The 55892-nt window shown below is 70.4% G+C and carries 52 protein-coding genes (1 of these 52 running past the window's edge); 18 read left to right on the top strand and 34 right to left on the bottom strand.

The annotated features are described in order from the left end of the window. The 5 genes from CSC64_RS04170 to CSC64_RS04150 all read right to left on the bottom strand — a co-directional run. On the bottom strand, positions 1–318 hold the start of the coding sequence (locus CSC64_RS04170) for an arginine deiminase-related protein (RefSeq protein ID WP_238389752.1). The gene continues 621 nt to the left of window position 1, outside the view; the window shows 318 of its 939 coding nt (coding positions 1–318); it begins with the start codon at positions 316–318; its stop codon lies off the left edge, out of view. Next, entirely contained in the window at positions 315–1358 is a 1044-nt protein-coding gene (dusA, locus tag CSC64_RS04165; protein WP_162434067.1) for a tRNA dihydrouridine(20/20a) synthase DusA, read from the bottom strand. The genes CSC64_RS04170 and dusA overlap by 4 nt, the downstream gene beginning before the upstream one ends. A 160-nt stretch (positions 1359–1518) precedes the next feature. Next, entirely contained in the window at positions 1519–2178 is a 660-nt protein-coding gene (locus tag CSC64_RS04160; protein WP_162434066.1) for a VIT1/CCC1 transporter family protein, read from the bottom strand. Positions 2179–2206: 28 nt separating this feature from the next. After that, complete coding sequence (locus CSC64_RS04155) at positions 2207–2869, bottom strand: response regulator transcription factor (protein ID WP_162434065.1); 663 nt, start codon at positions 2867–2869, stop codon at positions 2207–2209. Between the two features lie 3 nt (positions 2870–2872). Further along, positions 2873–5059: a PAS domain-containing sensor histidine kinase gene (locus CSC64_RS04150; RefSeq protein ID WP_162434064.1), complete on the bottom strand. Its 2187-nt coding sequence runs from the start codon at positions 5057–5059 to the stop codon at positions 2873–2875. A 219-nt stretch (positions 5060–5278) separates the two neighbouring features. Here CSC64_RS04150 and CSC64_RS04145 point away from each other — a divergent pair, with 219 nt between their 5' ends. From CSC64_RS04145 to aspT, 9 genes are all read left to right on the top strand, one after another. Beyond that, positions 5279–5695 (top strand): response regulator transcription factor, encoded by a 417-nt coding sequence (locus CSC64_RS04145; RefSeq protein WP_162434063.1) that lies wholly within the window; start codon positions 5279–5281, stop codon positions 5693–5695. A gap of 9 nt (positions 5696–5704) precedes the next feature. Next, positions 5705–6322 (top strand): DUF3302 domain-containing protein, encoded by a 618-nt coding sequence (locus CSC64_RS04140; RefSeq protein WP_162434062.1) that lies wholly within the window; start codon positions 5705–5707, stop codon positions 6320–6322. Positions 6323–6334: 12 nt separating this feature from the next. Continuing rightward, on the top strand, positions 6335–7519 hold the full coding sequence (locus CSC64_RS04135; RefSeq protein WP_162434061.1) for an HlyD family secretion protein: 1185 nt from the start codon (positions 6335–6337) through the stop codon (positions 7517–7519). A 5-nt stretch (positions 7520–7524) separates the two neighbouring features. Then, positions 7525–8988: an efflux transporter outer membrane subunit gene (locus CSC64_RS04130; protein WP_162434060.1), complete on the top strand. Its 1464-nt coding sequence runs from the start codon at positions 7525–7527 to the stop codon at positions 8986–8988. A gap of 26 nt (positions 8989–9014) precedes the next feature. Further along, on the top strand, positions 9015–9839 hold the full coding sequence (locus tag CSC64_RS04125) for a porin family protein (RefSeq protein ID WP_162434059.1): 825 nt from the start codon (positions 9015–9017) through the stop codon (positions 9837–9839). A 266-nt stretch (positions 9840–10105) separates the two neighbouring features. After that, a complete protein-coding gene (locus tag CSC64_RS04120; RefSeq protein ID WP_162434058.1) occupies positions 10106–12856 on the top strand; it encodes an aminotransferase class I/II-fold pyridoxal phosphate-dependent enzyme in 2751 nt (916 codons plus the stop codon). A 30-nt stretch (positions 12857–12886) separates the two neighbouring features. Continuing rightward, positions 12887–14587 carry an aspartate:alanine exchanger family transporter gene (locus tag CSC64_RS04115; RefSeq protein ID WP_162434057.1) on the top strand — a complete coding sequence of 567 codons (1701 nt, stop codon included), beginning with the start codon at positions 12887–12889 and terminating at the stop codon, positions 14585–14587. Positions 14588–14612: 25 nt separating this feature from the next. Further along, the gene (locus CSC64_RS04110) at positions 14613–16019 is read left to right on the top strand and encodes an OprD family outer membrane porin (protein ID WP_162434056.1); all 1407 of its coding nucleotides are present in this window, start codon (positions 14613–14615) and stop codon (positions 16017–16019) included. A 22-nt stretch (positions 16020–16041) separates the two neighbouring features. After that, on the top strand, positions 16042–17730 hold the full coding sequence (gene aspT / locus CSC64_RS04105; RefSeq protein ID WP_162434055.1) for an aspartate-alanine antiporter: 1689 nt from the start codon (positions 16042–16044) through the stop codon (positions 17728–17730). Between the two features lie 6 nt (positions 17731–17736). Here aspT and CSC64_RS04100 read toward each other — a convergent pair whose 3' ends face one another. The 8 genes from CSC64_RS04100 to CSC64_RS04065 all read right to left on the bottom strand — a co-directional run bounded on the left by CSC64_RS04100 (position 17737) and on the right by CSC64_RS04065 (position 27277). After that, entirely contained in the window at positions 17737–18315 is a 579-nt protein-coding gene (locus tag CSC64_RS04100) for a hypothetical protein (protein ID WP_162434054.1), read from the bottom strand. Positions 18316–18417: 102 nt separating this feature from the next. Further along, positions 18418–18849, bottom strand: coding sequence for a hypothetical protein (locus CSC64_RS04095; protein ID WP_162434053.1), 432 nt, complete (start codon positions 18847–18849; stop codon positions 18418–18420). A gap of 111 nt (positions 18850–18960) precedes the next feature. Further along, the gene (locus tag CSC64_RS04090; protein WP_162434052.1) at positions 18961–19689 is read right to left on the bottom strand and encodes an HAD family hydrolase; all 729 of its coding nucleotides are present in this window, start codon (positions 19687–19689) and stop codon (positions 18961–18963) included. A 214-nt stretch (positions 19690–19903) separates the two neighbouring features. Then, positions 19904–20290, bottom strand: a complete 387-nt coding sequence (locus CSC64_RS04085; protein WP_162434051.1) for a hypothetical protein — start codon at positions 20288–20290, stop codon at positions 19904–19906. Positions 20291–20339: 49 nt separating this feature from the next. Further along, positions 20340–21074, bottom strand: a complete 735-nt coding sequence (locus tag CSC64_RS04080) for a M15 family metallopeptidase (protein WP_238389751.1) — start codon at positions 21072–21074, stop codon at positions 20340–20342. Positions 21075–21084: 10 nt separating this feature from the next. Then, positions 21085–22689 (bottom strand): serine hydrolase domain-containing protein, encoded by a 1605-nt coding sequence (locus tag CSC64_RS04075; protein ID WP_162434049.1) that lies wholly within the window; start codon positions 22687–22689, stop codon positions 21085–21087. Positions 22690–22754: 65 nt separating this feature from the next. After that, positions 22755–25793, bottom strand: coding sequence for a TonB-dependent receptor (locus CSC64_RS04070; protein WP_162434048.1), 3039 nt, complete (start codon positions 25791–25793; stop codon positions 22755–22757). Further along, positions 25790–27277: a transglutaminase-like domain-containing protein gene (locus CSC64_RS04065; protein WP_425501670.1), complete on the bottom strand. Its 1488-nt coding sequence runs from the start codon at positions 27275–27277 to the stop codon at positions 25790–25792. The genes CSC64_RS04070 and CSC64_RS04065 overlap by 4 nt, the downstream gene beginning before the upstream one ends. Before the next feature lie 234 nt (positions 27278–27511). Here CSC64_RS04065 and CSC64_RS04060 point away from each other — a divergent pair, with 234 nt between their 5' ends. From CSC64_RS04060 to CSC64_RS04045, 4 genes are all read left to right on the top strand, one after another. Continuing rightward, on the top strand, positions 27512–29002 hold the full coding sequence (locus CSC64_RS04060) for a C40 family peptidase (protein WP_162434047.1): 1491 nt from the start codon (positions 27512–27514) through the stop codon (positions 29000–29002). Continuing rightward, positions 28999–30096, top strand: a complete 1098-nt coding sequence (locus CSC64_RS04055) for a dipeptide epimerase (RefSeq protein ID WP_162434046.1) — start codon at positions 28999–29001, stop codon at positions 30094–30096. Before CSC64_RS04060 ends, CSC64_RS04055 begins: the two co-directional genes overlap by 4 nt. 46 nt (positions 30097–30142) lie before the next feature. Then, positions 30143–30991 carry a MurR/RpiR family transcriptional regulator gene (locus CSC64_RS04050; protein ID WP_162434095.1) on the top strand — a complete coding sequence of 283 codons (849 nt, stop codon included), beginning with the start codon at positions 30143–30145 and terminating at the stop codon, positions 30989–30991. A gap of 133 nt (positions 30992–31124) precedes the next feature. Beyond that, positions 31125–32384, top strand: a complete 1260-nt coding sequence (locus tag CSC64_RS04045) for a dicarboxylate/amino acid:cation symporter (RefSeq protein WP_162434045.1) — start codon at positions 31125–31127, stop codon at positions 32382–32384. 33 nt (positions 32385–32417) lie between these two features. Here the strand turns inward: CSC64_RS04045 and CSC64_RS04040 are convergent, their stop codons facing one another. Then, positions 32418–34613, bottom strand: coding sequence for a glycoside hydrolase family 3 N-terminal domain-containing protein (locus CSC64_RS04040; protein ID WP_162434044.1), 2196 nt, complete (start codon positions 34611–34613; stop codon positions 32418–32420). A gap of 398 nt (positions 34614–35011) precedes the next feature. Beyond that, positions 35012–35353 carry a BON domain-containing protein gene (locus CSC64_RS04035; protein ID WP_162434043.1) on the bottom strand — a complete coding sequence of 114 codons (342 nt, stop codon included), beginning with the start codon at positions 35351–35353 and terminating at the stop codon, positions 35012–35014. A gap of 187 nt (positions 35354–35540) precedes the next feature. On the opposite strand from CSC64_RS04035, the gene CSC64_RS04030 reads away from it, so the two are divergent. Further along, positions 35541–36608, top strand: a complete 1068-nt coding sequence (locus CSC64_RS04030) for an oxidoreductase (RefSeq protein ID WP_162434042.1) — start codon at positions 35541–35543, stop codon at positions 36606–36608. A 31-nt stretch (positions 36609–36639) separates the two neighbouring features. On the opposite strand, the gene gnd is transcribed toward CSC64_RS04030, so the two are convergent. Further along, complete coding sequence (gene gnd, locus CSC64_RS04025; protein ID WP_162434041.1) at positions 36640–37548, bottom strand: phosphogluconate dehydrogenase (NAD(+)-dependent, decarboxylating); 909 nt, start codon at positions 37546–37548, stop codon at positions 36640–36642. A gap of 108 nt (positions 37549–37656) precedes the next feature. Beyond that, on the bottom strand, positions 37657–38094 hold the full coding sequence (locus CSC64_RS04020; protein ID WP_162434040.1) for a hypothetical protein: 438 nt from the start codon (positions 38092–38094) through the stop codon (positions 37657–37659). A 224-nt stretch (positions 38095–38318) separates the two neighbouring features. Between CSC64_RS04020 and CSC64_RS04015 the strand changes: the two genes are divergently transcribed. From CSC64_RS04015 to CSC64_RS04005, 3 genes are all read left to right on the top strand, one after another. Beyond that, positions 38319–38699 (top strand): SHOCT domain-containing protein, encoded by a 381-nt coding sequence (locus tag CSC64_RS04015; protein ID WP_162434039.1) that lies wholly within the window; start codon positions 38319–38321, stop codon positions 38697–38699. Positions 38700–38948: 249 nt separating this feature from the next. Then, positions 38949–39869: an SMP-30/gluconolactonase/LRE family protein gene (locus tag CSC64_RS04010; RefSeq protein WP_238389750.1), complete on the top strand. Its 921-nt coding sequence runs from the start codon at positions 38949–38951 to the stop codon at positions 39867–39869. Between the two features lie 109 nt (positions 39870–39978). Further along, positions 39979–41256 (top strand): APC family permease, encoded by a 1278-nt coding sequence (locus CSC64_RS04005; protein ID WP_162434094.1) that lies wholly within the window; start codon positions 39979–39981, stop codon positions 41254–41256. A 67-nt stretch (positions 41257–41323) separates the two neighbouring features. Here the strand turns inward: CSC64_RS04005 and CSC64_RS04000 are convergent, their stop codons facing one another. From CSC64_RS04000 to cax, 6 genes are all read right to left on the bottom strand, one after another. After that, positions 41324–41779: a hypothetical protein gene (locus CSC64_RS04000; RefSeq protein ID WP_162434037.1), complete on the bottom strand. Its 456-nt coding sequence runs from the start codon at positions 41777–41779 to the stop codon at positions 41324–41326. Positions 41780–41873: 94 nt separating this feature from the next. Further along, a complete protein-coding gene (locus tag CSC64_RS03995; protein WP_162434036.1) occupies positions 41874–42527 on the bottom strand; it encodes a DUF4136 domain-containing protein in 654 nt (217 codons plus the stop codon). A 176-nt stretch (positions 42528–42703) separates the two neighbouring features. Next, entirely contained in the window at positions 42704–43606 is a 903-nt protein-coding gene (locus CSC64_RS03990; RefSeq protein WP_162434035.1) for a DUF2950 domain-containing protein, read from the bottom strand. A 16-nt stretch (positions 43607–43622) separates the two neighbouring features. Then, positions 43623–45077, bottom strand: a complete 1455-nt coding sequence (locus CSC64_RS03985; RefSeq protein ID WP_162434034.1) for a DUF3300 domain-containing protein — start codon at positions 45075–45077, stop codon at positions 43623–43625. 195 nt (positions 45078–45272) lie between these two features. Continuing rightward, positions 45273–45941: a potassium channel family protein gene (locus CSC64_RS03980; RefSeq protein ID WP_162434033.1), complete on the bottom strand. Its 669-nt coding sequence runs from the start codon at positions 45939–45941 to the stop codon at positions 45273–45275. A gap of 22 nt (positions 45942–45963) precedes the next feature. Further along, positions 45964–47025 (bottom strand): calcium/proton exchanger, encoded by a 1062-nt coding sequence (gene cax, locus CSC64_RS03975; RefSeq protein WP_202922309.1) that lies wholly within the window; start codon positions 47023–47025, stop codon positions 45964–45966. A gap of 178 nt (positions 47026–47203) precedes the next feature. Between cax and CSC64_RS03970 the strand changes: the two genes are divergently transcribed. Continuing rightward, entirely contained in the window at positions 47204–47677 is a 474-nt protein-coding gene (locus CSC64_RS03970) for a YehS family protein (protein ID WP_162434031.1), read from the top strand. Between the two features lie 54 nt (positions 47678–47731). On the opposite strand, the gene CSC64_RS03965 is transcribed toward CSC64_RS03970, so the two are convergent. From CSC64_RS03965 to CSC64_RS03915, 11 genes are all read right to left on the bottom strand, one after another. Beyond that, on the bottom strand, positions 47732–48139 hold the full coding sequence (locus CSC64_RS03965; protein WP_162434030.1) for a VOC family protein: 408 nt from the start codon (positions 48137–48139) through the stop codon (positions 47732–47734). Between the two features lie 87 nt (positions 48140–48226). Then, positions 48227–48436 (bottom strand): hypothetical protein, encoded by a 210-nt coding sequence (locus CSC64_RS03960; protein WP_162434029.1) that lies wholly within the window; start codon positions 48434–48436, stop codon positions 48227–48229. Between the two features lie 21 nt (positions 48437–48457). Next, positions 48458–48796 carry a YkgJ family cysteine cluster protein gene (locus CSC64_RS03955; protein ID WP_238389754.1) on the bottom strand — a complete coding sequence of 113 codons (339 nt, stop codon included), beginning with the start codon at positions 48794–48796 and terminating at the stop codon, positions 48458–48460. Positions 48797–48956: 160 nt separating this feature from the next. After that, positions 48957–50501, bottom strand: a complete 1545-nt coding sequence (locus CSC64_RS03950; RefSeq protein WP_162434027.1) for a beta-N-acetylhexosaminidase — start codon at positions 50499–50501, stop codon at positions 48957–48959. 55 nt (positions 50502–50556) lie between these two features. After that, positions 50557–51888 (bottom strand): peptidase MATCAP family protein, encoded by a 1332-nt coding sequence (locus CSC64_RS03945; protein ID WP_162434026.1) that lies wholly within the window; start codon positions 51886–51888, stop codon positions 50557–50559. 83 nt (positions 51889–51971) lie between these two features. Next, positions 51972–52649 carry a hypothetical protein gene (locus CSC64_RS03940; protein WP_162434025.1) on the bottom strand — a complete coding sequence of 226 codons (678 nt, stop codon included), beginning with the start codon at positions 52647–52649 and terminating at the stop codon, positions 51972–51974. Positions 52650–52780: 131 nt separating this feature from the next. Next, positions 52781–53161, bottom strand: coding sequence for an FKBP-type peptidyl-prolyl cis-trans isomerase (locus tag CSC64_RS03935; protein ID WP_425501668.1), 381 nt, complete (start codon positions 53159–53161; stop codon positions 52781–52783). A gap of 6 nt (positions 53162–53167) precedes the next feature. Continuing rightward, a complete protein-coding gene (locus CSC64_RS03930; RefSeq protein WP_162434023.1) occupies positions 53168–53830 on the bottom strand; it encodes a hypothetical protein in 663 nt (220 codons plus the stop codon). 138 nt (positions 53831–53968) lie between these two features. Then, complete coding sequence (locus CSC64_RS03925) at positions 53969–54439, bottom strand: YbjN domain-containing protein (protein WP_162434022.1); 471 nt, start codon at positions 54437–54439, stop codon at positions 53969–53971. 230 nt (positions 54440–54669) lie between these two features. Next, a complete protein-coding gene (locus CSC64_RS03920) occupies positions 54670–54849 on the bottom strand; it encodes a hypothetical protein (protein ID WP_162434021.1) in 180 nt (59 codons plus the stop codon). An 84-nt stretch (positions 54850–54933) separates the two neighbouring features. Next, positions 54934–55647: an NYN domain-containing protein gene (locus CSC64_RS03915; protein ID WP_162434020.1), complete on the bottom strand. Its 714-nt coding sequence runs from the start codon at positions 55645–55647 to the stop codon at positions 54934–54936. Positions 55648–55892: the final 245 nt, after the last annotated feature.

Here is a 55892-nt window from a genome sequence, read left to right as displayed (position 1 = left end):
CTGCAGCCGCGCGTCGGCGCGCGCGGTGGCGAAGACGTTGTTCGGGTAGACCGCATCGGGCGTGTCCGGATCGCCGGCGAAGGCGAATACCGGCAGGTCGGCCGACAGCGCCCGCTGCAGCGCACGGTGCTCGGCCAGCGCGCCTTCGCAGTGGTAGCAGTCGGCGGCGGCCATGTAGCGGTTGTCCTGCGCCGACTCCTCGGCGCGGGCGAAGCCCTCGGGCACGACCAGGAAGGCGGCGCGTGCGGTCGCCGGGCCGAAATCCGGCGCGCAGGTGCGGGCCATGGCCAGGAAGGCGCTGGCGTCGCGGGTGATCACGCCGCCGCGCGCGATGCTTCGGTGGCCGCCAGCGCCCGTTCCACCAGCTCCCAGCCGGTGCCATCGCGGTGCGCGCCTTCGCTGAGCACCTGCCGGAACGCGCGCCCGCCGGGGCGGCCATGGAACAGGCCGAGCACATGGCGGGTGATGTGCTTGAGCGCGACGCCTTCGGCGAGCCGGCGCTCCACGTACGGTCGCAGCGCGCGCAGCAGCGCGCCGCGTTCGCGCAGCTCGCCGCCGTACAGCGCCACGTCCAGCCGGTGCAGTTCGTAGGGGTCGTGGTAGGCGGCGCGGCCGAGCATCACCCCGTCGGCGTGTTGCAGCTGTGCCTGGGCCTGCTCCAGCGTGGCGATGCCGCCGTTGACCAGCACCAGCAGGTCCGGGCGCTCGCGCTTGAGCCGCCAGGCCCACTCGTAGCGCAGCGGCGGCACCTCGCGGTTCTCCTTCGGCGACAGGCCCTGCAGCCAGGCGTTGCGCGAATGCACGACGAAGGCGCCGCAGCCGGCGGCGGCGACCGCGTCGACGAAGCCGCGGAAGCGGTCGTAGTCGTGCTCGTCGTCCACGCCCAGCCTGCACTTCACCGTCACCGGCACGCGGCGGCCGCCGACCGTGGCCGCGGCGGCCATCGCCGCCACGCAGTCGGCCACCAGCGCCGGCTCGCGCATCAGGCAGGCGCCGAAACGGCCGGCCTGGACCCGGTCGGACGGGCAGCCGCAGTTGAGGTTGATCTCGTCGTAGCCCCACTCGGCGCCGATCCGCGCGGCCTGGGCGAGCACGGCGGGCTCGCTGCCGCCCAGCTGCAGCGCCAGCGGGCGTTCGACCGGATCGAAGCCGAGCAGGCGCGCGCGGTCGCCGAGCACCACCGCGTTGGCGTGGACCATCTCGGTGTACAGCCGCGCGTGCGGCGCCAGCAGCCGGTGGAACACGCGGCACTCGCGGTCGGTCCAGTCCATCATCGGGGCGACGGACAGGCGCAGGGAGGCGGCGTAGCGGCCGGGATCGGGGCGGCCGGGAGCGGAAGTGTCCAATGGATCGGGCATCTGCATGGTTCGGGAAAAGCGGGCCGTGCCGGCGCGCGCGCCGGCGGGGCGCGATCATGCTACAGATTCGCGGCGGCCGCGGGCCATGCGCGCCGCCGGGGCGGGGCTGCCGGCCAGCCGGCATACAGCCAGGACCGGGCCGTGCGCGAACCGGCTGGGCTCAGCCCCCCAGGGCGATGGTCATCACCGCCAGCACCAGCCCCAGCGAGGCCATTCCCAGCCCGACCCGCAGCGGCGGGCCGCCGGGGCTGCGCGCGTACACCATCCCGGCCAGGAACAGCATGGCCAGGGCGATCGCGTTGGAGACCCGCATCGCCGGGCCGACGTGGTCCAGCAGCAGGAACGGCAGCGCCAGCGGGAAGGTGGTGAACACCACCAGCAGGCATACCGCCAGCGCGCCCAGCCAGTCGCGCCGGGTCAAGCGGTCGTGCCGGGCCGGCTCGGGTACCGCCGCCAGGCGCTGCCGCAGCGATTCGAACTCGTCCTCGCGCAGCAGCGAGGCGACCAGCGGCGGCAGCGCTTCGGCCACCGCGGCACGGCCCTGCTCCGGGGCGGGCGCGTCGCGCACCGCGCGGAACATGCGCAGCTCGCCGCTGCGCTCGGCGCGGCAGCCCATCAGGTAGATGATGCCGTCGATGATCCCCCAGGCGATGTTGCAGCCGAGCGCGCCGATGAACATCGCGTGCACGTCGTCGCGCCCGGCATCGGCGACGCTGAGCGTGCCGGTGAAGGTCATGGTCATGATCACGCCGAACAGGATCTCGGCGGCGCGTTCGCCGGGATCGAGGATGCGGCGCGATTCGCTCAGGAGCGCGGGCATCTGTCCTCCGGGCCGGCGTGGGTGGCGCTCAGCAGTCCGCGGACTCGCGGGCCGGCTTCGCCGGCGCCGGCGCCGGCGTCCGCGCCGCGTCGTCCTCCACCCGCTCCATGAAGTGGACCAGGTCCACCAGCGAGCGGATCTGCAGCTTGTGCATGATCCGCGAGCGGTGGACCTTGATGGTCTTCTCGGCGATGCCCAGGTCGCCGGCGATCTGCTTGTTGAGCCGCCCGGTAAGCAGATGCGGCACCAGTTCGCGCTCGCGCGGGGTCAGGGTCGCCAGCAGCGCCTGCGCGTCCTCGCGGTCGTGGCTGCGGTGGCGCCGGTTTCCGTCCATCACCACGCCGCGCTTGACCGCCTCCAGCAGCGCGTCCACGTCGACCGGCTTGGTCAGGAAGTCGATCGCCCCTGCCTTCATCGCGCGCACGCTGCTGGCGATGTCTCCGCAGCCGGTGAGGAAGACCACCGGATGCAAGGCGCCGCGCTCGGCGAGCATGGCCTGCAGCTCCAGCCCGTCCATCCCCGGCATCGACAGGTCCAGGACGATGCAGGCCGTGGTGGCCGGGTCGTAGCGGTCGAGGAATTCCCGGGTGGAGCCGCTCAGCTGCACCTCGAAGCCGTCCAGGGCCAGCAGGCGCCCCAGCGCCTTGCGGACATCCGGGTCATCGTCGACGACATGCACTACCGCGGACATCGTTCACTCCTGTACCGGAAGGTCCATGGATACGCGTGCGCCCCGCGGCTCCAGGTTCTCCGCCCAGATCCGCCCTCCATGCGCACGCACGATTGTACGGCAGACCGCCAGCCCCATGCCCATGCCAGTGGTCTTGGTGGTCTCGAACGGGGTGAAGATCTGCTCGAGCATCTCCTCCGGAATGCCGCTGCCGGTGTCGGCCACCTCCACGCGCACCCCGGTGTCGGAGCGGTACGTGCGCACGCGGACGATGCGGTTGGCCGGGTCCCCGGGCAGCGCGTCGCAGGCGTTGCGCAGCAGGTTCATCAGCACCTGCTGCAGCTGGATCGGGTCGCCGGCGACCAGCGGCAGGCCGGGCATCAGGTTCATCCGGCACGACACGCGGCGGTTGAGCAGGTCGTTGCGCATCAGCCGCACGCAGTCCTGGACCACGTCGTTGATGTCCAGCGGCCTGAACTCGCGGGCTTCGCGCCGCAGCATGCTGCGCAGGCGGCCGATCACCTGGCCGGCGCGGCGGTCGGTCTCGACGATGTCGAACAGGATCTCGTGCACCTGCTCCAGGTCGGAAGGATCGCGGTGGAGGATGCGCTGGGCGGCCTGCGCGTTGCTCAGGATCGCCGCCAGCGGCTGGTTGAGTTCGTGCGCGAGCGAGCCGGCCAGTTCCCCCAGCATGGTGACGCGGGCCAGGTGGGCCACGCTTTCGCGTTCCATCGCCATCTCGTACTCGACCTTCTTGCGCGCGCTAAGGTCGACTACGGCGAGCATGATCCGCGGCCGCTCTTCCAGCACCACCCGGCACAGCCGCACTTCGATCGGGAACGATTCGCCGTCGCTGCGCTGCCCGTGCAGGTCGCGCGCACCGCCCATCTCGTTGGTGCGCGCACCGTCGACGAACTCCCGCCACGTCGCCTGGCCCTGTGGCCCGCCCGCCTCGGTCACGAGCGCGCCGCCCGCCATGCCCGCCAATGCCTCCTGCGTATGGCCGAAGGTGCTGGCGGCGGCGACGTTGGCGTAACGCACGGTGCCCGCTTCGTCGAACACCAGCAGCGCGCTGGGCGCGGCCTCCAGCAGGGTACGCAGCACTTCGGCCTCGTCCTTGCGCCGGGTCACGTCCAGGGTCACGCCGCGCACGACCGCCGGCTCGCCGTGCAGGTCGTGCTCGACGTTGCCGCGCAGCAGGATCCAGCGCCGCGCACCGTCGGCGCGCTGGATGCGGTATTCGAACTCGTATACCGGCCTGCGGATCGCGTCGCGGAAGGCGCGTTCGTCCTCGGCGCCGCGTTCGGCGTTTCCGAACAGGTCGCGGGCCGCCTCGCCGCTGGTGGCGGCATGGCCAAGCAGCACATGGTTGGTTTCGTTCTGGGTGAACCGGCTGTCGGCCACGTCCCAGCGCCACAGGCCCAGGTTGGCCGCGTTGGCCGCCAGCTCGAGGTCGCGCTGGGTCCGCAGGTTGCGCCGCTCGCTCTCCTGCAGCAGCACGTCCATGCGCCGGCCGTGCCGCAGGTCGCGCACCATCAGCGCGCCCAGCAGCAGGATCATGACCACCGAACTGGGCGAGGTCCCCAGCGGCAGGCGCGGCTGCCCGAGGATGATCGACACGGTGGAGGCAAGCATGGTGAGGACCAGCAGCAGCCAGCCGCCGCAGACCACCAGCGCGGCGTTCCGCGCCGGCGCGCTGCGCGGGACCCGGTAAAGGGTCTGCACCAGGTAGGCGACCACCAGCAGGTTGCTGAGCTGGGCCACCGGCGCCCAGGGGTTGAGGACTCCGGTGGGGTACGCCACCTCGACGCCGAACCAGGCCACGTGCCCGATCGCGTCGATCGATTCGAAGTTGAGGTTGACCCCTGTGGCGAAGTTCAGCACCAGCGCCAGCAGGCGCAGCGCCACCGCGGCCAGCGCCAGCGCCGGCGAACCATGGCCGAAGAGCGTGTGCACGCCGTAGACGATGGCGCAGACCAGCAGCGTGATCGGGACGTGCCAGCCACGGATCACCGCGGCCATCGCCCCGGGCGTCTGCGCCTGGAAGCTGGCCAGCTCGAACAGGGCGATGGCGCCGACGGCGAAGGCGGCCACCGCGAACACCATGTGCGCACGGTCGCGCGGCCCGCTCAGCCAGACCACGGCATGGATCAGCCCGAGCACGAAGCTCGCGGCGGCCAGCATCGGCCAGACCAGCTCGACCCAGTTCATCAAGTCCCCTTCCCTGACGACATCACGTTCGCATCCGGCGCCCGGCGGCATCCTGCCGTGGACCCCACGCTCCGGTGCATTCCCTGCCGGACGGTTCCGCCACGGCACCCGATCCGGCACTGCGATCGTCGCACAAAGCCCCGGCCCGGACATAGGCGCCCGGCGCGTAGGGCCAACGGCCAATTGCCGCCCGCCGGGGCACCGGGCGAAGGTGCGGCCATGTCGGGAAAGCCGCCCATCGTTGCCGTGGTCGATGACGAAGATGACGTGCGGCAATCGCTGCAGCGCCTGCTTCGCGCGGCCGGTTTCGAAGTCCTTGCCTATGGCTCGGGCACCGAATTCCTGCGCCACGTGACCGACAGCTCGCCCGACTGCGTGGTGCTGGACATGCACATGCCCAGGCTTACCGGCCTGGACGTGCAGGCGGCGCTGCGCGAACGCGCGCTGGAGGTGCCGGTGGTGATCCTGACCGGCAACGAGACCGCGGAAATGCGCGCCGCCGCCTTCGCCGCCGGGGTCGACGACTACCTGGCCAAGCCGGTGGACGACGACGTGCTCATCGGCGCGATCGTCGCCGCCATGCACCACCACGGCCGACCACGCGATGCCGGCACCGCCGGCCGCGGCCTACCGTAGGGGAACACGATGTCTTTGCCACGCCGCGCCCTGCGCTCCGTCCTTCCCGCCGCCGCCGCGCTGGCCGCCACCACCCCGGGCCTGGCCAGCGCCTCGCTGCTCAGCGGCGAGGCGCTGGACACCGCGGCCGACGTCATCGCCTGGCTGGCGCTGATCGTGGTCCCGGTGGTGCTGATCGCGGTGTTCTGGCTGGTCCACATCCTGCCCGAGAAGATCGCCCACAACCGCCGCCACCCGCAGCTGGGGGCGATCAAGATCCTGTGCCTGCTGTCGCTGGTCTTCGGCGGCCTGCTGTGGCCGCTGGCCTGGCTGTGGGCCTATACCAAGCCGGTCCTGCACAAGCTCGCCTACGGCACCGACCAGGACGACCACCAGGACGACCACGACGCGGCGATGACCCCGCTCAAGGACGCCTCCAGTCACCCGGCGCCGGCCACCGCAAGCCAAGCGCCTGCGGCGTCCGCAGCCGCGGACGCGACTGCACCGGCCGCTGCGGCCGCTGCGGCGGCCAGCGGCGAACTGGAGGAACTGCGCCGGCGCCTGCGCGCGCTGGAGATGGCCATGGCGATGTCGCCCGGCCCCGGCCGGGCGAAGGACCCGGCGCCCCCGGCCGCCGGCCCGACCTGAGGCGAAAGAACCATGGAAATCATCCTGCTGCTGATCTACTCGTTCTTCGTCTGGCTGATCTTCTTCAAGTACAAGTGGCTGCCCTGGAACTTCATTTCCCAGGTCATCGTCATCTCGCTGCCGATCTTCTTCCTGACCGCGCTGATCCTGTTCCTCAACATCGTCGCCCCGTCCAGCGCCGACGTGCGGGTGGTCAACTACGTGGTCCAGGTGGTGCCGCGCGTGGCCGGGCGGGTGATCGAGGTGCCGGTGGAGGCCAACCGCCCGGTGAAGAAGGGCGAGGTGCTGTTCCGGATCGACCCGGTGCCGTTCCAGCAGGAACTCAACGCACTGGAGGCCAAGCTGCCGGAAATGGAGGCCAAGCTCGACTCGGCCCAGGCCTACCAGCGCGAACTGGGCGAGCAGCTCAAGTCGGCGCGTTCCGCCCGCGAGTCGGTCGCCTCGCGGCTGGCGCTGGCCGAGCGCCGCCAGAAGCAGACCGCCGAACTGGCCAGCACCGGCGCCGGCTCGGTGTTCGACCGCGAGCAGGCCGAGACCGAAGCGGCCAGCCTGCGCTCGGAACTGGCCTCGGCCACCGCCACCGTGGCCCAGGTCGAGCAGAAGCTCTCGGCGCAGACCCGCGACGGCCAGCTGTCCGAGGTCGCCCAGGCCAAGGCCGCGATCGAGCAACTGCGTGCGCAGATCGCCGAGGCCAGCTGGCAGCTGGAGCAGACCACCGTGTACGCGCCGGCCGACGGCAGCGTGATCAACCTGCAGCTGCGGGTCGGCTCCTATGCCGCCAACCTGCCGCTGACCCCGGTCATGACCTTCGTCGAGCAGGAGCAGTGGGTGCTGGCGATGTACGCGCAGAACGAGCTGCGCTACATCGAGCCGGGCAACGAGGCCGAGGTCGCGCTGAAGGTGATGCCCAACCGGATCATCAAGTGCGAGGTCGATTCGGTGGTGTGGGCGTCCAGCACCGGCCAGCTGCCGATGGGCGGCACCCTGCCGGGGCAGAACGTGACCCAGCCGGTGCCCCCGGGCAAGATCGCGGTGCGGCTGCGCCCGGTCGGCGCCGACGAGCACACCTTCCTGGCGATGGGCGCGCAGGGCCAGGGCGCCGTCTACACCGAACGCGGCACGATGATCCACATCGTGCGCAAGGTGATCCTGCGGGTCGGCACCAAGCTCGACTGGCTCGTCCTCAAGCTGCACTGACCGCCATGCGCCCCGCCCGCCCCGCCACCTTCCGGACCGTTCCCACTGCGCTGCGCGTGGCGGCCGCGACCTTCCTGCTGAGCCTGGCGACCGGCTGCGCGGTGATGCCCGAGCCCACCGCCTCGGAGGTGCAGGCGCAGGCGCTGGGCAAGGTGGTGGTCCCGCCGAACTGGTCGGCCGAAGCCAGCGCCGCGCAGGTGGACGACGGCTGGCTGGCGAACTTCGACGACGCCGAGCTCACCCGCCTGGTGCACGAGGCGCTGGAGAACAACCCGGACCTGTGGATCGCTTCGGCCCGCCTGGAGCAGGCCAACGCGCAGGTCGACATCGCCGAGGCCCAGCTCAAGCCGGCAATCGGCGTGCTCGGCCGCGCCGGCTCCAAGCCGGTGGCCGACCTGGTCGCGCTGCTCAGCGGCGTGATGCTGCGGCTGTCGTGGGAAATCGACCTGTGGGGCCGCATGCGCTACGCGCGCAACGCCGCCCGCGCCTCGCGCGACGCCACCGGCGCCGACTACCGCTACGCCCAGCAGTCGCTGGCCGCCGCGGTCGCCCGGGCCTGGTTCGTGGCCAGCGAGACCCGCCTGCAGCAGAAGCTGGCGGCCGACATGGTCGGCTCGGCGGAAAACCTACTCGGGATGAGCGAGCAGCGCCGGCGCGTGGGCATCGGCACCGACGCCGACATCATGGCCGCGCGCGCCAGCCTGTCCGGCTATGCCGATGCGCAGCAGCAGGTCGAGCTGGCGCACCGCCAGGCGCTGCGTGCGCTGGAACTGCTGCGGGGCCGCTCCCCCGGCGCGACCCTGGCCACCCGCGACCAGCTCACCCCGTTCCCCGGCCCGGTCCCCGCCGGCATCCCGATGGACGCGCTCAACCGGCGCCCGGACATGGTCGCGGCCGAACGCCGCGTGGCCGCCGCCTTCGACCGCGTCGGCGAAGCCAAGGCCTCGATGCTGCCGGGCCTGTCGCTGTCGGCCGGCTACGGCCGGATCAGCAACGAGGCGCTGGAGGTACGCGACGACCTCGAGCAGACTACCGCCAGCACCGCCGCCACCGCGATCATCCCGCTGTACACCGGCGGCGCGCTGAGCGGGCAGGTCGACGTGCGCACCGCCGAACAGAAGGTGGCCGTGGCCGATTACGCCCGCCGCGCGCTGCTGGCGCTGGCCGAGGTCGAGGACGCGCTCAATGCCGACCGCGTGCTGGCCGAGCGCGAGCGCATCCTCGGCGATGCCGCCGCCGCCAGCCGCGACGCCACCCGCCTGGAGCAGGACGCCTACCGCGTCGGCAAGTCCGACCTGCGCGCGGTGAACCAGCGCCAGCTCGCCCAGTGGAGCGCGGAAGTGGCACTGTTGCACGTGCAGCGCGAACGCCTGGCCCGCCGCGTCGACCTGCACCTCGCCCTGGGCGGCACCTTCGGCGAAGCACCCCCAACCGCCGCCACTCCCGTCGCCACCAGCGACTCACCCTGATCGCCCCCCATACCAAGGGAACCGCCATGAAAGCCCTCCGTCCCGCCCTCCTCGCCACCGCCCTGCTCGCCATCGCCGCGCCCGAGTGCCGTGCGCTGGAGCCGCTGGATACCTTCAGCGCGCGCATCGGCGGCTACGTCACCGATTTCGACACCAAGATGCGCGCCGACGGCGAGACCGACGAAGGCACCCGCATCGACCTGAACCGCGACCTGGGCATCGGCCAGGACAACGTGATCGCCATCGTCGGCGCCAGCTGGCGCCCCTGGGAGAAGCACGAGTTCGGCCTGTCCTATTACCAGGACGACGGCGACGGCACCCGCCGGATCGACCGCGACATCGAGTTCGACGGCGTGGTCTACCCCGTTTCCAGCACGCTGAGCGCAAGCCTGGACCTCGACGCCTACGAGGCCTCCTACACCTACTGGGCCATGGACCGCGACAGCTGGGTGCTCGGCCCGCGCGTGGGCCTGGTCTGGTACCGCGTCGCCCTGGGGCTGGAGCTGGAGCTCGACGCCAACGGCCAGCCGGTCGGCAGCGGCAGCGTCAGCAGCAGCGTCAGCGCCGACCTGCCGGCACCGTCCATCGGCGGCAGCTGGCGCTGGGTGCCGGGCAACAGCGACTGGCGCCTGTCGGCGGACGTGGGCTACTTCACCACCAACATCGACAACATCGACGCCGACATCACCACCGGCCGCTTCGGCGTGGAGTGGTTCCCCTGGGAGAACTGGGGCGCCTCGCTGGACTACACCATGCGCCGGATCGAGGCCGATGCCCAGCGCAACAGTTTCGACGGCAATTTCCGCTTCATCGACAGCGGCCTGCGGCTGGGCGTGGTCTACCGCTTCTAGCCCGGCGCCGGCGGCGTGAGCCATGGCTCCGGTCCCGCGGCGCGGGACCGGAGCCTCCTGTTGCCTGCCGGTACGCGACGACATCGTACTGTCATGGAGCACGACGCCGCCGGCGAGCGGCGCCATTTCCGGCGTGACGGCCGCGTGTAGGGCCAAGGGCCAATTTCGGCACACGCCACGCAGTTCTAGCGTGGCCGCACCCCCCGGCCACTTTCGAGGGGTTTTCCTGTCCCCCCGGCGCACCGCTGCCGCACAGAGAGCCGACCATGAGCACGCACAGCAAGGATCCGTCCCTTTCCAACGTCCTGGTCGCCGCTTCGCTGCGCAGCGACCAGTGGCGCCAGCTCAATGCCGCCGCCCGCGCCTGGGCCAGTGCCGGCGATGCATCCCGCGCCGCCGCGCGCGACGCCTGCGCCAGGCTGTTCGACACGGTCACCCGGCTCGAATATTGCTGGGCCTACCCCGGCGAACGCCTGCTGGCAGCCCTGCGCGATGCGCTGGATGGCGCCGATGCCCCGCTGTTCGCGCGCCTGGTGCAGAAGGTGTCCGGCGCCCTGCTCTCCGGCGACTACCGCCGCGATGATGCCGCCTGGAACACCGCCGACGCCGCCGACCGCGCGGTGCTCGACGCGCTGCCGCCGGACGTCACCGGCACCGCCGAAAAGCCCTACTTCGAAGTGCTGGTGGTGACCCCGAGCGATCCGTCGCAGTGGGCGCGGGCCAAGGAGGAGATGCGGCGCATGCGGCGCGCCGACGACGCCTTCCAGTATTCGGCCGTGCACGTGGGCAGCCTGGAGGACGCGCTGCTGGCGGTGATGGTCAATTTCGACCTGCAGGCGGTGGTGCTGGTCGATGGCTTCGGCTACGCCTCGCACCACGCCATCCCGGACCTGAAGGCGTTCCTCGAACGCCACTTCGACGCCGACCCGGGCAGCATCGATCCGGGCGCGCTGGCCACCGCGCTGGCCGGCAAGATCAAGGACTACCGCCCCGAGCTCGACCTGTACCTGCTCTCCGACCGCGCCCCCGAGCAGCTGGCCGGCAGCGAGGCGGCCGCGCCGATCCGGCGCATGTTCCACCACGTCGAAGAGCCGATGGAGATCCACCTGGCGCTGCTGGACGGGATCAAGGACCGCTACGAGACGCCGTACTTCGACAACCTGAAGAAGTACGCGCTGCGCCCGATCGGCACCTTCCACGCGCTGCCGATCGCGCGCGGCAAGTCGATCTTCGGATCCAACTGGATCCGCGACATGGGCGAGTTCTACGGCACCAACATCCTGTTCGCCGAATCCTCGGCCACCACCGGCGGCCTGGACAGCCTGCTGGAGCCGACCGGCAACATCAAGCGCGCGCAGGAAGCCATCGCCCGCGCGTTCGGCGCCAAGCGCGCCTACCTGGGCACCAACGGCACCTCGACCTCGAACAAGATCGTGGTCCAGGCGGTGTGCAAGCCGGGCGACATCGTCATCGTCGACCGCAACTGCCACAAGTCGCACCACTACGGCTTCGTGCTCAGCGGCGCCCAGCCGTACTACGTCGAAGCCTTCCCGCTGACCGAGTACTCGATGTACGGCGCGGTGCCGCTGCGCACGATCAAGCAGGCGCTGCTGGACTGCGCCGCCGCCGGCACCCTGGACCGGGTCAAGGCGATCGACATGACCAACTGCACCTTCGACGGGCACATGTACAACCCGCGCAAGGTCATGGAGGAGTGCCTGGCGATCAAGCCGGACCTGGTGTTCCTGTGGGACGAGGCCTGGTTCGGCTTCGCCCGCTTCAACCCGCTGCATCGCCGCCGCACCGCGATGGGCGCGGCCGCCGCCCTGACCCGGCGCTTCCGCAGCAAGGCCTACCGCGCCGAGTACGAGGCCTGGGCCAAGGACGCGCCGGCGCTGGACCCGAAGGACCCGGCCGCGGTGGATGCCAGGCGCCTGCCCGACCCGGACAAGGTGCGGATCCGCGTCTACCAGACCAACTCCACCCACAAGTCGATGTCGGCGTTCCGCCAGGGCTCGATGATGCTGATCTGGGACGACGACTTCCACAAGGTGCAGGGCACCTTCCAGGAAGCCTTCCTGGCGCACACCTCGACCTCGCCCAACCTGCAGCTGATCGCCTCGCTGGACCTGGCGCGGCGGCAGATGGAGCTGGAAGGCTACGCGCTGACCCTGAAGATGACCGACCTGGCCCTGCGTATCCGCCAGTCGATCAACAACCATCCGCTGATCTCCAAGTACTTCCGCGTGGCCACGCCGGAGGAGATGATCCCGGCCGAGTTCCGGCCCTCCGGGCTGAAGGACTACGGCCCGCCGAACGCGAGCTGGGCGCAGACTGCCGAGGCCTGGGACGAGGACGAGTTCGCGCTGGATCCGACCCGGCTGACCGTGATCTGCGGCGCCGCCGGCTTTGACGGCACCCAGTTCAAGGGCATGCTCGCCGAGCGCTTCGACATCCAGATCAACAAGACCTCGCGCAACAGCATCCTGGTCCAGACCAACATCAACAACACCCACAGCGACGCGGCGCTGCTGATCAAGGCCCTGGCCGACCTGTCGCGCGAGATCGAGGCGCGGCTGGAGCAGGCCAGCACGGTGGACAGGCAGATCTTCGCCGACCGGGTGAAGTCGCTGATGACCGACGTGCCGGACCTGCCCAACTTCAGCCGTTTCCACGACGCCTTCCGCGACAACCCGGCCGCGCCCAGCAACGAGGGCAACATGCGCCCGGCGTTCTTCATGGCCTACGACGAGGAGAACTGCGAGTACATCAAGCTGGCCAGCAGCGACCTCGACGCGCGCCTGCGCGACGGCCCGGAGATGGTCTCGGCCAACTTCGTGATCCCCTACCCGCCCGGGTTCCCGATCATGGTCCCCGGCCAGATCATCACCAACGACACCATCGCGTTCATGCGCAAGCTCGATGTGAAGGAGATCCACGGCTACAACGCCGCGCAGGGCATCAAGCTGATCAAGCCGTCCGTGCTGGCCGGCCGCCGCCCCAACTCCAACCAGTAATCCCACGGCGCAACCCAGGAGGTCGCTGTCATGCAGGCATTCTTCGAGTTTCTAGGCGCCAACCCGTACATCCTGCTGTTCTTCACGGTAGGCATGGCGGTGGTGGTCGGCAAGTTCTCGGTCAAGGGCTACGGCCTCGGCATGGTTGCCGCGGCCGTGGTGGTCGGTGCGGCGCTGGCGACCTGGGCTTCGACCTACGGGGTCAAGCTGCAGCTCGACAACTTCGCCAAGTCGCTCTTCTACTACCTGTTCATGTACGGCGTCGGCCTGCGCGTGGGGCCGGCATTCTTCAATGCACTGAAGAAGGACGGCATCACCTTCACCATCCTGGCCGTGGTCTGCTCGTTCCTCGGCCTGGGCCTGGTGGTGCTGATGTCCGGCATGCTCGGCCTGCCGGCCGGTGCGGCCGGCGGCGTGCTCGCCGGTTCGCAGACCATGTCCGCGGCGATCGGCACCGCCGAGATGGCGGTCACCCAGGGCGCCTACAAGCTGCCCGAGGGCACCACCGCCGAGCAGGTCTCCGGCATGATCGCGCTGGGCTACGGCGTGACCTACATCTGGGGCACGGTCGGCATCATCCTGATCTGCAAGTACCTGCCGCGCTGGTGGGGCGTCGACGCGCGTGCGGCCGCCAAGCAGTACGAGAAGGAGCATGGCGTCAAGAACGTCGACGACGCCGCGCTGACCGGCTACCGCGGCGGCGGCCTGCGTGCCTACCGGCTGGAGAACGCCTCCACCGCCGGGCAGAGCATCGCCCAGTTCCGCGCCGCGCATCCGCAGTACCGGATCGTCAACATCCGCCGCGGCGAGCAGAACCTCGGCGCCGACACCGGGCTGGTGCTGCAGGTCGGCGACGTGGTCGCCCTGGGCGGACGGCTCGGCGACCTGACCGCCAACCTGGGCCTGATCGGCACCGAGGTCGACGATGCACAGGCGCTGGCGGTGCCGCTGGACCAGGCCGAGATCGTGGTCACCGAGAAGGGCATGGTCGGCAAGCCGCTGAGCACGCTGTCGGGCGAGGATTTCGCCGGCCAGCTGCAGGTCACCCGCATGGAGCGTTCCGGCGAACCGTTCCCGGTCGGCCGCGAAACCGAGATCAAGCGCTTCGACGTGCTCTACGTCACCGGCCTGAAGAGTGCGGTGGACAAGGCCGCCGGCCTGCTCGGCAAGATCGCCCGGCCGAGCACGTCCACCGACCTGCTGACCCTGTCCGGCGGCATGGTCCTGGGCCTGCTGATCGGCATGATCAACGTGCCGGTGGGCGACTTCTCGGTCGGCCTGGGCAACGCCGGCGGCCTGCTGCTCTCGGGCATCTTCGTCTCCTCGCTGGTGTCGCGCCTGCGCTTCTTCGGCAGCACGCCGAACGCGGCCCGCAACATCCTGGAAGACCTGGGCCTGGTGACCTTCATCGCCATCGTCGGCATCAACGCCGGCGCCACCCTGCTCGAGCAGCTGACCGGCTCGATCGCGGTCAAGATCTTCCTCGCCGGCTTCGTCGCAAGCACGGTGCCGCCCTTCATCACCTGGGCCATCGGCTACCACATCTTCAAGATCAACCCGGCGGTGCTGATGGGCGGCGTGGCGGGCTCGCGCTCGCACTCCGGCCCGGCGCGCGAGGCGGCCAAGGAGATCGACAGCAGCGTGCCATGGGTCGGCTTCCCGGTCGGCTACGCGGTGTCCGGCGTGCTGTACACGGTGTTCGGCTACTTCGCGATGGTGCTGTCGCAGTAATCGCTGCAAGACGAGGAGTGATGGAATGGACATCAGGCTGAATCCGGAAAGGCGCCGTGCGCGACCGGCGCTCCTCGCAACCACGGCCAGCTGCCTGCTCGCAGGCAGCCTGGCCATGCCGGACGTCGCGCTGGCGCAGACGGCGGCGGTGGAACCGGTCCGCGAGGAACTGGAAACGCTGGACGACATGGACCTGGAGCCGAGTTCGCTCGAACAGGGCCAGACCGGGATGCAGGACAGCTTCGGCCCTTCCCGCGAGGAATGGATCCGCGAGACCCGGCGCAAGGCGTTCGAGGACACCAAGTTCGACGTGCAGGCACGCACCTTCTACCTGGACCGCGACAAATACGACAACAGCGAGATGGAGGCCTGGGCGCTGGGCGGATCGGCCGGCCTGAAGACCGGCTACTTCCGCGAGTTCTTCGCCTTCGGCGCCACCGGCTACACCTCGCAGAAGCTGTATGGTCCCGACGACAAGGACGGCACCGGCCTGCTCGCCCCCGGGCAGGAGGGCTACACGGTGCTGGGCGAGGTCTACGGCGAGTTCCTGCTCAACCAGGACACCCGCCTGACCCTGGGCCGGCGCGCGTTCGACACCCCGTACATCAACAAGAACGACGCGCGGATGACGCCGAACACCTTCCAGGCCGCGGTGCTGCAGGGCCTGTACGGCGACAGCAAGGACACCGGCGAGTGGCGGGTCGGCGCCGGCTACTTCGACAAGATCAAGGAGCGCACCTCCGAGGACTTCGTGTCGATGGCCAGGGACGCCGGCGCCCCGGCCGGGGTCGAGCGCGGGGTCTACTCGCTCGGCGCCAACTACGCGCTCGGCGACCTGTCGGTCGGTGCGATCGGCTACTACAGCGACGACATCATCGGCATCTTCTACACCGAGGCCAAGTACGCCTTCGCCCTGTCCGACGACTGGAAGCTGCGCACCGCCCTGCAGTACAGCGACCAGTCCAGCAACGGCGACAACCTGCTCAAGGGCACCAGCTTCGACTCCAACCAGTGGGGCGCCAAGGCCGAACTGGTCCGCGGTGGTGCGCTGTTCACCGTGGCCTACACCGACGCCGGCGGCAACGCCAACATGCAGAACCCGTGGAGCGGCTACCCGGGCTACACCAGCGTCCAGGTCGAGGACTTCAACCGCGACGGCGAGTCGGCGTGGCTGGCCCGCGCCGGCTACGACTTCAAGTCGGTGAAGGGGCTTGGCATCTACGCCCTGTACGTGGACGGCAGCGACCCGAGCTCGCCGACCGAATACTCCCGCAAGGAAGCCGACTTCAACGTGCAGTGGAAGGCGTCGGAAGGGCCGCTGAAGGGACTGATGGTGCGTCTGCGCTATGCCCAGGTGTCGCAGGCCGACCCGGCCAGCGACGACCTGAAGGATCTGCGGATCATGGTCTTCTACGACCCGCCGTCGCTCTGACCTCGCACCCCTGGGGACGCCAATGGAATGGTTCACTGCCCTGCTGGCCAAGTACCCCGAACTGGGCGTCTACCTGGCACTGGCGATCGGCTACTGGGTGGGCACGCGCAAGGTGCGCGGGTTCACCCTGGGCGGGGTGACCGGCTCGCTGCTGGCCGGGATGCTGATCGGGATCCTGTTCGAGGTGCCGGTGTCGGCCACGGCCAAGTCGGTGGTGTTCCTGCTGTTCCTGTTCGGGATCGGCTACGAGGTCGGGCCGCGCTTCGTCTCGGCGATGAAGGGCGATGGCTGGCGGTTCGCGGTGCTGGGCGCATTCATGCCGGTGATCGGCCTGCTCGTGGCATGGGCGGTGGCGGTGGCGCTGGACCTCAACCCCGGCCTGGCCGCCGGCATGCTCTCCGGCGCGCTGACCGAATCGCCGGCGATGGGCACCGCGGCCGAGGCGATCCGCGCCCTGCCGCTGGACGAGGCGACCCTGCGCATGTACGAGGCGCACATCGGCGTAGCCGACGCGCTGTGCTACGTCACCGGCGCGCTCGGCGTGATCTTTACGTGCAGCGTGATCGGCCCGGCGCTGCTGCGCGTGGACCTGAAGGCCGAGGCGCTGAAGCTGGAGGCGCAGTACGGGATCGTCCGCGTCCGCACCGGCATCGCCTCTGCCTGGCAGCCGTTCGAGACCCGCGCCTATCGCGTGGAGGCGCAGGCGCCGATCGCCGGGCGCACGGTCGCCGAGGCCGAGCAGCTGCACGACGGCAAGCGCCTGTTCATCCACCGCATCCGCCGCGACGGCGAGCTGATGGACCCGCTGCCCGATTTCCGCATCGCCGCCGGCGACCTGCTCGCCATCGGCGGCCGCCGCGAGCAGCTGGTCGCCTTCATCGGCGAGCGCGCCAGCGAGATCGACGACCGCGAGCTGCTCGACGTGCCCACCGCGGCCTACGAGATCTACGTCAGCCGCGGCGACTGGGTCGGCCGGCCGCTGGAGGAGGTCGCCGAGGACGACGACGCGCGGGCGGTGTTCCTGCGCCGGATCATGCGCCGCGGCCAGGAAATCCCGATCGGCACCCGCACCACCCTGGAACGCGGCGACGTGGTCCAGCTGACCGGGCCCGAACAGGCCGTGGTGCGCGCGATCGCGCGGCTCGGCGAAGTGGTCACGCCCACCGACGTCACCGATTTCGTCGCCGTCGGCGGCGCGGTCTTCATCGGCGCCCTGCTCGGCGCGGTGGTGGCGGTGCCGGTCGGCGACATCACCGTGACCATCGGTACCAGCGTCGGCGCCCTGCTCGCCGGCATCGTCACCGGCCACATCCGCGCCCACCGCCCGCTGTTCGGGCGGGTGCCGGACAGCGCGGTGAAGTTCATGCAGTCCTTCGGCCTGGCCGCGTTCGTGGCGATGGTCGGCCTGGGCGCCGGCCCGCACTTCATCCCTGCCGTGAAGGAATCGGGCATCGGCCTGCTGCTGGGCGGCGCGGTGGTGACCATGGTGCCGCTGATGGCCGGGCTGTGGTTCGGGCACAAGGTGCTGAAGATCAACCCGATCCTGCTGCTGGGCGCGATCTCCGGCGCGCAGACCTTCACCGCCGCGCTGGCCGCGGTGCAGGAGAAGAGCGGCAGCGCGATCGCGGTGATCGGCTATTCCGGCTCGGTGGCGGTCGCACACGTGTTCCTGACCACCTGGGGCACCGTGATCGTGCTGCTGATGGTCTAGCCCGGATCAGCGACTGCCGGGATCCCCGGCGGCGCGTTCGCGCAGCGCGCGCGACAACGCCGCATCCGGCTGCAGCGGCAATGCCCAGCGGCGGAAGCTGTCGGCCAGCGCCAGGCGCACGTTGCGGTACGCCGCCGATCCGGGGGCTGCGTCGAAGCCGGCGGCGACCTCCTCCCATCCCGCGCCCACGCCTGCCTGCGTCCGTGCACGCACCACGCTGCGGCAGGTGGCTTCGGTGGCGCGCGCCAGGAAGCAGGCGAACCACGCATCCCCGCCGCCCCAACCCGGCTGCGCGAGCAGGCCATGGACGTAGGCCTGCGGCACGCCGGCGTAACGCTCCAGTTCGGCGCCGAACGCATCGGGATGGCGGATGGCGTAGGCGTCGATCGCGGCCAGGCGACCATCCAGCCAGGCGTCGCCGGTGGCATGGGCGCGTGGTGCGTCTGCCGCGGTGGCATCGGCCTGGCCCGGTGCGGCCGATGCAGGACCCGCCGGCTGGCCGGCCGCGTTGCCGAGCGTGGCCGCCAGGGCGACGGCCAGGACCAGGCGCAGCGGTGTGCGGGGACGGATGGGCAGGCGGCTCATGCGGCGATTCTGCCGCAGCCTGCGCGGGCTGTCAGGCGCAGGGGTCCATCGTCGCGCCACCGATGGAGCATGGCGTGCCGGCGTTGCCACCATCGCGTGCGGTCAGTCGTCCCAGCCGCGGCCGCGATGCTTGTCGTGGCCACGCCCCTTCTTGCCGTGGTGGTCGTGGTGCTTGCGGTCGTCGTAGCGGTAGTCGTTGTAGCTGACCCGGTACTTCGGCGCGTGGTAATGGCGCGGCGGTGCCGGGCGGTGGTAGACCACGACCGGGCGCGGCGCGTAGCGGTAGTACACCGGGCGATGCCAGTGGTCGTATTCGACCACCACCGGCCGGTAGTAACCGCTTTCGTAGTAGTACGGGCGCCCGCTGCGGAAGATCAGGTCGGCGACGTCGACCAGGACGCGGACCTGCACGTCGGCGGCATGGGCGCGCGGAGCGGGCAGAAGGGTGGCCGCACCGGTGAGCGCGGTGGCGAACAGTGCGCCGCGCATCCAGTTGCGGGGGCGGGAGCGGAGGGTGGAGACAATGGCGTTCATGGCAGCGCTCCTCGTCTGTGCGTTGACGATGAAACTGCCGCCTTCGCGGTGAACGGTGATTTAACCCGTGCCGATGGAAACGTTACCGGTGCGCGCGAACGAACGAAACATTCATGAACCGTTGCGCACGTCCGTCACGATTCCGCGCACCGCCTGCGGCAGTTCCGCCGCCGCAGCGACCTTGCGCACGCGCGGATGTTCCTCGGCCAGGCCGTGTTCGGCCTCGTGCGCCCAGGTGATCGCGTAGGGAATGTGCACGCCCCCCCCGCCCAGCCGCACCACCGGCTCGATGTCCGAACGCAGCGAGTTGCCGACCATCACGAACTGCGAAGCGTCGATGCCGAATTCGGCGAGCACGCGCGCGTAGGTGGGTGGATCCTTCTCCGAGACGATCTCGATCCGCGGGAACAGGTCGGCCAGGCCGGAGCTGGCGATCTTCGCCTCCTGGTGGAACAGGTCGCCCTTGGTGATCAGCACCACCGGCAACTCGCCGGCGATCGCGGCCACCGCCTCGCGGATGCCGTCGATCAGTTCGACCGGGTGCTGCAGGGTGTCGCGGCCGATCTCCACCACCTTCTGCAGGTCGCGCGCGGCGATGCGGCCACCGGTCAGCTCGATCGCCGCCTCGATCATCGACAGGGTCATGCCCTTGACGCCGTAGCCGAACACCTTGAGGTTGCGCCGCTCGACCTCGAGCAGGTGGCGCAGGGTGCCGGCATCGTGCAGGTCGATGTAGCGGCCGATGATCTCCTCGTACTGCTTCTCCGCGGCGCGATAGTAGTCCTCGCTGCGCCAGAGCGTGTCGTCGCCGTCGAAGCCGACCAGGCGGATGTCGTGCATGGGCAAGACCGTGCGGAGTGGGAGCCGCAGGATAGCAGCGGCGGTGCGGCGGAACCGGCCGGCCCTGGTATCGCATGCTTCTCCCTGTAGGAGCCCGCATGAGGGCGACCCGACGAAGGCCGATCGCAGCCGCGTTCGACGCGATCCATCCGGAGACATCGCGTTGAGCACCGCACCTTCCGGTGTTCGTCGGGTCGCCCCCTGAAGTGGGCTCCTACAAGGGCGGGCGATCGCCTTGCTGCGTGCGCGCGGCGCGCGCCCTGAACAGCCACCAGCCCAGCAGCGCGCCCGCCAGTGCGCCCAGCACCTGCAGGACCACGCGCAGGCCGAGGTTGTTCGGGTCGTGGATTCCGGCCAGTGCCAGCCGCGCGTACAGCGGCGACTCCAGCCGCGCCACGCCCAGGTAGAACAGGTGCCAGGTGTCGATGCCGGCGGCCACCAGCACCGCGAGTGCGCAGCCCCAACCCAGTTCGTGGCCTACTTCCAGGCCGCCGCGGCGGCACACCCACGACCACAGCGCGTACACGACCATGCCGACGGCGAAGGCGATCAGGGCGGCCTCGAGCGCGCCGAGCATGCCGGTGTGGAGGGACAGGTTCATGGACGAAGGGCGTGGCGAAGGGAATGCCGGAGTCTACCGGCTGCGGCCCTCAGCGCACCGGGAAATCGTAGGCGGTGCCCGGATCGGGCTCCGGTTGCAGGGTGTAGTGCCACCATTCCTTCGGGTAGTTCGCCAGGCCCTGCGCGGCCATCGCGTCGACCAGGCGCGACCGGTTGTCCCGCTGCACGCCGGTGATCTCCGCCGCATCGGTGTGGGCCAGCGGGTCGAAGAAGTCGTAGGGCGTGCCCATGTCCAGCGGTTCGCAGCCACGCTCGCCAGCGGTTTCGCCACCACAGCGGACGAGGGTCAGGTCGACGGTCGCGCCGCGGCTGTGGCCGGAGACGCGGCCGATATAGCCGGGCATCAACGCAGTCCGCTCCACCCGCGGATACCAGCGTGCCTTCAACGCCGGATCGTCCGGCCACCCGACCCAGTCGACGAAGCTGAGCACCGCATGCGCCGGCCGGTAGCAGTCGTAGACGCGCAGGCCCATGCCTTCGGTGCGCAGTCCGGCCTGCACGCGGGCCAGCGCCTCGGCCGCCGGCCGCAGCAGGTAGCAGCGGTTGGCGGCATAGCCGGGCACCGGCGCACCGGTGAAGTTGTTGCTGCTGGCGTAGCGCATCTCCACTTCGATGTCAGGCGCCAGCGCCTGCACGTCGACCATGCCGGCCGCGGCCGGGTCGGCCGCCGGCGAGACCACCGGGTCCGCGGCAAAGCACGGCACCGCGGCCAGCAGCAGGCAAGCCGATGCGGCGCGTGCGATCGCATGGCCACGTCGCGCCACGCCGCGCAGGTCAGGGGCAGTCGCGCAGGCGGGTGAAGGCAAGGTCCGCATAGTCGTAACTGAAGTCCGCATCCGGATCCACGTGGGACAGGGCCAGCGTAGCGCCATCGTCGCGCCCGCGGGAAGGCGGATGCAGCCAGGCTTCGGCATCGACGCCATCGGCATCCCAGTCCACCAACCAGCGACCGTCGGCCAGGCGCATCACCCGCCCCGCCATCAGCGGCGAACGGGTGGAAACGAAACCGATGCCGTCGGTGCGCGGGCACAGCGCCACCTCGCCGAACCACGGGTCGCGCCAGACCCCGAGCAGCGGCGCCGCTTCGTCACGCCGCGCCGGCCGCCGCGACGAGGTGTCCGGCAGCGGCTGCGCCTCGGCGCGCTGTGCACGCTCGCGCTCGAGCAGGCCCGCATAGTGGGCCACGCCGTGGCCGGAAGCCGGATCGGTATAGCGCTGCAGCAGCGCCTGTCCCAGCGCGGTGCGCGCGGCCTCGCCTTCGCCGTTGATCAGGATCACGAAGCCGCTGCGCCTGTCCGGCAACAGCACCAGCGAGGAATACATCCCGTCCAGCGTGCCGGTGTGCGCGACCTTCCACTCGCCGCCCACGTCCGACAGCCGCCAGCCGTAACCGTAGGCGGAGAAGTGAGTGCCGTCCCATTCGCGCATGCGCGTGCTCACCGGCATCGGCATGTGCGCGGTCCATACCGCGCGCCGCTGCCCCGGCGACAGCCAGGGATCGGGGGGGTCCAGCCACATCCGCATCCACTTGAGCATGTCGTCCACGCCGCAGCGGATGCCGCCGGCGGCCATCGAGGTGATGTCGGGCACCATGCCGCCGTCGCCGCGGCCGCGCTCGTCCATCGGCATGTTGCGCCCGTCCACGCGCCGGTGCGGCAGGGCCACGCTGCCGGCCTGGTCCAGGCGCCAGCTGCCGACCCGGCAGCCCTCCATGCCCAGCGGCACGAAGATCTCGCGCCGCACCAGTTCGTCGTAGGGCACGCCCGCCACCGCCGCAGCCAGCTCGCCCGCGACCACGTAGAGCAGGTTGTCGTAGGCGTAACCGGAGCGGAAGCTGGTGACCGGCTTCAGGTGTTCCAGCCCGGCGATCACGTCGGCGCGGGTGAAGGTGTTGGGCTCCGGCCACAGCATCAGGTCGCCGGCGCCCAGGCCCAGGCCGCTGTTGTGGATCAGCAGGTCGCGCACCTGCATGTTCACGGTGACCCACGGGTCGTGCATGCGGAACTGCGGCAGGTGCTTCACCACCGGGTCGTCCCAGCGCAGCCGGCCCTGGTCGACCAGCCGCGCCAGCACTGCGGCCGTCATCGCCTTGGTGTTGGAGGCGATCTTGAACAGGGTGGCGGAGGTGACCGGCTGGCCGGCGCCGGCGGCCAGCTCGCCGCGTGTTTCCACCGCGACGACGCGGCCGTCCTCGATCACGCCGACGGCGATGCCGGGCAGGCCGTAGCGGGCAACGGTCTCGTCCACCGCGCGGGCGATCGCGGCTCGTGCATCCGCATCCACCGGCGGCGAAGCCGCGGGCGCAGCGGCGATGGCCGCAGCGGCCGGAAAAAGAAAAGCGGCCGCCAGGGCGGCCGCAAACGGGAGGGTCCTTCGCATTTCGGTTCCTGTCCCCGGTCCGGTCGGCGCGGCTCCCGCTGGAGCCGCGCCTTCCGGTTGGCCGATCAGAAGTTCCAGGTCAGCACCAGCTGCGCGTAGCGCGGCGACTGCCAGCGGGTACCGGTGCCGAACAGGCCACGGGTGACGCCCGGGCCCTTCTCGTAGCGTGCGCGCTGGTTGATCACTTCCTGCTCGTTGAGCAGGTTGTAGACCGACAGGCGGATCCGCAGGTCGGTGTCCGGCGACGGCAGGGTCCAGGTGGCGCTGGCGCCCCAGTCGTAGGTCCACGGCATGCGGCCGAAGGCACCGCGGCCGGAGTACTCGAACACGCGCTGGCTCCAGTTGCCCGAGCAGTTCTGCACGCAATGCCAGAACGAGCCGCCGCCGGAACCTTCGGTCACGAAGCTGGCCGCGCCGGTGCTGTCGTTGGGCCAGGCCACGCCCAGCGCGGTGATCGGGCCACCGGACTGCGCGGTGAGGGTCGAGCCGAACGACCACATCTCGTTGAGCTTGTACGAACCACGCAGCTTGATCTGGTGGCGGTGGTCATTGAACAGCGGGCCGTAGTCCTCGTTGTTGGCCGGGTGGTCCCAGTGCTGGACCATGCCGGTGTCGGCGTAGTTGGTGTCCGAGTTCACCGGGCCTTCGTGGTTGCCCTCCGACTTCGACCACAGGTAGGACGCATTGAACGCCCACTTGTCGTCCCAGGCGCGGTCGATCTGGAACTCGACCGAGGTGTAGGTGCGCTTGGGATCGGAATAGCCCACGACCTCGCCGCTGCCGCCCTTGATATAGCCGTCCTTCGAGGTGTCGACGGTGATCCAGCCCTCGGTGGCGCAGCCGATGTCGTCGTTGCCCCAGATGGTCAGCTTCTCGCCCGGGTTGCCGATCGGCCACAGGTTGTAGCCGACGGGCCCGCACGGGGTGTGGTTGATGCGGATGTCGTCCATCGCATTGGGCATGCGCCGGTAGGTGGCGTTGACGCCCCACGACCAGGCCTGGTTGATCATCTGCTGGAAGCCGAGGATCAGCTCGTCCTGGTACACCGCATCGAGGTCCCGGTCCACGCTCTGCCGCAGGTCGTCCACCGGCAGGTTGTACTGGTCGTCGACCGGGCCGATCTGCGTGCCCAGCACCGGCTGCATGTAGCTGGCGCCGGTGATCGGGTTGGTGGACGGGTTCCAGCCGTCGAGCTGGTAGAAGGTGCGCTCGTCGATCAGGCCGCCGGCGAAGTTGTAGTTGATGATGTTGGTGACCGGCAGGTAGTAGCGGCCGAGGTTGCCGAACAGCTTGGTGGTGCCGTCATCCTTCATGTCCCAGGAGAAGCCGACGCGTGGCGACACCAGGTTGTCCATCTTGATGAAGCTGTCGCCCGAGGCGGTCTTGTTGTCGAAGTTGTCCACGCGCAGGCCCAGGTTCAGGACCAGGCTCGGGGTGACGTTCCAGATGTCTTCCAGATAGTACGCGTTGGCGGTGGTCTCGAACACGCCGCCGTCGATGCGCCGGCGGCCCATCACGATGGCGTCGACGCCGGCCGGCACGGTGGCGCCGTTGTCCAGGATGGCACCGGGGGTGGCGCCGTACACCGTGTAGCGCATCAGGGTCTGGCCCGGATAGCGCGTGGTGCGGTCGGTGGTCATCTCCTCGCTGTCGACGCCGAAGCGCAGCAGGTGGTCGCCGAGCGCCCACTCGAAGTCCAGTCGCCCGACCTTGCGCTCGTCGTGGTGGTCCACCACCGAGCTGCTGGTGCTCGGATGGCAGCTGACCGCAGGACGGCCCATCGCCACCCAGCGCGCGTTGTAGGTGGCGTCGATCAGGACCTGCGAGCAGGGGCCGTCGGCCGGGGAGAACGACAGGCCGCGGGTGCGGTTGACGCCGTACATGGCCTTGGCGGTGAAGTTCTCGCCGAAGCGGCCGATATAGGTCGCCGAACCGTTGACGCCACCGGACTGCGAGGTGGTTTCGCCGGTGAGGGCGCCCTTTTCGCGCGTATCGAAATTGTAGGTCTGGACGGCGGTGTTGGTTTCCGCCTCGTCCGAGAACGCGAGCAGCTCCAGGCGATGGTCGTCGTTGATGTTCCAGTCCAGCTTCGCGCCCCAGAAGCCGTTGCTGGAGTCGCCCTCGGACCAGGTGCTGCCTGCGGAGTTGGTGTAGCCCGAACCATTCTCGCGCTGTTCGTACATCGCGAAAAGGAACAGGCGGTCCTTGATCAGCGGACCGGACGCCCAGACGTTGGCCTTCATGAAGCTGTTGCGGTCGTGGCTCGAGCGGTAGGTGGCCGAGACCGGGACGCCATCGCCGTCGACCGCATTGAAATAGTGGTCTTCCGCGGTGGACTGCCAGGCCGAGGGCTCGAACGTGAACTCAAGGCCACCCTGCAGCTCGTTGCTGCCCGAGCGGGTCACGGCGTTGATTACGCCACCGGTGCTGCGGCCGAACTCTACCGAGTAGCCGCCGGTCTTGACCTGGAACTGGTCGAAGAAGGCGAACGGCGCGGTCGAGAACGACTGGCGCCGGTAGAAATCGGTGACGTTCAGGCCGTTGATGAACACCGAGTTCTCGGCCACCGACGAGCCGCCGAACGAAATGCCACCGAACGAGGCGTTTCCGCCCACCACGCCGGGCGCCAGCATCGCCACCGACGACAGGCTCTGTTCGACCGGCAGTCGCGCCAGCTCCTCGCGGTTGATGTTGGTGGAGACCTCCGTGGAGAAAACGTCCACGCGGTTGACCACGCGCGAGCCGACGACCTCGACCACGTCCAGGTTGGTCAGCGCACCGCCCTCGCCCAGGTTGACGGTGGTGGTGCCACCCAGGCCGACCACGACGGTGACCCCTTCGCCGACCGGCTGTCCGTCACGCACCAGCTGCAGCCGGTAGTCACCGACCGGCAGCTGGGTGACGCGATAGCTGCCGTCCCTGCCGACGGTGACCGTGTGGGTCGCGCCGGTGGCGTTGTTGACGATCGTGATCTGGTCGCCCGCGGTCGCACGGCCGGCGACCGCGCCGGTGGCGCTCTGCGCCATCGCCAGCGGCGCCATCGTGCCCAGGCACGCACCCAGCGCCACGCACAGCGCCGCTTTCCTCAGGATCCTGCTGTTCATCCCCGTGTCTCTCCCACAGTGGTGTTGTTGTGATTCGCGCCTGTTTTTGCGGCGTCATTGCCAGTTGGCAGCATCTGCCATTCGAACCGGTAGTCCCATTGGTCGAAGTAGAGATTCCCGCCGCGCCACTCCGCCTCGCCGCGTTGCGAATCCACGGTCTCGGAGCGGAAGTGGTGCTTGGCCGGAACGAATTCCTGCGATATGCCGTCGTTGAAGGCGATCCGGTACGCATCCAGGCCGCCGAGGTAGAACCAGCGCTGCGCCGGGTCGTCGCTGGCCAGCTGCCCGGTGGTCACGTCCATCGGCACCCAGCCGTAGGGCGCCAGGTACAGCCAGCCCCAGTCGTGCATGGTGTCGTGGCCGACGGCATCGTCGGAATAGACCCAGCCGGACTGCCAGCGCGCGGGGATGCCGTTGAGCCGCAGCAGCGCCATCAGCAGCAGGGTCTGCTGGCCGCAGTCGGCGTGGCCGGCGTGCAGGGCGTGATCGCTGATGTTGGAGAGCGTCGAATACTCGCGCGCGCCGGCCCAAGGGATGCGGTCGACCGCCTCGAACAGCCGGCGCGCGATTTCGTAGGGGCGGGTCTCGTCGCCGACCACCTGCGCGGAGAACGCGCGCAACGCCGGGGTGAAGACGATGTGCGGCGGCTGCTCGGCCAGGTACGGCGCCAGCGCCGGATCGTCAGGGGTGGACTGCACGCGCTGCGGGTCGATGTCGAAGCGGCGCGCGTACACGGTCAGTTCGTACTCCACCGAGAATCCGGTGGGCTTGCCCGCCTCGGCGGTGCGCTCCATGTAGGCGGTGCGCTGCAACGCGCCTTCCGGCGCGAGCTGGCCGCCCGCGGGCACCGTCGCAAGCAGGCGTATGTCTTCCTGCTGGCCGTCGATCGCACGCGGATAGGGAATCCAGGCGCGCACGGTCTCGCCGGCCGGCACCGCGTCAGCGTCGACCACCAGCGACTGGGTGACCCGCAGCCGGCGCGGCGCCACGCTGGTGGCGCCATCGGCCGCGGCGGCCAGCACCTCGGCGTGGTGCGGATGCAGCGACTCGAACGGGCCCGCACTGAACGGCTTCACCGGCGGCGCACGGCGCGCGGCGGCCCCGGCGTTGAGCCGGTACAGGTTGGGGATCGCGCGCTTGAAGTAGCGTGGCTCGCCGTCGATGTCCATGCGTTCGACCAGCCCGGCACGGTCCCAGGCGTCGAACTCGGCCTCGTCCAGGTCCGGAATCGACCGGCGCAGCTGCGCCAGTGCCGCGTCGCGGTCCAGGGTGAAGTCCAGGCGGATGCGGCGCATGCGCTCGCGTTCGAACAGCAGCGCCTCGCGCTGGGCCGCCGGCAGCGCCGGCTGCGACAGTGCCGTGGCGATGGTCGCCTCGGCGGCACGGAAGTCGCCGCGGTCCACCGCCGCGACCGTCGCCTCCAGCGCGGAAGCCGGCACGCCCGCCGCCTGCACTCGCGCCGCCTGCACATCCGCCGCGATCACGGCGGCCAGCAGGCACAGCGCCGGCCACGCCGCACGCCAGCCGCGGCGCAGGGCGCGCGATGGCTGTTTCGGTGCGGCAAGTTGGCAACAACGTGCATCCACGACGACACTTCCCCGGCCGGTGGTAGCGCTGGTGTAACACGGGCCCGATACCGGGTCAATAATTTATTCTTGACTGCGCGAATATTCGGAATAACTATTCTTCGGCACCGCGCCCCGGGGAGGACCGGCGAGATGAGCACCCCCAATGTGGTTTCGATCGGACCGCGTCGCGCCCGCCCCGGGCACGCCCGGTCGTGGCTGGCCGCGCCGTGGCCGCGCGCCCTGCTGCTCGCCGCGCTGCTGCCGGCCGCCACCGTTGCCGTCGCCAGGCCCGCGGCCGGCGACGCCCCGACCGCGGTCATCGAAGTCCACCAGGCCGACCTGGCCCCGCAGCACTGGATCGCGCAGCTGCCCGACCCGGACCGGCTGATCCTCGACCGCGCCGCGATCGCCGCGCAGAACGCGCGCATGCGCGCCGAGGACCGCTCGATCCACGACATCGCCGCCCTGCCCGATCCGCTGCCGCGCGCTTTCGTCCGCGAACGGATCGAGGCACTGTCGGCGCCGCCGACCCGCCCCCTGTTCGACGTTCACGGCAAGCCGGTGCCGAAGAAGGAAATTGACGCGCTGCAGCGCGCGCTTGCGCTGGACGCGATCCCGGCGACGCGCCCGCTGCGCTACGGCCTGGTCGTGCACCGTGCCGACCTGCGCGCCTTCCCCACCCGCCTGCGCGCGTTCAGCAGCGCCGGCGAAACCGACATCGACCGCTTCCAGGAATCGGCGCTGTTCCCCGGCGACGCGGTCGCGGTGCTGCACGAGAGCGGCGACCGGCAATGGCTGTTTGTCGCCAGCGAGCGCTATGCGGCCTGGATTGAGGCCCGCCACGTGGCCACCGGCGCGCGCGACACCGTGCTTGGTTACGCCATGCGCGAACCCTACCTGGTCGTCACCGGCGCCACCGTGCATACCAACTACACCCCGGAGGAACCGCGGGTGTCGGTGCTGCAGCTGGACATGGGCGTGCGCCTGCCGCTGCGCGCGGACTGGCCGCCGGCACAGGCAGTCAACGGCCAGCACCCGCATGCCTCGCACGTGGTCGAGCTGCCGGTGCGCAACGCCGACGGCAGCCTGGCGCTGGTGCCGGCGCTGGTCGCGCGCTCGGCCGACGTCGCCGGCGACTACCTGCCGCTGACCCCGGCCAACCTGGTCCGGCAGTCGTTCAAGTTCCTCGGCGAACGCTACGGCTGGGGCCACAGCTACGACGCGCGCGACTGCAGCGGCTTCGTCTCCGAGATCTACCGCAGCTTCGGCGTGCTGGTCCCGCGCAACACCCGCGACCAGGCGGTGAGCCCGGCGCTGGACCGGATCGGCTTCGACGCGGAGGCTACGCGCGAGGCGCGCATGGCCGCGGTGCGCCAGTTGCAGGTCGGCGACCTGGTCTACATCCCCGGGCACGTGATGATGGCCCTGGGCCACCAGCGCGGCCTGGCCTTCATGATCCACGACACCAGCGGCGGCAGCTGGCGCGGCGAAGACGGCACGCGCGTGCGCGCCGGCCTCAACGGCGTCTCGGTCACCCCGCTGGAGCCGATGCTGTTCGGCGACACCGAGACCTACGTGGACCGCATGACCAGCATCCAGCGCATGCGCCCCGCGCCCTCCCCCAACCCGGCCACTCCATGAAGATCACCGACATCGAACTGGGCATGCTGCGCGTGCCGCTGAAGACCCCGTTCAAGACCGCGCTGCGCACCGTCGACACGGTCGAGGACATCGTGGTGCTGGTGCGCACCGACAGCGGCCACACCGGCCATGGCGAGGCGCCGGCCACCGCGGTGATCACCGGCGACACCCACGGCTCGATCATCGAGGCCATCGACCGCCACATCAAGCCGCGCCTGATCGGCCAGGACATCGCCAACCTCAACCGCATCTGCGGGCTGATCCAGGGTGCGATGGAGCGCAACACCAGCGCCAAGGCGGCGGTGGAGATCGCGGTCTACGACCTGTGGGCACAGCTGTACAACGCGCCGCTGTACCGGATGCTCGGCGGCGGCGATCCGGTGATCACCACCGATATCACCATCTCCGTGGACCACATCGACAAGATGGTGGCCGACTCGATCGCCGCGGTCGACCGCGGCTTCGACTCGCTGAAGATCAAGGTCGGCAAGGACATCGGCCTGGACATCGAGCGGGTCAAGGCGATCCACGCCGCGGTCGAGGGCCGCGCCCTGCTGCGGCTGGACGCCAACCAGGGCTGGACCGCCAAGCAGGCGGTGTACGCGATGCACGCGCTGGAGGACGCCGGGGTGCTGCTGGAACTGCTCGAGCAGCCGGTCAAGGCGGCCGACATCGAGGGCATGAAGTACGTCACCGAGCGGGTCCACACCCCGGTGATGGCCGACGAAAGCGTGTTCGGCCCGACCCAGGTGTTCGACCTGATCGAGCGCCGCGCCGCGGACATCATCAACATCAAGCTGATGAAGACCGGCGGCATCTCCAACGCGGTGCGCATCGCCGACATCGCCTCCCTGTACGGGGTGCAGTGCATGATCGGCTGCATGATCGAATCGGCGATCTCGGTGGCCGCCGCGGTGCACCTGGCCGTGGCCAAGTCCGACGTGATCACCAAGGTCGACCTGGACGGCCCGTCGCTGGGCCAGTTCAACCCGGTCGAGGGCGGGGTGATCTTCGACGAATCGGAGATCACCATCACCGACGCGCCCGGCCTGGGGATCCGCGAGATCCGCGGTCTGGAACTGCTGGCGCGCTGAGCAGGACGGTTGCCAGGTGCGCCCGACCCGGATGAAGATCGCACCCATGCCGCCCCTGGTGAAGATCAGCTCCGAACGCGACCAGATGTCGGCGATCGAACGCCGCATCGCCGATTTCATCCTCGACAACGCCCACCTGCTGCGCGACTACTCCTCGCAGCAGCTGGCCAGCGCGCTGGGGATCAGCCAGTCCTCGGTGGTCAAGTTCAGCCAGAAGTTCGGCTTTCGCGGCTACCCGGACCTGAAGTACAGCATCGGCCAGGCGCTGGCGCGCAACGGCGCCGACGCCCCCACCAGCGCCGTTCCCCTCGCCGCCCACGACGACTGGACCGCGCTGGAGCAGGCGCTGCGCCGGAGCAAGGCCGCGGCCGAGGAGGAAACCCGGCTGCTCAACCCGCGCGAGCGGATCGAGGCGATCGTCGACCTGGTCGACGGCGCCGGCAAGGTGTTCGTCTGCGGGCTGGGCGACGACGGCCTGTTCGCGCGCGAGTTCGCCATGCGCCTGTCGCTGCTGGGCGTACTGGTGGCCCACCACGCCGACCCGATCCTGATGATGGCCAACCTGTCGGCGGCGCGGCCGGGCGACGTGCTGCTGATGTTCTCCGAGTTCGGCCAGCTGCCGCAGCTGTCGCAGATCAGCCGCCAGTTCCAGGCCTGCGAGGGCAAGGTGGTGTCGATCACCCGGCACACCGCCAACCCGCTGCGCGCGCACGCCGACGCCGCGCTGGTGGTCTCGGCCCACGACCCGGCGCCGCACGTGGAACTGCTGCTGTACCGTTCCTCGCTGCAGTACCTCCTCGACTTCCTGTTCGTGCTGCTGTGCCAGGCCAACCCGGACCGGCACCGCCAGCTCGGCGTCACCCTCGACCGCATCCGGCCCCTGCTGGACAACTGACCCGCCGCACCGGAACCCGCATGCCCGCGATCCACGACACGCCACCCCGTGCCCTCCGCTTCGCCTGGCCGCTGCGTGGCCGCCGCATCCCCCGCGCGCCCGGGCGCCTGCCGGCACCGGCGGAGGCCGCGCCATGAGGTGGCCCGGCGCGACCGCGCGAGTACTGCTGGCGCTGCTCGCCGGCGCGGTGGCCGGGCTGGCGCTGGCGCACTGGCTGCCCGGGGCGGCCGCCGGCGCCGCCGGCATCGCCGAGCCGGTGGGCAAGCTGTGGCTGAGCGCGCTGCAGATGACCGTGGTGCCGCTGGTGCTGGCGCTGGTGATCCTCGGCGTGGCCACCGCCACGGACGCGGCCGCCTCCGGGCGCGTGGCGCGGCGGGCGATGGTGGTGTTCCTGGCAGTGCTGGCGCTGTTCGCCGCCTATGCCGCGCTGCTGGCGCCGGCGTTGCTGGCGCTGGTGCCGCGCAGCGCACAGCTCACCGCCACCCTGCAGGCTTCGGCCACCGCCACCGAAGCGGCCGCGGCGCCGTCGCTGGCGCAGTGGATCGGCGGGGTGATCCCGTCGAACGCGGTGATGGCCGCCGCGCAGGGCGCGATGCTGCCGCTGGTGGTGTTCGCGCTGTTCTTCGGTTTCGCCCTCACCCGCATCGAGCACGAGCGCCGCGCCCAGGTGGTGGGCCTGTGCCACGGCATCGCCGACACCATGATCGTGATCGTGCGCTGGGTGCTGCTGGCCGCACCGGTGGGCGTGTTCGCGCTGATGCTGGCGGTGTGCGCGCAGGCCGGGATGGGCGTGGTCGGCGCGCTGCTCGGCTACATCGTCCTGCTGTGCGGGATGTACCTCGGCGCGATCGCGATCTGCTACGTGCTGGTGGGCCTGTTCGCCGGACGCTCGCCGCTGGCCTTCGCCAGCGCGATCCTGCCGGTGCAGGTGGTGGCGGCCAGCCCCCAGTCCTCGCTGGCCACGCTGCCGGCGATGCTGGAAAGCGCGCGCGACCACCTCGGCATGCCGCGGGCGGTGGGCGCGCTGGTGCTGCCGATGGCGGTGACCCTGTTCCGGATCACCTCGCCGATCCAGTACCTGGTCGCCGCCGCGTTCGTCGCATGGGCCTACGGCATCGAGCTGACCGCGGCACAGCTGGCCTTCGGCGCGGCGCTGTCGGTGGTGATCAGCCTCGGTTCGGTCGGCCTGCCCGGCCAGGCCATCTTCGCCGCCACGGTGATCCCGGTGACGATGGCGATGGGCCTGCCGGTGGCGCCGCTGGGGCTGCTGCTGGCGGTGGACACCATCCCCGATGTGTTCGCCACCACCGGCAACGTCACCGGCGATCTCACGGCCCCCGCCATCGTCGACCGGCTCAGCCCGGAAGCGGCGGAGCGGCCGGACGCGGCCTGACCGGCGCGCCGGGCGCAGGGCCGGGCAGGCACCCTACGCCGGTGGCAGCAGTTCGAACCGCGCCGGTTTGCCGGTCGCCGACGACGGCGCGATCCACGCGTCGAACGCACCCGGCTCGGCGCCGTGCGTGCCGTCGGCGCGGGTGAAGGCCAGGTCGGCGCGCGACAGCTCGAACGCCACCTCCAGCGACTGGCCCGGCTGCAACAACACCTTGCGGAAGCCCTTCAGCTCGCGCACCGGCCGCACCCGGCTGCCGACGCGATCGTGCAGGTACAGCTGCACCACCTCCTCGGTCGCGCGCACGCCGTCGTTGCGCACCGTGGCGCATACCCGCAGGGTGCCGTCCCAGGCCAGCGCCGGTGCGGCGACCGTGGTCGCGCCATATTCGACGCGGCCATAGGTGAGCCCGTGCCCGAACGGGTACAGCGCGGTGTTCGGATGCTCGCGCCAGCGCGCCTTGAACTCGGACATCTCCGGCGTTTCCGGGCGTCCGGTGCGCGGGTGGTTGTAGAAGAACGGCTGCTGCCCGGAATCGTGCGGGAAGCTCACCGGCAACCGCGCCGACGGACTGAAGTCGCCGAACACCACGTCGGCCACCGCGTGCCCGGTCTGGCTGCCGAGGAACCAGGTGACCAGGATCGCCTGCGCATCGCGCACCGCACCCTGCAGCGCCAGTGCGCGGCCGTTGCGCAGCAGCACCACCACGGGCGTGCCGGTGGCGGCCACCGCCTCGGCCAGCGCCTGTTGCGCCGGCGGCAGCTCGATCCGGGTGCGCGACTGCGCCTCGCCGCTGTAGCGCTGCGGTTCGCCCACCGCCAGCAGGACCACGTCGGCGCCGCGCGCGGCGGCCACCGCGGCCTCGATGCCGCCTTCCAGCTCCGCTTCCATCGCGCAGCCATCGACTACGTCCAGCACGGCGCCGTCCGCCAGCGCCGCGCGCAGGCCTTGTTCCACGTTCACGTAGCGCGAGCGGTCGCCGAACAGGGTCCAGCAGCCCTCGAGGTTGTCGCGGTCGCGGGCGAACGGGCCGACCAGGGCGATGCGCGCGTCGCGGCGCAGCGGCAACAGGTCGCCTTTGTTCTTCAGCAGCACGATCGAGCGCCGCGCCGCGTCGCGGGCCAGCGCCTCGTGCGCCTCGCGCTGCGAAGCGTCGGTCTCGCGCGCCGGGTCCAGCGAACGGTACGGATCGTCGAGCAGGCCGATCGCCGCCTTGACCGACAGGACACGCCGCACCGCCTCGTCCAGCATCGCCATCGGTACCTCGCCGGACTCGACCAGCGCCGGCAGGTGGGCGGCATAGAAGCCGCTCTGCATGCTCATGTCCAGGCCGGCGTCGAACGCGCGCAGGGTGGCGTCGCGCGCATCGGCAGCGTAGCCGTGCGCAACCAGCTCCATGTCCGCGGTGTAGTCGGACACCACCACGCCCGGGAAGCCCCATTCGCCGCGCAGCAGGTCGCCGAGCAGGGCGCGGTTGGCGCTGGCCGGCACGCCGTTGATGTCGTTGAACGCGGTCATCACCGCCAGCGCGCCGGCGTCGAAGGCGGCCTTGAACGGCGGCAGGTGCACGTCGCGCAACGTGCCTTCGGAGATCTCGACGTAGTTGTAGTCCATGCCGGCGGCGACCGCGCCGTAGGCGGCGAAGTGCTTGGGCGTGGCCAGCAGCGAATCGTGCGCGCGCAGGTCCTCGCCCTGGAAGCCGCGCACGCGCGCGGCGGCGAAGGCGCAGCCGAGGAAGGTGTCCTCGCCGGCGCCTTCCGCGCCGCGGCCCCAGCGCTGGTCGCGGGCGATGTCCACCGCCGGGGCGAAGGTCCAGTGCAGGCCGGCGGCGGTGGCCTCGACCGCGGTGGCGCGGGCGGTGCGCTCGGCCAGTTCCGGTTCGAAGCTGGCCGCTTCGCCCAGCGGGATCGGGAACACGGTGCGCATGCCGTGGATCACGTCGGCCGCCAGCAGCACCGGGATGCCGAGCCGGCTTTCCTCCACCGCCACGCGCTGGATCTGGCGACCCTGGGCGGCGCCGACGCCGTTGAACAGCGCGCCCACGCGCCCGGCGCGCACCTGTTCGAGCACTTCGGCGGCGTTGCGGACGTTGGCTTCGGGATTCACGTCCGGCGCGAACGGGCGGACCATGTCGGCGAACACGCCCAGTTGCCCGACCTTCTCTTCCACGGTCATGCGCGCGAGCAGGGACTCGATCCGGGCGTCGTCGGCAGGGTTGGCCTCGTAGGGCATGTGCAGGGGTGGCAGCGGGAACGCCCACGATTCTAGCGGAGCGGCCGGTGAGGGCCAGCGCGGGGGTTCCGGACCGATGCTCGAGGGCGTGGGCTTTCCTGCGTGCGCACTGGTGGGGACGTGTAACGGGTGGTGTAACGGTTTGGACGGCACGGCGGCAAGGTGGCAAGGCGAACAGCCGTCTGCTCCGGTGGGGGCCATGCATTTGAGCGCGTCGACTCCGGTGGGGGGCCGCCGCTTTTGCTTCTCGCGCTTCCAGGGCTCAAGGTTTCCGCTCATCCCGGCTCTTCCAGCAACGAGGAAACGCACAAGAAAGCGGCGCGGAACCAGGAGGTTCCGCGCCGCCGTGGCGTCCCGTCGTCACCCCGGGACGCCAGCCAACGGGGGCGTGACGGCCGTCAGTTGGCAGACACCACCAGCTTGGAGGCGTCGACCTTGCCCACGCCTTCGATGCCGGCCGCGATCTTCTTCGCATGCTCGACCTGGGCCTGATTCTTGGCAGTGCCGGTCAGGAAAACCACGCCATCGACCGTATCGACATCGATCTTCGTGCCCGAAACACTCTCGTCGGCCAGCAGGCTGGACTTCACCTTGGTGGTGATCCAGGTATCGTTGACCGGCTGCGAGGACGCCGCCTCGGCGGCCGGCTTTTTCTCCGGCGTCTTGTTTTCGGCCATCGCCGCAGTGGAGGACAGGACCGCGGCGAGCGTGGCGGCGAGGATGGAAGCGTGCTTGCGCATGGGGGCCTCTTGATTGGTCTGCTGGGTGTGGGCGGCCAGCCTCCCAATCCGCGCGTGCAATGACGGTGAATATCCGTGTGAAGACTGCACGCGGTTGTGTACGGTTCATCGGTGTGCACGGAGTTGCATGACGATGCGAAGGCCGCGTGTAATCCGCGCACCGGAGGACGCGCCGAAGGAATCGCTTATGCCCGCCACGCTCGACGTCGCCCTGCTCGGCTTCGGCCTGTCCGGGCGCGTGTTCCATGCGCCGCTGATCGCCGCCACGCCGGGGTTGCGCCTGCACACCGTGGTCTCCAGCGATCCGGCCAGGGTCGCCGCGGCGCATCCGCTGGCGCGCGTGCTCGCCGATCCCGACGCGGCCTTCGCCGACCCGGACATCGACCTGGTGGTGGTGGCCACGCCCAATGACACCCATGCACCGCTGGCGCTGGCCGCGCTGGCGGCCGGCAAGCACGTGGTGGTGGACAAGCCCTTCGCCCTGGACCTGGCCGAGGCACAGGCGATGATCGAAGCCGCGCACCGCGCCGACCGCCGCCTGAGCGTGTTCCACAACCGGCGCTGGGACGCCGACTTCCTGGCCCTGCGCGGATTGCTCGACCGTGGCACGCTGGGCGCGGTGGCCGAACTGCACTCGCATTTCGACCGTTTCCGCCCGCAGGTGCCGGACCGCTGGCGCGATCGCGCCGGTCCTGGCAGCGGGCTGTGGTACGACCTGGGCCCGCACCTGGTCGACCAGGCGTTGCAGCTGTTCGGCCCGCCGCTGGCGGTGAGCGCCGACCTGGCCCTGCAGCGCGAGGGCGCGCAGGCAGTGGACTATTTCCACGTGCAGTTGCGCTACGCCCGCCTGCGCGTGCTGCTGCACGCCGGCGCGCTGGTGCCCGGGCACGACCTGCGCTTCGCCGTGCACGGCAATGGCGGCAGCTGGATCAAGCATGGACTCGATCCGCAGGAGGACGCGCTGCGCGGCGGCGCCATCCCGGGCGGTGCCGGCTGGGGCCACGACCCGCGACCGGGCACGCTGCTGCGCGTGGGCGTCGACGGCAGCGTGGTCGAAGCCGACTCGCCGGCGCCGCCCGGCGATTACCTGGCCTATTACGCCGGCATCCGCGATGCGATCGCCCTGGATGCACCGTTGCCGGTCAGCGCCGGGGATGCGCTGCTCGTGATGGAAGTGATCGAGGCCGGCCTGCGCAGCAATGCGGAGCGGCGCGAACTGCCGCTGGACGGAACCACGACGGCACGACTGTCGTAGGAGCTCCCTTCAGATCGCGGGCGCGCGGCCACTACCCCGGCTTCACGCCGTGCCCGCCGAAGCGGTCGCGCAGCGTGGCCAGCAGCCTGTCGGCGAACGAATCCTTCTCGCGCGAGCGCAGCCGCTCCAGCAGCGACAGGGTGATCACCGGAGCGGACACGTCCAGCTCGATCGCCTCGGCCACCGTCCAGCGGCCTTCGCCCGAATCGGGCACGTGCGGCGCGATGCCTTCCAGCGAGGGATTGTCGCGCAGTGCATCGGCGGCCAGATCGAGCAGCCAGGAGCGCACGACGCTGCCATGCCGCCAGATCTCCGCCACCTGCGGCAGGTCCAGGGCCAGCGACTCCTTGCGCTGCATGATCGCGAAGCCCTCGGCGTAGGCCTGCATCATTCCGTACTCGATGCCGTTGTGGACCATCTTGGCGAAGTGGCCGGCGCCGCTCGGCCCGACCCATCCCCAGCCGTGCTGCGGCGACGGCGCCAGGGTTTCGAACAGCGGCCGCAGCCGCTCGCAGGCCTGCGCATCGCCGCCGACCATCAGGCTGTAACCCTCGGCCAGGCCCCACACGCCGCCACTGGTGCCGCAATCGAGGAAATGCACGTCCCGTCCGCTGCACGATGCCGCACGGCGCTGGCTGTCGCGGTAGTTGGAATTGCCGCCGTCGACGACGATGTCGCCGGGCTGCAGCAGCGGTCGCAACGCCTCCAGGCTGGCGTCCACCGCCGCACCTGCGGGCACCATCAGCCACAGTGCGCGCGGCGCCGGCAGTGCGGCGACCAGTGCCGGCAGCGAATCGAAGGTCTCCAGGCCATGCGCCTGGCGTGCGACGTCGCGCGCGGCCGCGCCCGGGTCGAATCCGGCCACGCGGTGCCCGCCGCGCTGCAGCCGCGCGGCCATGTTCGCGCCCATCCGGCCGAGGCCGATCATGCCGATGTCCATGCGACCTCCACGTAGTGCGGATGCCCAGCCTCGCATGCACGGCCGGCGCGCGGCTTCACGCCCCGGCCGGCAGTGGCGGCGCGCCGGCCGGCGCGCCGCCCCATGCGTTCAGCGCAGCCAGCCGCGTGCCGTGCAGCGCCGCGAATAGAACAGCAGCGCCAGCGCGATCACCAGCAGCAGCACCGGCATCGCCAGTCCCGCCGCGCCGTAGGCCTGCCAGGCCGGGGTGACCAGGTAGGCGCCCACGAACTGCACCAGCAATCCCAGCAGCGACACCTGGAACATCGGTACCGCCCAGCGCCGGCGCAGCAGCAGACCCAGTGCGCCGAGCACACCGCCGATCACGGCGAAGGCGAACGCCACGTTCACCCAGCCCGGCGTGGCCAGGTACACCTGCTGCTGCGGCGCGGGCAGCGTGGCCAGCCGCGCAGAATCCATCGTCACCTGCATCCAGAACATCGCCAGTCCGATCAGGTTCCAGACCAGCGCCAGGATCGCCACCCACACCAGAGCCCTGGGCCTTGCCGGCCCGCTGTGCGTCGTCATCTTCGACTTCCCTCCTCCGGGCGGCACGCGCCGCGCCGCTGAGCCTACGCCTTCGCCGCGGACCCCGCGACATGCATCGCATCGGCACGCCAGGCGAGCGTCCGTCCGCACCCGCGCCGGGCGCGGGCCCGCCCCGTGCTAGGGTGGAGGCGACACACTGCGGTCCGGCACAGGGGCGCTGCCGGGCACCACCATCGTCGTCATCGCACCGGGGAAACGTCGCAATGAGCAATTTCTGGGATACCGTCCTGCTGATCCTGATGACCTTCGTCCTGGTCGCCTACCTGCTCGTCCTGTTCCAGATCATCGTGGACCTGTTCCGCGACAAAGACCTGGGCGGGCTTTCCAAGGCGATCTGGTTCATCGGCCTGATCTTCCTGCCGTTCCTCACCGCGCTGGCCTACATCCTGTTCCGCGGCCGCGGCATGTCCGAGCGGCAGCTCGCCGCGGTGCACGATGCACGCGCCGAAACCGATGCCTACATCCGCAAGGTCGCCAGCGCCAAATCGCCGACCGAGCAGATCGCCGAAGCCAAGGCGCTGCTGGATGCCGGCGCGATCAATGCCGACGAGTTCGCGCGGCTCAAGGCGAAGGCGCTGGGCTGAGTTCCACACGCGAATGGCACCCGGCTCCACCAAGAAGCCGGGTGCCCGCCACTGCCACGTCAGAAGGCTTTTTCGGCCATCTTCGCGTGCAGCCGGGGATCCCGCGCGCGCCGCATCCACGCCGCACCGTGTTCCAGTCCCGCCCGCCGCACAAGCGCGGGACGGCAGGCAAGGCCGCCACGCACCCCACCACCGGGTGGCCGTCGACGCACTATCCTGTCCGTCCCGCCCTGCCCGACCGGAGGTCCCATGTCCCGGACGATCCCGCGCCATCGTGCTGCGCTCCGTGCAGTGCCCGCCCTGTTTGCATTCGCCCTGGCCAGCGCGCTGCCCGCGGCCGAAGCCGCCACACCGGAACCGCTGTGGGAAACGGCCGGTTTCAGCACGCCCGAGTCGGTGGTGTTCGACCGCCAGCGCGGCGTGTTCTACGTATCCAACATCGGCACCCGGGGCGAGGATGCGGTTCCCGGCGACGGTTTCATCAGCCGCCTGGCCGCGGACGGCACGCTGCTGGACCGCGAGTGGGTCACCGGCCTGGAGAATCCCAAGGGCCTGGCGCTGGCCAACGGCCGCCTGTACGCGGGCGACGACGATGCGCTGGTGGAGATCGACCTGGACGCGGCGAGGATCCTCGCCCGCCACGCGCCTCCCGACGGCGGCCCGGCGCGCTTCAACGACACCCCCGCCGACGCGGACGGCAATGTCTACGCCTTCAGTCCGCGCCTGGACACGGTGTTCCGCCTGCACCAGGGCCGCCTCGAACCGTGGCTGCAGCTCGACGTGGCCACGACCGGACGGCCCAACGGCCTGCGCGTGGACGGCGAGCGCCTGCTGCTGGGCAGCTGGCAGGTACCGCCGGACGGCGCGCAACCCGGCCATCTGTCCACGGTGGCGCTGGCCGACCGCAGCACCGGCCGCATCGGCAGCGAGCCGATCGGCCACATCGACGGGATCGAACCGGATGGCCGCGGCGGCTGGACGGTGACCGACTGGACCCGCGGGCTGCTGCTGCACGTCGATGCCGGTGACACGACCACGCCGCTGCTGACCCTGTCGAAGGGTTCGGCCGACCACCTCTACCTGGCCGACAGGGAACTGCTGGTGGTGCCGATGTTCTTCGACAACGTGGTGCGCGCCTGGCGCTGGGCGCCGGACGCGAAGGCGGAATGATCCTGCGCGCAGCGGTGGTCCCTGCGCGCACCTCCGCGGCGGTCGCGGCCCCGCGCGGAGGGCCGCGCGCGGGACCCCGGCGGCGCCCGGGCCGCATTCGCCGCAGGGGCTGCTGCGTGCGGTCGGGCGCTGGCAGATCCTCGGGCTGTCGATCAACAGCGTGGTCGGCAGCGGCGTGTACCTGCTGCCGGCCACCGCGTTCGCCCTGCTCGGCCCCTTCAGCGTCTGGGGCGTGCTGCTGGCCGGGGCGACCGTGGGCCTGCTGGTGCTGTGCTACGCCAAGGCGGCCACGTACTTCGACGTGCAGGGCGGCAGCGCGCTGTACGCGCGCGAGGCGTTCGGACCGTTCGCCGGCTTCCAGGTGGGCTGGACGATCTGGCTCACGCGCATAGCGACCGCCGCCTCGCTGGCCAACGGCCTGGCCGACGCGCTGGCGCGGTTCTGGCCGGCGGCGTCCTCCGGCGGCGGCCGGATGGCGGTGATCGCCGGCTCGCTGCTGGCGCTGGCGGCGATCAACATCGCCGGCGTGCGCCAGGCCGCGCAGCTGTCGCTGTGGCTGGTGGCGGGCAAGCTGCTGCCGCTGCTGCTGTTCGTGGCCATCGGCGTGTTCCATGTCGACCTGCAGCCGGCCTTCGGCACGCCGGCGCCGCAGGCACTGGATCCGCGGCGCATGGGCGAGGCGGCCTTGCTGCTGCTGTTCGCCTACGCCGGCTTCGAGAACCTGTCGGTGGCCGCGAGCGAATTCCACAGTCCGCGCCGCAACGTGCCGTTCGCGCTGGTGGCGATGATCGTGCTGGTCACCGCGGTCTATGCCGGCGTGCAGCTGGTGGCGCAGGGCACGCTGCCGGGGCTGGCGGACTCGACCACACCGCTGGCCGACGCGGCGGCGGCGTTCTCCGGCGAAGGCCTGGCGCTGCTGGTCACCGCCGGCGCGGCGCTGTCGATCCTGGGCACCGGCAACGCGACCATGCTGCTGGGGCCGCGCTTCCTGCACACGCTGGCCTCCGACGGCTACGGGCCGCGAGTGCTGGCGCATGTGGACCGTCGTTTCCACACCCCGGCGCTGGCGATCGCGGTGCAGTGCGTGCTGGCCCTGACGCGGGCCCGGAGCGGATCGTTCGTGCAGCTGGCGCTGCTGTCGATGGTCACCCGCCTGCTGGCGTATATGACCACGGCCGGCAGCGTGCTGGTGCTGCAGCGGCGCCATGGCGATGCGCCGGGTTCATGGAGGCTGCCGGGCGGTGCGCTGGTACCGTGCGCGGCGCTGGCGTTGTCGCTGGCGATGCTGCTCAGCGCCCGTCCGGAGCACCTGCTGGCGGTGGCGGTGGCGATGGGCGTGGGTTGCGGCTTCTACCTGCTGCGGCGGCGGCCGGCAGGGACGAACTGATGCGGCAAGGATGCAAGCCACGTGCCCCGGCTGCGGCGTGGCCGCCGCGGGCGTCGCGTCGTGGCTGTCAGCGGCGTGGCGGAGCGCCCGAGGGAACGGGATGCGGGCCGGGACGCGGCCCCCAGCCCTGGCCCGGGCCGTCGTACTGGTCCACGTGCAGCTGCATGTTGAACGTGCGCCCGTCGCCATCGTCGTCGGCGTAGGACTTGCAGTAGTTCAGCGACGCGCCCTGCCAGTTGCTGTTGCCGCCCTCGCTGGAGTAGCCGATCCCGGCGCGGACGTTGCCGGTCAGGTCGGTCGGGCTGCCGTCGGGCGCGGTCGGGCAGGCGCGGCGCATGATCACCGGCCTGCTGGCAGCGCTGGCCGGCGTGCCCGAGGGATCGCCATACCAGGTGCCGGGCGGATCGTTGCGGTACAGCGAAGTGGCCTGCGGCAGCGACAGGTCCAGCGAGGCCGCATCCTGGGCGGCCAGCGGCGGCATGGCGGCGAGGCAGAGCACGGCAAGGCAGGTGGCGCGGCGCATGGCGGGAATCGGAAAGCGGACGAGACCCGTTGAATCTACCGCCTGCGCCGATCGATTCCTCCGCACCCCGCCGCTGCCGGACGGGGCCCGTTCATCAGGGCCGGTACGCCGGCAGGTCGGACAGGGTCTGCGCGGCGACCGCATCCAGTCGTGCCTGGGTCCATTCGCCCGGCCGGATCGTGCCGGTATTCAGCGCGCTCCAGACCACGCGGATGCTGCGCGGTTCGATCACCTCGATCATCAGGCCGCCTTCGGTGCGTTCGGTGGTGCGGTAGCGCAGCACCGGCTCGCCGCTGTCGTTGCTCACCACCAGCTGCGAACAGTTGCCGCCGGTGCACTTGATCGCGGACATCGGCGTGGTGCCGGCCGGTTCGGCGCGCACCGGCTGGGTCTCGCGCACGTCGCGCACGCCGACCCGGTTGGCGACCAGGAACGCGGCATCGGCACGGTCCACCGGGCGGTAACCCTTGGCCTGCAGCGCGCGGTCCAGCGCGGCCTGCAGGTCGGCGCGGAACTGCTCGTCGCGCACGCGCGCGTCGCGCTCGGGCGCGGTCGTCGGCTCGGGCAGCGGCACCCAGGCATAGCCCTGGCCGGGCAGCACCGAGGCCTGCGTGGTGACGGTGACATGGCCGGCCGGCGCGTTGCGCGCGGTGCCCGGCGAGAACGAGCAGCCGGCCGTGGCGAGCAGCAGCCCGCACAGCAGCGGGACGACGGAAACGGCGAAGCGGCGCGGGCGATGGGTGTTCAAGGGGAAGGGCTCCTGTACGCGCGGGGGCCTGCCGGTGCAGGCCGATGCGTGCAGCTTAGCAGCCATGCCCGCACGCTCCATCCTGCGCAGGGAAGATCGCGACGCCGTGCGATGCGTGCACCGGTCGCGCGCGTTTCCGACCTGGCCGGGGTCTGGCGGCCCCGTCCCGTCCGGCCTCAGGGCGAGGCGGCGGCGGTGGCCGTGTCGGTCACTTCCTGCCAGCTGCTGTCCGGGTCGAACGTGGCCATCGCCCGCGCGACCGCGTCGCTTCCGGATCCCAGGTCCTTCTCGAACACCTGGCCGTCGTGGCTGACGATGAAGCTCATCACCCCGCTGTCGCCGTAGCGCGCCGGCCAGGCGACCAGGGCGAAGCCGCGGCTCATGTTGTCGCCGAGCCGGTAGTCGTAGGCGCCGCGCGGCGCCGAGGTGCCCTGCGCGGTGAGGATCCGGTAGTGGTAGCCGTGCCACACGCCCTCGGGCGAGTCGTCGCCGAACAGCGGGCCCAGCGGGCTCTGCTCCTCGTCGTCCCCGGCCTCCCAGAACAGGCCGTCGTGCTGGCCGTCGGTGCTGACGAACTTCTGCGCGTACTCGAGCACGCCGTCGCCGTCGCGGTCCTCGCCGGCGTAGTCGTCCTGGGCGTCGACGTAGGCCAGCGAGGCCTGCACCGCGTCGAGCTCGTTGCGGCCGATGCGGCGCGCGCGCAGCTCCGGCTCGCCGGCCTTCAGGTCGAAGGCCCAGCCCGACGCGCCCTTCACCAGCGGCACCGGCAGCACCCAGCCCTCCTTGCCCACGGCAAGCTTCGCGTGGGTGGCATCGGACTTCTCGAACACGTGCTTCTCGCGGTAGCGGGCGAGGAAGGCGTCGGTGTCGTCGCGGTCGACGTTGTCCAGCGGGATGTACTGCTGCCAGTCCGCGCCGAACACGGTGGCCAGGCGCGCGGCGTCGGCCTTTTCCGTGCCCAGTGCGCCGACCAGCGCCTCGGCCGCCGCCTCGGGAGTGGGATAGGCCTGCTGCGCGTGCGCGGGCAACGCCAGCAGGGACAGGCACAGGATCGGAAGCAGGCGCAGGGATGCGGTCATGTCAGGTCTCCTGTGTTCAACGGCGGCGGCCGCCGCCACCGCCGCCACGCGACGGGGCCGAACGCTGCACCGGCCGGCCGGCGCTGCGCGCGCCCGACGAGCGCGATGCCGCCTGGCTGCTGTGCCCGCGGCTGGAAGCGGCACGCGACTGGCCGGGATTGGATGCACCCTGGAAGGCGCTGTTATTGCCCGTGCGGGTGCCGGCCTGGGTGTTGGATGCACGCTGGCGCGCATCCTGCTGGGCACGGGTGTTCGATGCCGCGGTCCGCTGCTGCGTGCTGCCGGTATTGGCGCGCTGGGTGTTGCCGGCGTTGGCACGCGAGGTGTTGCCGGCGCTGGCGCGCTGGCCGCCAGCGCCCGCGGCATTGCGCGAGGCCGGCTGCTGGGCGATGTCGCGCGAAGCCTGCCCGGCGCGCTGCCGCGCCTCCGCATTGCTCTTCGCCGGCGCCTGGATGCCGCGATTCTCCAGCGACTGCGCCGCACGCTGGCGGTCGGCGTTGCGCGCCTGGTCGTGGCCACGGTAGCCGTCGCGCTGGCTGGCACCCTGGCGCTGGTTGCCGTAGCGCTCGCGGCTGGCGTTGTCGCGGTACGGCACGCCGTCGCGGTTGGACGCGTTGTGGTTCCACTTGTTGCTGCTGCGGTCGATCTGGCGGTTGCTGTTGAACTCGTTGTAGCGGTTGACGTCGATGTCGATGTCGCCGCCGCCCCAGTTGCAGTCGCCCCACAGTGCGCCGCCCACGGCCACGCCGATGCCGAAGCTGAGCAGCGCCCCGCCCGGGTAGTAGTACGGCGGCGGCGGGTAGTAGTACGGCGGATACGAGGGATAGGCCCAGCCGCCATACACCACGCTGGGGTTGTAGCTGGGCACGTACACCACTTCCGGGTCGGCCGGCTCGATCACGATGGTCTGCTGCGCGGGCTGCTGGACCACGGTGGTGGTGCTGGCAGGCGCGGCCGGCTGCTTGCTGACCACCTGCTGCTCGTTGGACTTGAGGTTGCCGGCCGCATCGGCCTTGGCCCGCAGGCGCTGCACCGAGGCCATCACGTCCTCGGGCTGGGCCAGGAACGCATCACCCATCTTCTGCACCCAGGCCGGATCCTGGCCAAGCACCGCCAGCAGCTGCGGGAATGCCACCAGCGACTGCACGCTCGGGTCCCAGGGCTGGCTGGCGACCTGCTTGACCGCCGCCTCGCCCTTGGCGTCCTTGTTCTTCTCCGACCACTTCACCGCGTCGGCGACGTCGCCGGGGTAGGTCGAGGCCATCAGCACCTGGGCCAGCAGCGAGTCCGGATACAGCGCGATCGGCGCCATCATCTGGTCGAGCTGTTCGACGCTGAAGGTTGCCGACGTAGCCTTGGCGCCGGACGCCGAAGCGGACTGCGGCGCGGCCCAGGCGGTGGCCGGGTTGGAACCACCGGTCACCGCGAGCAGCAGGGCGGTGGCCAGCAGATGGGGCGCGGAGATGCGCATGGGGATCCTCCAGTCGCGCGGTAGCGGGGCGACGCCGGACCCGCCCGCTGGCGGGACAGGCGGGCGCACCGGACACACCGACGCTACCCGCCGCCTCGGAAACGGCTCAATTGGCCTTTGGCCCCACGGGTGGCGACATGAATGGCGGCGCGTCCTGCGGGCCGTGCGGGCCGGGCGTCCAGCCCGGCCAGCGCCCTACTCCGACGACACCGTCGCCACCCGCAGGCTGACCAGGCGCGCCACCATGATCGCCAGGTACAGCTGGCCGATGATCGCCTCGAACACCGACAGCCCGCGCATGACCGGGGTCGCCGGGGTGAAGTCGCCGTAGCCCAGCGTGGCCAGGGTGACGAAGCTGAAGTAGATGGCGTCGCCCATGCCCAGCCCGCGCGGCAGTGGCTGGCCGCCGAGCAGCAGCGCGCCCGGGTACAGCTTGACCACGGCGACGTAGACCACGCCCCAGCACACCCCGATCAGCAGGTAGGCGCTGAGCGCCGCGTACAGCTGCTCCAGGTCCACCCGCGCGCTGGACATCGAATAGCGGATCGCGCCGAACACCGCCATCAGCGCCACCGCCCCCCACAGGATGGCGCCCACCGCCGAGATCGTGGCCGAGTCCAGGTACGCCGACAGCCCGCGCAGCAGCAGCGCCAGCGCGACGATCACGAGCATCGTGCGCCGCTTGTGCAGCGCCCCGATCGGGAACACCGCGGCCACCAGGCTGGCGGTGAGCAGCATCTCCATCGCCAGCCGGCCGATGTCCAGCGCCTCCAGCAGCGGGCCCACCGCGATGGTGGCCAGCAGCGCGTAGAACAGGATCGCGTAGCGGCGCCGGGCGATCCATCCGGACGTCGGGGAAAGCACCGGCTTCACCGGTTCCACCGCCTCACCCCACGTCGGGCACGAAGAAGAACACGGTGGCCAGGATCAGGTACACCGCCAGCAGCTGCACGCCGCGCAGCCAGTCGGCGCGGCCGTCGCTGGCGACCTGGCCGGCGATGATCACCGAGAACAGGATGGTCAGCACCAGCCCCGGGCCGAACACCAGGTCCATCGGCTGCGGGCCGACGAAGAAGCTCATCAGCACCAGCAGCGGCGCCACCAGCAGGGCCAGCTGCACGCTGGCACCCAGGGTGATCGACATCGACAGGTCCATGCGGTTCTGCCGCGCGGCGCCCATGGCGGTGGCCTGTTCGGCCGCGCCGCCGATCACCGCCAGCACGAACACGCCGGTGAACGCGTCGGAGAAGCCCATCGCCTCGCTCGCCGACTCGACCGTGCCGACCAGGATCTCGCTGAGCCAGATGATGCCCAGGGTGACCGCGAACAGCACCGCCAGCGCCTTGCCCGGCGCCCACTGCGGGCCGTGATGCAGGTCGGCATGGCCGGCCGCGGCGGCGGCGGCATCGGCACGGCTGCGGACCATGGTGAAGGCGACGTTGGCCACGTACACCGCGAGCATGATCCCGGCGATGATCGTGCTCAGCGAGTTCATCTGCACTTCGGCGCTGGGCACGATCGACAGGTACGCCGCCGGCAGGATCAGCGCCGTTACCGCCAGGGTCAGCATGGTCGCCTGGGTGCGCGCGGAGCGGGCGTCGTAGGTCTGGTCGCCGTGGCGGGTGCCGCCCAGCACCATCGCCACGCCCAGCACGAACAGCACGTTGCCGATGATGGTGCCGGCCAGCGAGGCCTTGACCATGTCGTGCAGGCCGGCGCGCAGCGCGGCCAGGGCGATGATCAGTTCGGCGGCGTTGCCGAAGGTGGCGTTGAGCAGGCCGCCCAGGCCGGGGCCGAGGCGGGTGGCCAGCGAGCCGGTGGCCTGGGCCATGATCGCCGCCAGCGGGATGATGCCCAGCGCGGCCACGGCGAATATCAGCAGGGCGTTGCCCGGCGCGAAATGCTCCAGCGCGATGGCGATCGGCACCAGCACAAGCAGCCACTTCATCATCGATTCCCCGCCCCCGCCGACATCGGCGCCGGTACCGTCGCCTCTTCCCCCGCATGCGGGCAATTGGCCCTTGGCCCTACCGCCTGGACGTGGCGGCGGACCGGCGCGCAATGGCGCGCTCCCCGGGGCGCTAAAATGCAGCCTGCGCCCTACCCCAGGCCACCGGGCAACCGCGATGATCAACAACGACGTCCTGCGCAGCATCCGCTACATGCTGGACTTCAGCGACGGCAAGGTGGTGGAGATCGTCCAGCTGGCCGATCCGGGGTTCGCGCTCGACAAGGCCGACATCCCCGCGTTGCTGAAGAAGGAGGACGAGGCTGGCGCGGTCGCCTGCAGCGACGCCCTGCTGGCGCGCTTCCTCGACGGCCTGGTGGTCTACTACCGCGGCCGCGACGAGAGCCAGCCGCCGCGCCCGCCGGAGAGCCGGATCAGCAACAACCTGGTGCTGAAGAAGCTGCGCGTGGCCTTCCAGCTCAAGGACGTGGACATGCACGAGGTGTTCGAGGGCGCCGGCTTCCCGCTCGCCAAGCCGGAGATGACCGCGCTGTTCCGCCAGCCCGGACACAAGAACTTCCGGCCCTGCGGTGACCAGATCCTGCGCAATTTCCTCAAGGGGCTGACGCTGCGCTTCCGCACCGGCGACTGAGGCTGCGCCTTCGCTGCAGCCGGAGCGTGGCGCCGCTGTGCGGCCGCGGCCGGCCTAGTGGCTGCGCTCGCCGCTGATCTCCCAGGGGATGCCGAAGCGGTCGACCACCATGCCGAACCCGGGCGACCAGAACGTGCGCTCGAACGGCATGCGGATGCTGCCGCCCTCGGCCAGCGCGGTGAACACGCGCGCGGCCTCGTCCACCGGTGCGGCGATCGAGACCGAGAACCCCTGCAGCCGCACGTAGCTGCCCGGGAAGGCGTCGGAACCGATCAGGACCTGGCCGTTGCAGGCGAGCGTGGCCTGCAGGATCCGCGACTGCCAGGCCCGCGGCACCTGCCGCGCCAGCGGCGACTCGCCGTAGGTGAGCACGCCGGTGAACTGGCCGCCGAGGATGCGCTGGTAGTGGCGGAACGCGGCCGCGCAGTCGCCATCGAAGGACAGGTGGCAGCTGATTCCCATGTCGCCTCCCTGGCGCTGGCGGCGAACGTGGCCGTGATTCCTGTTCTCACGTAAACCGTCGCCTACACCGGACTCACGCGCGGGCGCTCAGGTGTCTGCGTCCCCTTTGCCCTTCTTCTCCTCCATTTCCGCCACCTTTTCCAGCACCCGGGTGGTGCCGAGCACCTCGATGCGGCCCCCGGTGCGCTGGAAGGCGAGAAGGTCGTCGGAAATGCGCTCGCTGGTGAGCGCACCGCTCGGCTTGCCGGCGTCCGGCCTGCGGGGAGGAGCGTTCTTCACGGGCCTGCGCGTGGCCATGGTCTGGATACCTCCGGTCAGTCAATAAAGCGTCAGGGGAATGCCGCGCAGCCGCTGCTCGCGGTAGGTCGCACGGATGTCCAGGCAATACGCACCGCCCATGGCGAAGCTGCGGCAGATCGCCGGACGGTCGGCGTAGATCGAACAGGACATGCGCTGGGGATCGATCGCCGCGCACCAGCCGTCCTCGTCGCGCGCCATCACCTCAACCCCTTGCGCATTGCGCTCGACCAGCCAGCGCGGCACGCCGCGGTCCTCGGGCATCACCACCACGGTGAGCCGGCAACACACCGCATCGCAGCGCCGGCATGAAGGGTCGGCATCGGCGGGACTGGATGGCAGGGGGAACGAACGGGCGATGGGATGGCCTCCCTCCCGGGCGTGCGGCCGGCCCGGGAAGCATCGAGGTTGAAGGGGCGAAAGGCGCCCGGGTAGCGGGCGGCAGGTCGCGTGGACCAGCGATGGCCCACCTTACTCCACGCAGGATGAATGCGATGTTGGATAGCCGGCCCGGAAGGGCTCAGGGCCCGCTGTCGCGATTCCCCCAGCCCAGGTCCGGCTCGGGGTGGTAACGCACGCCCATCGCGTCCAGATGCGGGCGCAGCGCGCCCAGACGCTGGACGAAGCCGGCGTAATCGCGCCGGTCGGCGGGCGTCCAGGCCACCTCGGCCACCGCTGCCAGCCGCGGCCACAGGCGGTCGTCGGCGGTCGCATCGGCGTGCACCAGTTCCGACCACAGCGCGCCCTCCACGCCGACCGCGGTCGGATAACGCGCCGGATCGAAGCTGTAGACCCGCTGCAGCGGCACGCCTTCCTTGCGGCACCAGTCGTAAGTCTGCGGCTGGCCGGCGTAGTTGCCGTGGTCGATGTAGAAATACGTGCACGGCGACAGGATCAGCGGATGCCCCTTGGCCACCGCCGCGTCGATGGCGTAGCCCTCGTTCCACAGCTGCAGCATCAGGTCCGGGCCGGTGTCGGCCACCGAACCCTCCTCCCAGGCGATCGGCGTGCGCCCCATCTCCCGCACCATCGCCGCGGTACGGGCGACGAAGTCGGCGTACAGCGGATCCTTGATCTCGTCGCCGCCGATGTGGATCTCCTGCGACGGGAAGATCGCCAGCACTTCTTCCAGCACGTTGCGCACGAACGGATAGACCACGTCCGGCTTGGACAGGCACAGCACGCTGAAGCCCACCTCCAGGCCGTCGTAGGTGGACAGGTTGTCCTCGTCGTCGCAGGCCAGCTCGTTGTAGGAGGCCAGCATCGCCTGCACGTGCCCGGGCATGTCGATCTCCGGGACCAGGGTGACGCCACGCGCCTGCGCGTAGGCCACCAGGTGCTTCAATTCCTCCTGGGTGTACCAGCCGCTTCGCCCGCCCTTGACCGCGCTGGCGCCGCCGATCTCCACCAGCTTCGGGTAGCGCTTGATCTCGATGCGCCAGCCCTGGTCGTCGGTGAGGTGCAGGTGCAGGCGGTTGAGCTTGAAGAACGCCATGCGGTCGATGTGCTTTTCCAGGTACTCGACCGGCAGGAAGCTGCGGGCCACGTCCACCGAGCTGCCGCGCCAGGAGTAGGCCGGCGCGTCGGTGATCGCGACCCGCGGCAGCCGGTACTGCGGCTGCGCCTGCGCCGGCAGCAGCTGGCGCAGGCTCTGCACCGCGTGCAGCAGGCCGGCGTCGGTGCGCGCGACCAGGACGATGCCCTCGCCCACCCGCAGCCGGTAGCCTTCATCGGGTAGCGCCGCGTCGTCGACCAGTTGCAGGCGGATGCGGATGGCCGCGCTCGCGTCCTGGGCCAGGCCCAGCGTGGACAGCAGTTCCTCCAGCGCGCGGCGGGCGTTCGGTGCGGCTTCGGGCGCTTCCAGCGCGACGGCGCCGGACACCTGCAGTTCGCCGGACTGCACGTCCACCGACTGCGGCAACGGCACGATGTGCACCGGCGGGGCCGTGGCCTCGGCCGCCGCGGGCGTGGCCGGCGGCGCGGGATTGCAGCCGGTGGCGGTCACGGCGAACAGGCAGGCGGACAGGCAGGCGAGCAGGACGGCGTACGTGGTCGGCAGCTTCATTCGGCACGGGCACCCAGGAAGGACCGGACGAGGATAGTGCGGAACCGCGCCTGCGTCAGGACAGGGCCGCCGCGGCTCCCGCCTCCATCACCTCGTCCTCGGCTTCCGCGAACCGCTGCAGGTCGAAGCCGTCCAGGCGCAGCGACTGCGCCGCGGGGGAGAAGGCCAGCGTGGCCAGCACCCGTTCCGGGTGCCGCGCCCACGGCGGCACGTAGCGCGGGCCTGCGATCAGGCCGGAATCGCGCAGCGCCGACAGCGCCACCAGGTCGCCCAGCGCCACCCGGCCGCAGAACAGCATGCGCAGGGTGTCGCCGCGGTTCTCGTACAGCGCGCGCTTGACGAACGCAGTCACCAGCAGCAGCCCTTCGAGGTAGGCGCCGTCCTTGGTGAAGCAGACCCGGCCGCGCACGTCGCCACCGCGGAAGATGCGCGCGGCGCTGCGGTAGGCATCCACCTCCGACTGTCCAGCGTCGAGGAAGTTGCGGAACACCTGGATGAAGTCGGCGCCGTCCAGCCCCTCCTGCAGCCGCAGCACGCGCAGCGCCAGCCGCCGCAGGCGGTTGATGTCCATCGATCCGCTGATGATCTCGGCGAACGTGGCCAGTCCCTCCTGGGTGCGCGTGGTACGCGGCGAGCCGGTGCCCAGGCAGCGCAGCCACGGCTGGTGCTTGCCGTTGAGCATGGTCGCCGAATGGATGAACGCCTCGTGCTCGACCAGCTGGTCCAGGTCCAGGTCGGAGAACATCGCATCGGCGCGGATGCGGATCACCTTGCTGCCCGCGGTGGCCTTGGAGGAAAGCTGCGGATCGAGCACCACCTCGACCGGATCGTGGGTGAAGAACCGGCCCATGCGCTCGCGCAGCTGCGCGGCGAACTCGGTGGCGGGGATGTCGTAGGGCACCGCGGGCACGTAGCGCGAATCGATCAGCTGGCCGGTGATCTCCAGCATCCGCGCGGCGGACTGGAACGTGGTCGAATCCTGCGACCGGTACCGCGTGGACGGATGGCCGTACAGCAGCACCGAGCATTCGGTGAAGCGCGGATTGCCCACGTTGGCGAGCATGGTCGCGGCGACGCGATAGCTCCACGCGGTCTTGTACAGCCAGTCGCCGACCGGGTGGCCGCGATCGAGCCGCGGCAGGATGTCGTCGAGCGCCTCTATGGTCTCGGCATGGTCGACCGGCTGCGTAGGCGGTTGTGGCAGTTCCGGGTTGCCCGCGCGCCAGCGTTCGAGGAAGCGCGCCTCCATCTCCACCGGCCAGGTCAGGCCGGAGAGGATGCGGACCTTGCTGCCGATCTTCGCGATCCGCTTGTCGTACTTGAGCAGCTTCGCCAGCGCGGGGTCCGCGGCGGTGGGATCGGGGGTGCCGGAAGCGACGGCGTTCATGGGGTTCCCACCCTGCAGGTCCAGGATGGGCGCAGCCTATCAGGTCCTGTTCGGGGCGCAGGCCTTGCCGACGCAACGCCGGATCAGGGATCGGCCGGCCACGGCGGCAACGGCACCTCGCGCGCGGCCATCACGCCCTCGCGCACGATCGCATACGCCTGTTCGACCGGGACGCCCCTGAGGCATTGCACCTTGCCACCGGTGACGCGGTAGATGTCCGGGTGCTCCTTCCAGCGGGCGGCCAGTCGCTCGTTGTGCCCGGCGGGCACGGCATCCAGCGCCAGGATCGGCCCGGCGAACGCCATCGGGCGCGCCCGGGCGACGCGCGGCTGCTGTCCATCGCGGTACTGGAGGTCGCCGCAGGCGGCCCACTGCCCGTCCACCGTGCGATGCACGGGGATGGCCTGGTACTTGTGCAGCCACGCATCCTCCCCGCCCACCTCGACGAACAGCAGCGCATGGTCGAAGTGGGCGAACGGCGGGAAGCCGTAGTGGTCGGCCACCGAGAACGCCAGCGTCCCGTCGCCGGCGTCGCCCACCACCGGCTGCACGACGCGGTACCTGGCCCGGTACAGCGAATCCATGGTGATGCACTCCAACCCCCCGGTTTCCCTGGCCTTCGTCTGGCATGGGTCGGGCACGGGCTCGATGGAGAGCCGCTCGCCGATGAAGACCACCGTGTGCGGAGGACTGGCTTCGGCGGTTGCCGGTTCGGCCGCCGCCGCCGGCATGGCCGCCACCGCGCACAGCATCACGGCCATGCACCGCCAGAGAGCGCAAGGCTTGCGGACGCCAGCGGTTGCCATCGATGGACTGGCGCGCATGTGCGGAAATCCCCTCGTTCGAGCGGAGAACGGGCGACGCGGCACCCAGCCGGGCGGAACCGCCCCGCTCAGGTCCCCAGCAGCTCCACCTCGAACTTCAGCGTGGCGTTGGGCGGGATCACGCCGCCGGCGCCGCGCGCGCCGTAGCCCAGGGCGGCCGGGATGACCAGCACCCGCGTGCCGCCGACCTTCATGCCCTGCACGCCCTCGTCCCAGCCCTTGATCACCATGCCGGCACCCAGCGGGAAGATGAAAGGCTCGCCGCGGTCCTTGCTGGAATCGAACTTCGCGCCCTGCGCGCCGCCCTCGTAGAGCCAGCCGGTGTAGTGCACGGTGACGTTGTTGCCGCGCACGGCCTCGGCGCCGGTGCCGGTGACGGTGTCTTCGAACTGCAGGCCCGAAGCGGTGGTGGTGAAAGCCATGGCGGATCCTTGTCGATGCGGGGGAATTGCGGCCTAGTCTAGCGGCTGCGCGTCCGCTGCCGCGGCAGTGCCGGGCAGCACCGACAGCACGCCTTCAAGCGCCGCCCACAGCCGCGCGGTTTCGGCGGCATCGAGCAGGCCGTCGCCATCCTCGTCCACGTCCACCAGCCCCGCCGGATAGCGTGCGTCGGCGTTCTCCAGGTAGAAGACGATGGCCTCGTGCAGGCCGGCGGCATCGGCGACCCGCGCCAGGCGCGCCACGTGCCAGTAGCGCGGCGGCTGCAGCCCCGCCGCGACCAGCGCCGCGCGCGTCCTGTCCGCCTCCAGCCCCGGCGCACGCGCCGCCGCGGCGACGTCGTCATAGGCATACGCGCCGGAGCGGTACACGTGCGGCCCGAAGCGGCGCGGCGGCACCGCCGGGAACACGAAACGGAAGTCGGACCCGGCCTGCACGGTCTCGAACTGCAGCACGACCAGGCGCTGGACCACGCCATCGGCCACGTCGACGAACAGGTGGCGCTCCGCATCGGTGGTGTCGCCGATCGGGAAGCGCAGAACGGGCAAGGGTGCCAGGCTGGCGTCCACGGCGAATACAGACTCGGGCACCGCGGGGGAGGTGACGCGGTGGGCGTCCGCCGCCATGAGCAACGCGGGGGAAACCAGCAGGAGCAGAAGCAGCAGGCAGCGGAAAGCCATCGCATAAATCCGGGAGCGTGATTGGCGCGCACACTGCGCGCCCGCCGCTAGGCCGGCGCGTGCCGGAAGTCACCCGGCATTGCACGCGGAACGCCCGGCCACCGCGTTGCCGCACGTGGCCGGGAGGCAGTCCCGTCCTCAGTCCGCCACCGCCTCGACGAAGCTTTCCACCAGCCTGTCGAACGTCTCCAGCTGGCTGCGCAGGTGCGCCGCATGGTCGGTGTGCAGCATCTCGAAGTCGTACTGCAGGAACGGGTCGCCCTCGTCGTCCAGGTGCATGCGGACGTAGCGGAAGCGGTTGTTGACGTAGTTGGCAGTCTGCAGGCTGGTGCCGTTCTCGAGGTCAAGCGCCAATTCAAGCTGCAGCGAGCCGCAGCGTCCTTCCCTGCAATCGTAGAAGTTCAGGAAGGCATGCAGGTCACCGGTCATGAACCGGATCAGCGGATCGCCCGCGCCGTCGGTGGACAGCTGCGGCGAGAGCCCCATCGAACGCATCACCGACACCGCTTCTGGACCGGTGATGCCACGGCCTTCGGCAGCCGCGTCCGCCGCGATCAACGGCGATGCCAGCGCCAGCATTGCCGCCAGCGCCCATTTTTTCCTACCCATTGTGTATCCCCCTGTTGCGGATCCGGATTATGGCCGGCGACCGATATGTCCGGAAAGTAGACTTGGCCCCGCTGGCCCGGCAGTCGGGTTACCCACAGGCCGGAGCCTCTTGCCCCACATGCGGAGCAAAAAGCCTTGTTTCCGGATAAATTTTCACCATCGGCCGAGCCCCGGCGGCCCGAGCATAAAGCTCCGGCGATGGAGAAATTTTCTGCGGTGACGCAAACGCCTCAGCGGGCCGCGCGTGAATCCCGGTATCCCTCGCTGAATCCTTCCACCATTGGACCGAGCCCGGCCGACAGGAACAGCGTGATCGCCGCACACAGCATCAGGTTGCGATGGTTCCTGCGGTAGCCCATGACCAGAAGGACCAGGCCGATGACGAACAGCACGATCTCGATCACGTACATGGCAACTCCTGATTTTGTCCACACGTCCGAATTATCGAGCCTGACGCCTTCCACTGGCGGCCACTCCAACTTCTGTCTTCGTGACTATTTGGTCTTAAGTCGCACGAAGATGTGGACACTGGTCGAGCCATCGCCAACAGGCACTTCCTTCACCTCAAGGAACTTCTGCTTCTTCACCAGATCCCCGAGCTTTGGATACCCGTAGTTGCGCGGATCGAACGACGGGCTGTTCTTGTTCACTTGGCTTCCCACTGCGGACAAGGCAGCCCATCCGCTGTCGCGCGCCGTGGCCGCAATCGCGTTCTCGAGCAGGGGCTTTAGAGGTTCTGGCCCTTCGGGCTCAGGCAGTGCTTCCGAGGATGGCCTCAGAATCTCCGTATAGATGAACTTGTCGCATGCGGCCACGAAGGCAGCAGGAGTCTTCTTCTCGCCAAGCCCGTAAACCACCAGCCCGGCTTCGCGGATTCGCGTTGCAAGACGCGTGTAGTCGCTGTCGGAAGAGACGATGCAGAACCCGTTGACGGCCCCACCATGGAGAAGATCCATCGCATCGATGATCAGCGCCGAGTCCGTGGCGTTCTTCCCGGTCGTGTTCGCGAACTGCTGGATCGGCTGGATCGCCAGGCTCTGCAGGGCGTCCTTCCACCCGCGCAGATTCGGCGTCGTCCAATCACCGTAGGCCCGCTTTATCGTCGCCGTACCGTACCGGGAGACCTCAGCCAGCAGTTCGGCAGCAATCGACGCCTGCGCGTTGTCTGCATCTACGAGGACGGCAAGCTTGTCAGACGATCCAGACATACGCTCCTGGTGACCCCTAGTGGCCTTGAATAAAACTGCACTCTAACCCCTGTTTCAGCGGGTTCGCAAAGTGCGCTCTGACCCTGTTTCGGAATCTACAGAAAAGTGCACTCTGACCCTGAGGTTTCCCCAGGTTTCCCTTTTCCGGATCAATGACTTGCGCTGATCCTGGTTTGCAAGAGCGCGCGCATGGCGCGATCTTCGTGGTTACCAGACCAATGAGGATCGCAGACCATGCGCGCAAC

Origin of the sequence: Pseudoxanthomonas koreensis, from assembly GCF_010093225.1 — a bacterium.
Lineage (GTDB): Bacteria > Pseudomonadota > Gammaproteobacteria > Xanthomonadales > Xanthomonadaceae > Pseudoxanthomonas > Pseudoxanthomonas koreensis.
Note: the sequence above shows the minus strand (reverse complement) of the source record. Positions and strands in the feature narration are given on the sequence as shown.

What these genes read in the sequence shown, in the direction of transcription:
- CSC64_RS04090 (WP_162434052.1), bottom strand. Translation starts at nt 19,689, where the DNA reads ATGCACGACATCCGCCTGGTCGGCTTCGACGGCGACGACACGCTCTGG.
- CSC64_RS04070 (WP_162434048.1), bottom strand. Translation starts at nt 25,793, where the DNA reads ATGAACAGCAGGATCCTGAGGAAAGCGGCGCTGTGCGTGGCGCTGGGT.
- CSC64_RS04150 (WP_162434064.1), bottom strand. Translation starts at nt 5,059, where the DNA reads ATGAACTGGGTCGAGCTGGTCTGGCCGATGCTGGCCGCCGCGAGCTTC.
- CSC64_RS03950 (WP_162434027.1), bottom strand. Translation starts at nt 50,501, where the DNA reads ATGAAGCTGCCGACCACGTACGCCGTCCTGCTCGCCTGCCTGTCCGCC.
- CSC64_RS04075 (WP_162434049.1), bottom strand. Translation starts at nt 22,689, where the DNA reads ATGCGAAGGACCCTCCCGTTTGCGGCCGCCCTGGCGGCCGCTTTTCTT.
- CSC64_RS04130 (WP_162434060.1), top strand. Translation starts at nt 7,525, where the DNA reads ATGCGCCCCGCCCGCCCCGCCACCTTCCGGACCGTTCCCACTGCGCTG.
- dusA (WP_162434067.1), bottom strand. Translation starts at nt 1,358, where the DNA reads ATGCCCGATCCATTGGACACTTCCGCTCCCGGCCGCCCCGATCCCGGC.
- CSC64_RS03945 (WP_162434026.1), bottom strand. Translation starts at nt 51,888, where the DNA reads ATGAACGCCGTCGCTTCCGGCACCCCCGATCCCACCGCCGCGGACCCC.
- CSC64_RS03965 (WP_162434030.1), bottom strand. Translation starts at nt 48,139, where the DNA reads ATGGGAATCAGCTGCCACCTGTCCTTCGATGGCGACTGCGCGGCCGCG.
- gnd (WP_162434041.1), bottom strand. Translation starts at nt 37,548, where the DNA reads ATGGACATCGGCATGATCGGCCTCGGCCGGATGGGCGCGAACATGGCC.
- CSC64_RS04030 (WP_162434042.1), top strand. Translation starts at nt 35,541, where the DNA reads ATGCCCGCCACGCTCGACGTCGCCCTGCTCGGCTTCGGCCTGTCCGGG.
- CSC64_RS04110 (WP_162434056.1), top strand. Translation starts at nt 14,613, where the DNA reads ATGGACATCAGGCTGAATCCGGAAAGGCGCCGTGCGCGACCGGCGCTC.
- CSC64_RS04100 (WP_162434054.1), bottom strand. Translation starts at nt 18,315, where the DNA reads ATGAGCCGCCTGCCCATCCGTCCCCGCACACCGCTGCGCCTGGTCCTG.
- CSC64_RS04000 (WP_162434037.1), bottom strand. Translation starts at nt 41,779, where the DNA reads ATGCGCCGCGCCACCTGCCTTGCCGTGCTCTGCCTCGCCGCCATGCCG.
- CSC64_RS04010 (WP_238389750.1), top strand. Translation starts at nt 38,949, where the DNA reads ATGTCCCGGACGATCCCGCGCCATCGTGCTGCGCTCCGTGCAGTGCCC.
- CSC64_RS04115 (WP_162434057.1), top strand. Translation starts at nt 12,887, where the DNA reads ATGCAGGCATTCTTCGAGTTTCTAGGCGCCAACCCGTACATCCTGCTG.
- CSC64_RS04095 (WP_162434053.1), bottom strand. Translation starts at nt 18,849, where the DNA reads ATGAACGCCATTGTCTCCACCCTCCGCTCCCGCCCCCGCAACTGGATG.
- CSC64_RS04160 (WP_162434066.1), bottom strand. Translation starts at nt 2,178, where the DNA reads ATGCCCGCGCTCCTGAGCGAATCGCGCCGCATCCTCGATCCCGGCGAA.
- aspT (WP_162434055.1), top strand. Translation starts at nt 16,042, where the DNA reads ATGGAATGGTTCACTGCCCTGCTGGCCAAGTACCCCGAACTGGGCGTC.
- CSC64_RS04140 (WP_162434062.1), top strand. Translation starts at nt 5,705, where the DNA reads ATGTCTTTGCCACGCCGCGCCCTGCGCTCCGTCCTTCCCGCCGCCGCC.
- CSC64_RS04085 (WP_162434051.1), bottom strand. Translation starts at nt 20,290, where the DNA reads ATGAACCTGTCCCTCCACACCGGCATGCTCGGCGCGCTCGAGGCCGCC.
- CSC64_RS04035 (WP_162434043.1), bottom strand. Translation starts at nt 35,353, where the DNA reads ATGCGCAAGCACGCTTCCATCCTCGCCGCCACGCTCGCCGCGGTCCTG.
- CSC64_RS04145 (WP_162434063.1), top strand. Translation starts at nt 5,279, where the DNA reads ATGTCGGGAAAGCCGCCCATCGTTGCCGTGGTCGATGACGAAGATGAC.
- CSC64_RS04055 (WP_162434046.1), top strand. Translation starts at nt 28,999, where the DNA reads ATGAAGATCACCGACATCGAACTGGGCATGCTGCGCGTGCCGCTGAAG.
- CSC64_RS03930 (WP_162434023.1), bottom strand. Translation starts at nt 53,830, where the DNA reads ATGGCTTTCCGCTGCCTGCTGCTTCTGCTCCTGCTGGTTTCCCCCGCG.
- CSC64_RS03925 (WP_162434022.1), bottom strand. Translation starts at nt 54,439, where the DNA reads ATGGGTAGGAAAAAATGGGCGCTGGCGGCAATGCTGGCGCTGGCATCG.
- CSC64_RS03960 (WP_162434029.1), bottom strand. Translation starts at nt 48,436, where the DNA reads ATGGCCACGCGCAGGCCCGTGAAGAACGCTCCTCCCCGCAGGCCGGAC.
- CSC64_RS04120 (WP_162434058.1), top strand. Translation starts at nt 10,106, where the DNA reads ATGAGCACGCACAGCAAGGATCCGTCCCTTTCCAACGTCCTGGTCGCC.
- CSC64_RS04045 (WP_162434045.1), top strand. Translation starts at nt 31,125, where the DNA reads ATGAGGTGGCCCGGCGCGACCGCGCGAGTACTGCTGGCGCTGCTCGCC.
- CSC64_RS03940 (WP_162434025.1), bottom strand. Translation starts at nt 52,649, where the DNA reads ATGGCCGTGATGCTGTGCGCGGTGGCGGCCATGCCGGCGGCGGCGGCC.
- CSC64_RS04125 (WP_162434059.1), top strand. Translation starts at nt 9,015, where the DNA reads ATGAAAGCCCTCCGTCCCGCCCTCCTCGCCACCGCCCTGCTCGCCATC.
- CSC64_RS03990 (WP_162434035.1), bottom strand. Translation starts at nt 43,606, where the DNA reads ATGACCGCATCCCTGCGCCTGCTTCCGATCCTGTGCCTGTCCCTGCTG.
- CSC64_RS03985 (WP_162434034.1), bottom strand. Translation starts at nt 45,077, where the DNA reads ATGCGCATCTCCGCGCCCCATCTGCTGGCCACCGCCCTGCTGCTCGCG.
- CSC64_RS03915 (WP_162434020.1), bottom strand. Translation starts at nt 55,647, where the DNA reads ATGTCTGGATCGTCTGACAAGCTTGCCGTCCTCGTAGATGCAGACAAC.
- CSC64_RS03920 (WP_162434021.1), bottom strand. Translation starts at nt 54,849, where the DNA reads ATGTACGTGATCGAGATCGTGCTGTTCGTCATCGGCCTGGTCCTTCTG.
- CSC64_RS04050 (WP_162434095.1), top strand. Translation starts at nt 30,143, where the DNA reads ATGCCGCCCCTGGTGAAGATCAGCTCCGAACGCGACCAGATGTCGGCG.
- CSC64_RS03970 (WP_162434031.1), top strand. Translation starts at nt 47,204, where the DNA reads ATGATCAACAACGACGTCCTGCGCAGCATCCGCTACATGCTGGACTTC.
- CSC64_RS04060 (WP_162434047.1), top strand. Translation starts at nt 27,512, where the DNA reads ATGAGCACCCCCAATGTGGTTTCGATCGGACCGCGTCGCGCCCGCCCC.
- CSC64_RS04040 (WP_162434044.1), bottom strand. Translation starts at nt 34,613, where the DNA reads ATGCCCTACGAGGCCAACCCTGCCGACGACGCCCGGATCGAGTCCCTG.
- CSC64_RS04020 (WP_162434040.1), bottom strand. Translation starts at nt 38,094, where the DNA reads ATGACGACGCACAGCGGGCCGGCAAGGCCCAGGGCTCTGGTGTGGGTG.
- CSC64_RS04015 (WP_162434039.1), top strand. Translation starts at nt 38,319, where the DNA reads ATGAGCAATTTCTGGGATACCGTCCTGCTGATCCTGATGACCTTCGTC.
- cax (WP_202922309.1), bottom strand. Translation starts at nt 47,025, where the DNA reads ATGAAGTGGCTGCTTGTGCTGGTGCCGATCGCCATCGCGCTGGAGCAT.
- CSC64_RS04135 (WP_162434061.1), top strand. Translation starts at nt 6,335, where the DNA reads ATGGAAATCATCCTGCTGCTGATCTACTCGTTCTTCGTCTGGCTGATC.
- CSC64_RS04155 (WP_162434065.1), bottom strand. Translation starts at nt 2,869, where the DNA reads ATGTCCGCGGTAGTGCATGTCGTCGACGATGACCCGGATGTCCGCAAG.